Here is a 57671-nt window from a genome sequence, read left to right on the forward strand (position 1 = left end):
TACGGATAGCCGCGCGACAGCGGCTTTACAGCTTAATGGGGCTCCAGTTAACAATCCGATTAACCTAAGTTTGGGGTCGAATACCATTAGCCTTGTAGTGACTGCACAGGATGGAACGACGAAAAGCTATACGGTAACTGTTACACGAGCTCCCCGGTTGGTTACTGCCATCACAGTGTCCGGCGCTAGTGGAACAATGTCCGTTGGAGACTCTCTTCAATTTAGGGCAAATGTAACTCCTGACAATGCAACGGATAAGACCTTTAGCTGGTCGGTAATTGCTGGTACAGGGGAAGCAACGATCAATGCTGATGGTGTACTCGTTGCAACTCAAGAGGGTACTATTACAATTCAGGCAGTTGCTCATGACGGATCAGGTGTTGTGGGAACGAAAGTCATTACGATCGACAAACGTTCTTCTAGTCGTGGTGGTAGTTCTACTACAACTGACACTAATCTGACTCCTGCACCTGTACCGACTCCTGTACCTGCACCGGCTCCGACACCTGATCCTGCAAAGGATGTGTTCAAGTCAGATGTAGTGAAGGGTGACCTCAATGTTATTAAGAACATTGAGACTCGGATTCAGGGAGCTAAAAAAACTCCGGTTACAGCAACTCTTTCGGACACTAAAGGACACTGGGCTGAAAAGACTATTGATACTTTTGTAAAGCTGCATGTGATTAAAGGGTACAACGATGGTAAGTTCAAGCCGGATGGTAAGATCACACGCGCTGAATTTGCAGTGATTCTGAGTAGCGTGTTCGATATCAAAGGTGGCAACAATACGAGTGTTGCATTGAAGGACGTTGGTAGCCACTGGGCAAAAGACGCAATCAAGAAACTTGTAGAGGCAGGGGTAATCAGTGGATATGAGGAAGGTACGTTCAAGCCGGATAACACGATTACTCGGGAGGAAATGGTTGTTCTTTTATCCCGCATCTTAAATCTTAACAACGTATCGAAGGACATCACCAAAGGCAATTTCGATGACCTGAAGGGTTCTTATGCAGAAATCGAGATCAAAGCTGAAGCACAAGCAGGTATCATCAGCGGCAGAGCAGATGGAAAGTTTGATGCCAAGAGCAACTCCACACGTGCAGAAGCTCTGCAAATCGTCCTGAATGCGCTGAAGCTCAACCCGCAATTAAAGACGCTGTTGGATTCACTTAACTAATACCGTTTCTCCGAATAAAAGGGACAAGTGTATTTTGCACTTGGCTCTTTTGTTTTTTATTGAAAAAGATTAGTCAAAATATTGCCCTATAATCTATTTCCCCGCTATTGAGAAACTCCAGATTCATGAACGCAACTTCTTCATTCTTTTCCTTAGCAAAGTAGCTTCTCACACTTTTTCATGATAAATTCTAAGAACAATAAAGTGAAGATGTAATCGGGAAGGAGCATGGGCACATGAAAAAGGTTCTATTCATTAATACTGGGGGGACGATCTCTTCCTCCTATCAGGAAAATGGCCTGACACCAACCCAATCGGCTGAAAATATTTTGGCGGAAATTCCGGAGTTGAAGGAAATCTGTGAAATTGATGCCCATAATCTGATGAGCATTGATAGCACGAACACACAACCGGAGGACTGGGCTTCCATCGCCCGAATGGTACGTCGTTCCCTCGATCAGTACGACGGCATCGTCATTGCCCATGGCACGGATACGATGGCTTATACGGCTTCGGCGTTGAGCTTCATGTTGGGAACCGTAGGCAAGCCAGTCGTGGTGACGGGGTCACAGGTGTCCATTTTGGCTGAGCACAGTGATTCCAAGAAAAATGTAATCGACTCGTTCCTGACCGCATGTGGCGAGGTAGCGGGAGTATTTGTCGTATTTAACGGCAAAATCATCAACGGCAGCCGCAGCTCCAAAATCAGAACGCGCAGTTATAACGCTTTTGAGAGCATTAACTATCCGTATATCGGCCTCGTGGAAGACGGGAAGGTGGTCTACACAGAAGGCGTATTTGCGAATCGCGGTACCGTTCGCCATCCGTACAATGACGGGTATGCTTCGGAGGTATTTCTGCTCAGACTGATTCCGGGTACGAATCCGGCGATTTTCGATGCCATTCAGGGCTTGGGTTATAAAGGGATCGTGATTGAGGGCTTTGGCATGGGTGGCGTGCCCTTCAAGGAAAGAAGCCTGATCAGCAAAATTGAGGAATTAATGAAGGGTGGCATGAGTATCGTCGTGACCACCCAATGTCCTTATGAGGGCGGCGATCTGACGATTTACGAGGTGGGGCAGAAGGTGCTGGAAAAGGGTGTTATTCCGGGTTATGACATGACGACGGAGGCACTTGTGACTAAAATGATGTGGGCGTTGGGTCAGACCACTGACCCTGCGGAAGTAGCAAAAATTATGGCCACGAACTATGCGGACGAGGTTTCTTTGCCTATGGATACAGCCTCCTTGTAAGAGAAGCTGTATCCATAGCAGGAACGGGTAATCAGGACAGGCGACAGGGGTGCTCGGCTAACGCTGAGCCTGCCCCAGTCTATTTTGAATCTGAATAGCCATCATCCTGTTTCATAAGGAGAGCGCGAATGAGGAGGGACAATCAGTCAACTCCAGAAGATATATGGATGAATCATCAAAAAAACACCTGCCTATGGCAGATGCTTTTGCCTGTTACGTCCAGGCCCAGAGGAATCCGTCACGATCCCAGGCGATTTTACCGCCATGAAGCTTGCGAAACGCTTTTTTGATTTCCTTTTCGAGGGATACATGACCGTGCTCACTTATAAACACATACTGCTCTCCGTACTCAGAGCGTACATATGCAATCGCGTCCTCTTGTTTCAAGGTTCCCACTTCACGGATCTGCGCGACCATCCATGCTGCAATTTGCTGTTCTGTTGTAGGGGTGTTGTCCATTTGTCGTATCCTTTCCTTCGTTCCAAAATACACCGGATTATAGTTATATTGACCTATGGTAAGATAAGTGCTTTTCAATTCACTCTCCATATAGTATACGTAAATTACGAAATTACCAAATCTGTCGACAACAGCCCCTGTTTGGGGTTGGATTCGTTTGTAAATACGAAACTTATTATTCATATATACATAGATGAAATGTAAGGTGGAGAGAAGAACTGTCGGCACGTGATAAGCATGTCGTGTCTATAGCGCACAATTCACTCAGGCAGTTGGCGAGGCAGGCTATTTTATGTATAATTAAGGGAATATTCACGGGAATTATCTTTTTTTGTATAGTAATCACGCAAGTAATCCCTGGGGGTGCCTGATTTGAAGGAAACAACTACAATTCGCGCAGAGCTGGAGCAGTATATCAGACGAGAAGGAATTTCGATAAGTAAGTTTGGAGTGAGCACAGGTATTAATGTAGGAACGATTAGTGCCATTATCAACGGCAATCGGCCGATTGCGATGTTGCTATTGGATCGGATTGCGGCAGGTATGGGGCTTGAAGAGGGAAGTCTCTATGAGCTGTACATTGAAGAATTTATACGGAATACGGCACCGAATTGGCGGCGGGTTCGTCCACTTTTGCACCGCTGCGCAGAGCTGAACAAGCTGGATTGTATGGAACAAGTCGTGGAGTTCATGATGGACTATCTGATGTACGCTCCGGCTTTGTTTGAGACGGCAGAAAAATTGTTCAGAGAAGGCAAGTTTGCGGCAGCGGCTATCATCTATAAAAATGTGTCTGAAAGCGAGAAGTATCAACATTCCGAGCGTCTGGCCCTCTGCCAGTATCGGTTATTTACAATCGCTGTAGGTGAGGATCAGGACGAAAATTTATGGGCCGCCACACATTTTGAAAGCTTTGTAGACCGACTGGGTGAAGCGGATCAACTGGATGCATTAAAGGATTTGATTAATACCTATGTCTCCTTGCGGCGTTGGGACAAAGTAGAATGGTTAGCCGATAAAATGGGCCGCAGAGCTAAGGCGCAATATGAACAAAAATACGGACAAACCAGAAAATCAGAGTGTGGCAAGGAACCAAAAAGTCCTTTGTTTAAGTATATTGTATATTCTTATGTGCTGCGTGCCGGGGTGTGTGATGAGCGTGGGGATTATCAGAAGGCGCTGGAATATGTATCCTTATACTCTGATTTGAGCTGGGTGCAAGAGGATACGGAAGAAGCTCGGCGTTTGAAGGCTCTTTGTAGCAACTGGGCTGAGGCCAATGGGTATTTATATCAGTTGATGTCCGGCCGCCTGGATGTAATTCCTCAGTATGTGAATTATTTGGAAAAAAACGAAGGCGAAATTTGGATAGGGTTGCTTAAAATTATGATGGCGGCCAACCGTTATGATTTTAATGTAGATCATGTACTGAAGCGTTTTGAAAAACAAATTGAGGCATTTGCAGATCAGCATGCCAAAGTAGGCACCTACACGGAACAAATGTCAGCAGACCTCTATGCACGATTTTTGGCAGAGATGGCTTGTTATGATCTTAACAAAGATCGTTATACCAAAGGTATGAAATTCTTGCTGGAGAGCCTTTCCTATTCCGTAGTGCTGAATGGTAATCCTGTCACCATCAAATGTGTAGGATTATTCGAAAAGTATCGGCATACTGCCTCTTCTGAGGACAAAGAGGAATATAAAAGCTTACTTGGAGAGGTAGAGTACATCCATGATAAAAAAGATCGTTTTTTTCTCTACTCGCATTTAATGTTCTTATCCTATTGAATTCTTCACCCGTTACCTCTTCTATGGAAGATCCGGTCTGGATTGCGGTACCCCAAAGGTATTCTCTTGTGAAAATGAGGATACCTTTTTTGGATCGTGCCGTGTACTCGAATGGACTGCTTTGCCTTTCAAGGGTTGGATGATTAAGGTAAAGCAGGTGGAAACCAGACATGACGCAGATCCACCCAGCCCTGGCTGTTAAAAGATACGCCACGCACAGAAGGGAGATAGGCCGTCTGAATGGGTTTTTCATATAAAATATACAGCTGGTGTTCATGGATGAGACGAGTTTCGATATGTTCAAATTGGCGTGCCCTGACTGTATGATCCGCTTCTCGTGCAATATCTCGCAGCAGTCTTTCTATATCAACACGGCTATGCGGCTGGACATGCCCGGACACATTGAGATACAGATCGAACAGGCGCAATTGCTCATCACGGTCACGAAACAGAGAAAAGATGATCAAGTCCGATTCCATACGGATGGAGGAACTTTTGAATTCATTCATGGATGCAGCCACGATGTTACAGGTATACCCGCACGATTCCAACTGGGACGCGACCCGGTCTGCATCGGCTCTATACTCGGGAATGGTGGCAATTTGCAACGTTGTTGAGGATTTATACGAATCGTCAGATGCATCCACCATCGGAGGGAGGCTACGATGATCCAGACACGAGACAATTCGGGCTCGCACTTCCGGGTTACGTAACGGCCCATCCTTGTGGGTATTGCATGTGATAAATTTACACACCGAAGCCGCCGAGTGAATCTGACTCCATGCAGTATCCGTGTTCCCGGCCAATACGGGATTGTGGATGATATGAAAAGGCGAGGCTGTATCTGCGGTATCTGCCGTTGATTCCGGCTTGGCCGCCCACGGGAGCTGAACAATTTCCACCCGGTCGAGATGGGCGCGGCCTTGAAAATAAGGAGCGAATGCCTCCAGTATGCATAAGCTCTCGTTCATCTCCGTGACCTTGAAAGCCCCTGTGCCAACAGGGCGAATACCAAAGGCCGCTTCACCCGCCTGATTCAGCTCACGGGGTACGATGGCGGCACGACTGGTACACAGGAAGGACAGAAACAGCTCGTTCGGTTCTTTCAGCTCGAAACGTACCATTGTCGGACTTAGCGCCTGTACGTGCTTGATCTGCCGAACGATAAAATGGTACAGCCTCCGTCCCGGCGCACGGATCAGCCGCTCAAAGGAATAGACCACATCCTCGGCGGTCAGTATTTTGCCGTTATGGAACAGCACTTCCTTACGCAAGAAAAAGGTCCATTGCGTACGGGTAGCATCTACTTCCCAAGCGTGCGCCAGCCCCGGTAAAATCTCACCGCTCTCGTTTGCCCGGCGGGCCAACCCGTCAAAGACATGGCTGGATACGAAGGACTCCGCGAGCCAGTTCATGTACAGCGGGTCCAGCGTATATAGCTGCTGGCGAATAGGTAGGCGCAGTGTGTCAATCTGTTGCTGATCGCTACGAACCTCCGCGTGATGCCCGAAGTAGTTTAGCAGCCAGCCTTGCAAATGCTCCTGCATCGTGGATGAACGCGAATGGGCCCGGATTTCATCCAGCGCGCGTTTGATGTCGTGACGGTTGATGGCCTGCATCATGGACTGCACCGCAATGTCCTCCGGCTGAATCAGGAAACGCAGGCTGGAGCGGCGGCCCCTGCCTCGGCGGGGAGTCCACTGTATCCAGTCATGATGTTCCATTTTCTGGATGATCATCAAGGCGTTGCGGTGGGTACAGTCAAAAATAGCCGCCAGCTCATCCAGCGTAGTCTCTATCGTATGATTCTCGTCCCTGTCGTCAGCAGTGTGCGAGTGAAGTCTTAAAAATTGGGCATGAAGTTTCATAAATGGTTGCTCCGTTTCCCCTATAGATGATTACAGCGCAGTCGTATATATAAAATAGGAAATTTTACATGGATTAATTTCTCTTTATCTTCTTATTTTATCATCTACAATAAGGGTTATAAAGCATATTTGTGGAGGTATTTACCATGCATGGTGAGTTGAGTGGAACATCTTTGCCGAAATCGTCGTTTCTGTCCGCCTTTGCTGCGGCGATTGTGTTGGCACTGGTTCATCAATATTTATTTTACGGGCATGCGCTGGGCGTGTCTCTTCCGATTTTTGTCATTCTGTTCTACACCTATATGTATGTCTATAACCGGGATCGTATCCGGCTTCACTTGTGGATGGGCAGATTGCTGTTTGCTGTAATTGTACTGCTGTCACTGACATATGCGCTGTTTGATAATCCGGTTCTATATGTGTTAAATGCATTGGCTATACCTGCTCTGATTAGTGTACATATGGTGGTGGTGCTCGGGGAGAAGAGGCATAGCTGGTCGGAACCGGGTATCATCGGGCAGGCGTTAAGCCATTTGTTTTATCAAAATCTGCGGCATATTGTGACTCCGTTTCGGATGTTCAAGACAGCAGCCTTTCGGAATGTAAAGGATGAGCGCAAGCGTGTATTGGGGAAAGTGATGATCGGTTTGCTGATCGCCCTACCGCTGCTGTTCATCATTATATCTCTACTGGCATCAGCGGATGGAATGTTCAAAGAGCTGTTATCGGGTATACCTTCATGGATCGGCACGCTGTCTTTGGGTAGCGGAATGCTGCGGCTAATCTGGACCTGCTTTTTTACCTTTTGTTTTTTCTGCTATTTGTGGGGATTCGTACAACCTGCTTTGCGTGATCCAGAGCAAGAGGTTCAGTCGTGGCACGGGTTAAGCGAGCGTACGAATGGTCAAGTACCTTACCATGAGCCAGTCGCTATCACATTTGATCCTGTGATTACAGCTACGGTGTTGATCGTTATGAATCTGGTGTATGTTGTGTTCGTCGTGTTGCAGTTCGGATATCTGTTTGGTGCATGGGAAGGCGCTCTGCCCGTAGGAACCTCGTATGCGGAATATGCGAGAAGGGGCTTCGGGGAGCTGGTTATGGTGACAGGCATTAACTTTGTCCTGATGATCAGTGTGCTAAAGTGGGCCGAATTCGGCTCAAGTATATTGCAAAAAATGAACAGAGGCCTGCTGTACATACTCGTTGGTTGCTCGGGTGTGATGCTGTACTCGGGATATACCCGGCTGGTCATGTACGAAGAGGCCTACGGATATACGTACACCCGTTATCTGGTACACGCGTTTATGATTTTTCTGGGCTTGCTGCTGCTCATTGCAGCAGTGCGTATTCATGTCCGTCAGCTTCCGCTGGCGAAATATTATATTGTACTCGCTCTGGTGGCCTATGTCGTCGTGAATTATGTGGGCATTGATGTACGGATTGCTGAAAATAATCTCGAACGGTATCGTACTACATCGGTGATCGATAAGGAATATTTAAGTGGGCTATCAGCGGATGCTATTCCGCTGCTGATTGAATTTAGCCGTAAGGAACACGGAGCAATGGATAAGCTTCTACAAGGTCGCCTGATGAGCATGACGAGGGGAGAAACGGCATGGCCTGCGTTCAATTGGGCTGAATATCGGGCACAGCGCAAGCTGCAAGACTATATCTTGGAATGAGAGGTGCTTGGGAATGATCGGAACAGATGCAGTACAGGGTATGGTGTTGGAGCTACAAAATGAGATGTCACAGTATCAGCATCAGTTTGATGTAAGACGGAACAATTTTCTCGCGGAGGCTATGTACCTCGGCTTGAGTGAGGAGGAGGCCCGTTCTTATGCTATCCAGAGCATGGGTCCGGTCGTTCCCGTCACGTATATGCCCACGCTGGCTCCCGGCAAAGCCCGGCCGCTCAGTCCAATGCTGGAAGCACGCTACCGTTATGCCGGGTACTGGCAGGACCTGGGGGAGCATATGCTCTTGCCGGATGATGTGTTGCGGATCGCAGGCACAGAGCGGTTTCGCGGCTGGATCAGCGACATGCGGAACTATTGGGTGGAATCGGCCCCATATCGATTTGGGGATGATCGCCTTTCGCTCCTGTCGGTTTCCAACGAGGAGGAAGGCCACTTTTCCATGCTGGTCTGGAAAGAGACCGGTGAGGAGCCAGAGATATGGACGTATGCTTCTCAGCATGAGTACCGATTCAGCCATCTGCTGCACTGGTTCAAATGGCTGAACGGGCGGAGCGAGGATTGAGGGGCAACCATGATCAAAAGCCGGAATTGACCGACAAATACGCTTTAACACACATATCGAAGTGTATTTTCCAGTCAAGTCCGTAAAACGGAGGACGAGTTATCAAATTGAAGTACACCGTTAATATAACAGGGCATACGGCATGGGCTGTATGTCTTGTTTTTTTTGGCATTAAAGGATTTATAAGTTTAGGGGTTCCCAAGGCTTTTTGCAGGAAAGATAAAAAGATATTGACAGTGTTGTGAAGCCTCTTGCAGGAATCAACTTTTTTCTATATAATTACGACAAGTTGATTGAATTAACTAAATTTGATTAGATCAACTTTCAGGTTATTACCCAAGGAGGGAGGTAATCCTTTTACGATGTCATACTTATCTTTTACAGACGAGGATCACTTGATTATAAAGTCTTATGAAGCTCTGGTCTATGGCATTGCGGACTACTTAGGACCGGAATGCGAAGTCGTTCTGCACAGCTTGCATGATTATAATCAGTCCGCAGTCGTAATCGCCAACGGTCACCACTCCGGAAGAAAGGTAGGCGCTCCTATTACCGACCTGGCCTTGCGTATGCTTAAGGAGCTTGAGAATTCAGGCGCTAAACAATCCAAAAGCTACTTTACCCGTGGCAAGAACGGCCAGCTAATGAAGTCCAGCACCATCGCTATTCTAGGTAAGGATAATAAAATTATCGCCTTGTTGTGCATCAACATGAATCTTGACGGTTCCCTGTCAAACTTTCTTAACACCTTTTCGCCGAATCAGCTCTTATCTCCTGAAAACAATGTGAAAGAGAATTTCGCTAATTCAGTGGAGGATCTGCTGAAGAACACCATAGAAACGACGATTCACGAGGTCGGGGCTTCCCAAGAGATCCCGCATCATAATCGGAATAAAGAAATTATCAGACTGCTCTTAGAACGAGGCGTCTTTCAAATGCGCGATTCGGTGGCTATCGTTTCCAATGCGCTTAAGATTTCAAAGCACACGGTTTACTTGCATTTAAGAAATTATAATAACAATCAAGGGGAAGATTAACTTTCTAATCGACAACAAGAAAGCGCATACATGGATTGATAGTTTAGTGAGGAAATTGCTCATGAAAACTATTCAAGGAACGGCGAGGCGTTGCTGCTTCGGATTACTGGAAAAAATAAACCAACTATTGAATAAAACGAAAGAAGCCTTTGGCTCCGGTTTGGATCGCTTCTTTAAGTAATTCAACCAGCATTTCCGATGACTTCTTTACGGAAAGTTGAGAAATAATAAATTATGGGGTTGCTTATATGAACATGAATGTAACATCTATTAAAGAAAAAAAGGTTGTTAAATACAAAAGTTGTTTTGACGTGATTGGGCCGGTAATGATAGGTCCTTCAAGTTCACATACTGCAGGTGCTTTAGCTATCGGGACAGTTGCCAGCAAATTATTTCAAGGGATTCCAAAAAGAGTCGTTGTAAAGTATTATGAGTCATTTGCTGAAACCCATAAAGGGCACGGAACTGATTTTGCAATTATTGCTGGGATATTAGGATTTGCTGCCGATGACAGCAAAGTGCCAGATGCTATTAAAATAGCAGAATCTAAAGGAATTGACATTACCTTTATTGAAAAATCAGGTGATAGTCCAGCTTGTCATCCAAATACGGCAGATGTATATTTAGAGAATGAAAGTCGAAGTATTAGAACGATGGGTATTTCGGTCGGCGGCGGATTAATTGAAGTCAAACATGTTGAAATTGACGGATTTAGCTTAGATCTGCAGGGGCCATTGCCAGTTATTATTGCGATTTCTGAAAGAGCTGACTTTGAACTTGTTTTACGCAGGATCTTTAAACAATATGATGTGGAAATTAACAACTATTATACTTTAGAAGAAAACGGAAAATATTTATATGCATTCGCTTTGGATTCGCTATTGCCTGGTAATGTTCAGAAGGAACTGGGAAGTTTAGAAAGCATAGCTAATATTATTATCCTTTAGTTACATTAGGAGTGGAAAAAATATGTATATGACCATAAAAGAAATTGTAGATGCAGCCAATAAAAGGAAAAAACAAATTTATGAATTAGCAATCGAACAGGAAATGGAACAAACTAAAAATTCCTATGAAGAAATTTGGAGTAAAATGGAAATAAATTTAACAACCATGGAAAACTCCATAAATAAAAGTATCGAGGGCGACGGGGTATTTTCTCCGACCGGTTTAAGCGGAGGTGACGCTGTTAAAATAAAAAAATATCGAGAAAATGGAAAAACTCTTTCTGGAGATTTGATGGTGTTAGGGGTTCAAAGTGCTATCGGTGTTAATGAAGTAAACGCTTCATTAGGGGTTATTTGTGCAACTCCAACAGCAGGTGCGAGTGGGACGATCCCGGGAGTTCTATTTAGTATTAAAGATACGTTGCAGTTAAGCCATGAGGATATGGTCCATTTTCTATTCACTTCAGCTTTATTTGGAATGATAGTCGCAAATAATGCTTGTATTTCCGGAGCGTACGGAGGATGTCAAGCTGAAGTAGGCAGTGCCTCAGCAATGGCGGCTGCAGCAGCGGTAGAAGCTGCCGGAGGAACGCCACAGCAATCTTCTGAAGCTTTCTCAACCGCATTACAAAATTTACTCGGTTTAGTTTGTGATCCGGTCGCTGGTTTGGTAGAAATCCCCTGTGTAAAGAGAAACGCCATTGGAACGGCAAATGCTTTAGTAGCAGCGGACATCGCATTAGCCGGCGTGAACAATATCATCAATGCTGACGAAGTTATTGAAGCGATGTATAGAGTTGGAAGACAGATGCCTCGCGAATTAAGAGAGACAGGTTTAGGCGGAATTGCGGCCACACCTACAGGAATTACTATTAAGAGTAAAATTTTTGGAGATATCCAAGTAAAACAATAAATAGTTATTGAAAGCATTAGGAAATATTTAACAATTATATTCTCTATTGTTTTCCTAAGGATGTCTGTATAATGAGGCTATTATCACTAAAATATACTACTATACAACGATGTGGCGAACCTTGTAAGCAATTCATTTTTCAAGAATGATCAATATTCCTAAGCCTTAAGAAGAGACGTAAGAACAGGATACAAGGAGGAATTATTATATGAATGGGAATACTGCAAAAAAAGTAGAATTTCAAGCTGAGAATACTGCAGTAAAAAATGGGGAACATCCAGAACCTAAAAAGTGGCATAAACAGGACACTACCTGGGCATTGAGCCTTTTTGGAACAGCTATTGGAGCAGGAGTACTCTTTTTACCTATTAATGCAGGTGCAGGTGGTTTATTGTCATTACTGTTAATTACCATACTTGCTTTTCCTGTTATGTATTTTTCACATAGGGCGCTTGCTAAAATGATAAACGCTTCCAATTCTGGGAATGATGGGATTACAGGTACAATAAGAGAGTATTTCGGAAATAAGGCAAGTATAATTTTTAACATAGTATATTTCTGCTCAATTTATACTATTGTGCTGATGTATTCGGTTGCGCTTACAAATACTGCAAATAGTTTTATCGTGAATCAATTACACATGGCGGAGCCTCCAAGGGCCATTTTATCGCTTGTATTAGTACTCGGTCTTATAGCTATACTAAATTTTGGTCAAGATATTACTGTAAAGATAATGAGCATGCTAGTATATCCTTTCATAGTTTCTCTACTTTTTATCGCAATATCTTTGATTCCACAGTGGAATACGTCAATGCTTAGTTTTTCAAGTGTTGCTACTGCTTCAACAGGATCAGGATATTTTGGAACGATATTGATGATATTACCAATCATAGTATTCTCGTTTAATCATTCTCCTATTATTTCGTCATTTGTTACGAAACAGAGAGCTACCTATGGAACATTAGCTTCTGATGCCAAATGTTCTCAAATACAAAAAGTTTGTTATATCATGACATTCGTCGTTGTTATGTTCTTTGTTTGGAGCAGTGTCTTGAGTTTGACTCCAAATGATCTTATAATGGCAAAAAAAGAGAATTTGTCAATCCTATCCTATCTTGCTAATGAGCTTAATTCGCCTCTAATCACTATTGGAGCTCCACTCATTGCTTTTATGGCCATAACAAAGTCCTTCCTTGGCCATTATATAGGAGCATATGAAGTAATGCGTGACATGATTATCAAGCTCAGTAAAACACGCGGAAAAAATGTAGAAGAAAAAACAGTGAAGACAATGATCCTTGCTTTTGTCGTATTATCATGCTGGTATGTTGCTTATGCAAATCCAAGTATTCTTGGAATCATTGATTCCCTTAGCGGTCCGTTAGTTGCTGCTATCTTATGTCTATTACCAATGTATGCGATCCGTAAAGTACCAGTACTAGCTAAATACAGAGGGAAAATAAGCAATGTATTTGTCATTGTTATAGGTTTACTTACTGTCCTAGCAAGTATTATGTCATTATTCTAATTCACTATTGTTGGTTCTAGTGCAAAAATAGTGGGATATGAAAAAAGAACGAAATATTCCTAGCGGAATTGAATTTTATGTTGTTAAACCAAAGAAATCGTGGATAAGATATATCTGAATTTGGACAGACTTCTCACCTTGGAGAGTTTGTCCTTTTTTTTGCCATGAGGATATCCTCTCCAAATGTCACTTGAACCCCCACGATAACATGGAGGTTTTTTTTAAGTGTCTACTTAAAGGGAATAATACCGCTCTAGAAACTGGTTTTAAGGTAGAAGTTACTTTAATGGAAATTTTTTTAAATTTAAAGTGACTGCAATCACACAGGCGATGCTTTCTCGTCGATATACTTGGGCTGTACTTAGGTGATACACAATCGGTAGCTTGTGTGAGGGCTCCTTTTGTCCACCTTATTTTGGAGAGAAGAGGGATGCAAAGATGCTGAGTGAGCAAACCATTGTAACGATCAAATCGACTGTGCCTGTATTAGAGGTGCATGGAACTACAATCACCAAGCTTTTTTACCAAATGATGTTCGAGGCTCATCCTGAGCTTCTCAATATATTCAACCACGCGAACCAGAAGCAGGGACGTCAGCAGGGAGCGCTTGCCAATGTTGTATATGCGGCTGCACAGCACATTGACCGTCTGGAGGAAATCCTTCCGGTGGTGCGTCAGATTGCACACAAGCATCGCAGTTTGGGAATTAAGCCTGAGCATTATCCCATCGTCGGAAAATATCTGCTTGCCGCGATCAAGGATGTGCTGGGTGAAGCGGCTACAGATGAGATCATCGACGCGTGGGCTGATGCCTATGGTGTGATCGCTCGTGTATTTATAGACGTGGAAGCTGACATGTATAAGGAAGCGGAGCAGCAGCGTGGAGGCTGGTCGGGTTTTAAGGGCTTTGTTGTGCAGAAAAAGATCAAGGAAAGCGACGAAATTACGTCTTTTTATCTGGTGCCGCAGGATGGACAGGAGCTACCTGTATTCGAGCCGGGACAATACATTAGCTTACAGGCGCATATTCCGGGTGAACCTAACACCCACATCCGTCAATACAGCCTTTCCGATGCGCCGGGCCAGCCTTACTACCGGATATCGGTGAAGCGCGAGGCTGCTGTGACGTCCCGCCCGGCGGGGAAAGTATCTGTGTATCTGCATGAGCAGGTGCAGGAAGGCGATGTACTACAGGTATCTGCACCTGCTGGCGATTTCACGCTGGATCGGACAGACCACAGACCTGTCGTGCTGATCAGTGCCGGGGTTGGGCTGACACCGATGGTCAGTATGCTGGCTTCCTTGGTGAGGTCGGCATTGGATCGCCCCATAACCTTTATTCACGCAGCGGTTAACGGTGATCATCACGCTTTGCGTGATGAGGTGGATAAGCTGGTGTTGCCCCATGCACAAGCCACAGCTTGGTGGTGCTACAGCAGACCAACGGAGCAGGATCGGCTGACGCAGGCCTTTCACAAGGAAGGCCGCCTGGACCTGTCCTGGTTGCAATCCGTGATACCGGATCGTAACGCGCAGTATTACTTTTGCGGTCCTGAAGCGTTCATGCAATCAGTGTATGGTCTGCTGAAGGAGTGGAATATCCCTGCTTCGGATATCCACTATGAATTTTTTGGCCCTGCCAGTGCGTGGGAAGCAGAAGCGAAGTAAGACGCTTAAAAAGACGAAGGATAGATTCCTTCGTCTTTTGTTGATCATCACGTTTGGGGATTATATCTATTTGGCTGCTCGTGTTACATAAATGCTGTTAATCCTCAGACTGTTCCGTCCTGATCGGGAGGTTGCAGAAACGCTGCATGATGCGGCATATACTGGCGTAAAGCCTCTGGAATACGGATCGAGCCGTCTCCTGTTGGTGATTCTCCAACAGCGGGATCAATATTCGTGGGAAGCAACGGCTGTATTGTTGAGCGTGTAGGCGTATTGCTCCTCTCCTGCGATACGGTACGTCTGATCCACTTGATATCCAGCATGACAAGATGTCATAACTCTCCAATCCACTTTGCTCCGCTCCGCTATAACGGGCGGGTGTCCGGTTTACTTAGGAATACATGTTCATATCCTACACTCATGTATGTTCCTTGGCGTAAACGCCTCCGAGTTGGATGCTCTTCACGGGCGGAATGTCGTTTGCTTTTTTGTTAGTATACGGATTTTTGACAGGTTCATCGAGCTACAACAGCTTTTTAAGCTGCGATATACGGCCTTGTGACACGCCAAGCCATTGTGCATATTCGCCCTGCTTGGCACGGGGATGCTCATGCACAAGTTCTCTTAGGCGTTGGATTAATTTTTGTGATGATTGGTTGACTCTCTTTCCTTTGTACGCAGGTTTCTTAACCATTGGAGCAAGAGTGCGACTAACGCCTATATTTCCTTTTAGATTTTGTATACAGTTTTTACATAAAAGTGAATTTCTAAAATAGGTCAGATCTTCGACAGCATTACATAGCTTACAGGCGACTCCGATATACTTTTGCATACTCAAAAAACCGGTTTCAATATCCATATAAAATTCTAAAGGATCGCCAACAGCGATACCCATAGACTTCCACATTTCTTTAGGAATAACGATTCGGCCTAACTGATCTAAAGATCGAGTCATACCTGTATTCTTCATATGATATCCTCCTTCTTCATCTGACTTGGCAAAGCTCATTCCTCCAGTTGGACACTTGCTTGATCGAACACTTGTTGTATGAGTTGGCTTATGCGAGCTTCTGAGATACCCAACATGCCGGCATATTGCTGTTGTGTAGCATGGGGATGGCTTTCATATAGATCTAAAAGAAGCTGGGCCATGATCTCTTTGGGTGGAAAGACTTGTACACGCATAGATACGATCTTGAGCAAATAGCTGCAATTTTTACATATGAGAAAGCCTTTGAAGTCACTTAATTCTTCGGTAGAGAGACAAAAATGACAAGACTGCCCGTAGTATCTTTGTAGTAATAGCGTACCCGTCTTTCCATCTGCAAAAAATTCAATAGAATGACCGTGAAAAATATTGCATGTATATAGGATTTCCTTGGGAATGACTAAGCGCCCTGTAGTGTCTAATTTTTTTGTCATTTTTACATGAGGCATTGCCAAAGACCTCCTATTACCAAGATAAAAATCAATAAAATAGAAGTATTTATTGTTCTTCCAAAAGGTGGTATTATCAGGAGTAGTCAAAACTTCTATCACAGTATAAGTTTCCAAAATATATTTTTTGAAAAAAATGTGTATCATATTAAAGTTCACGCTGAAAGGGTGGTATATTTATGGAAATTACACCCAAGATTAGAGCAGAATTAGAAAGATACCTAAAACAAGCAGGCTTGAGCATGACCGGGTTTGGACACATTGCTGGCATGAATCCGGGTACGGTGAGCGGTATCATAACGGGTAATCGTACCATTTCGGTGCACCAATTGGATCGCATTACGTTAGGAATGAATTTACCAGCAGACCATTTTTATGAAAGATATATTGAAGAAAGTGTGATAGATGCACCGCTGAACTGGAAAAGAATTAGCCCATTCTTGTACCGCTGTGTGCAGTTTCAGCGCGTAGACTGTTTGCAAAAAGTAGTAAGTGTGCTGCTGGATAATCTGGGCTATCTTCCTTATCTCTTTGCATTAGCAGAGGATTGTTATAAACAAGATTATCGGGAAGCAGCGGCTTACCTATACGAGAATGTCGCTGAGGGCGAAAAACAGCAGCATTCGGAACGGCTTGCGATCTGCCAATATCGCTTGTTCACCCTTGCGATCGGAAAGGATCAGAATCACAATATGGACGCCGCCGCTAAATTTGAATCGTTTGTCCATCGTTTGCATGAAGCCGACCAACTGGATGCGCTGAAAGATTTAGCGAATGTGTACAGAGCATTGAGCCAGTGGGACAAGGTATATAAGTATGCAAAGCAGATGGGACAGCTAGGGAGAATATACTATGACATGGTTCATAACTCTGAGCGCAAGGAAAAAGAACCACAAAAGAAGCTAAGTAGGCCGCCTTTTGTATACATAGCCTATTCCGAGTTGCTGTGTGCTCATGCCTGTGATGCAAAAGGGGATCATGAGCAGGCATTAGTACATCTTCAAGGTTATACTGATCTAAGCTGGGTCAAGGAAACTGACCCGGACACACTGCATTGTCTGGGGCAATTTCAGCGATGGGCGAAAATTAATACTTACGTGAACAAGCTTATGTCAGGAGATATTAGTGTCCTACCAGATTATGTAGAATATATGGCAGGCGAAGAATATATTTTCAACGAACTCTTAAACGTCATTGAAGCAGCTAATCAGTACAATATTAATGTTGATCATATCCTCAAGCGCTTTGAACCCCAAATTGCAGCGTATCAGGAGCCATCCCCTGCTGATATTAAGCAACAATTTTTGCCACAGCAGTATGCTCGGTTTTGGTACAAGATGGCCAAGTATAGCCTTAATAAAGGAAGATATTCATATGGTTTCGAGTGCCTTTTAGTCGCTTGGGAAAAAGCTCTTACAATTAATAATCAACTGATTATCTCAAATTGTGCACGATTATTTGATCGTTTTAGTGTGAATGCTGTCTTTAAAGCAGGGAAAAAACTTCGAAAAATGTGGAAAGAAAATGATCAGAAAGATGGTTTTGTTCTTGACAGCAATTAGCTTTGTACTGGTACTCGTACTCGTACTACCAGTTCAGGCTAAAGATCCTACCCTTGGCACATTCAAACCGCAAGACCACATTGGTGGATTTTGATTCAGAACTAATTCATTACCATTGACCAGCCTAGCCGCTGGTCTTTTTTTGTTATATTTTTCTGATTTTGATTACTAAAATATTGAAGCATATTTCCACATTCCATCCTAAAATGAGACACATTAGGAGGGAATGCGCTATGAATACAGATGAAACGTTAAATCAACAGTTGGAAGATGCCCGGCAACGATTGCATGATCTGTACGAAGAGTATGGTTTCGGACATGCCTGTGTGCTTGAACAGTCTATGTTTTTGGATGAACTGATTAATCAGTACAACCGTATGTTTCAGACCAAGAAGCCGACCCAACTGGTATAACCAAACATCCTCATGCTTTCAAAGCCACATCACCTACATTGTTTTTCTTGCCTTAGCATGACGCCTGGTTTCGTTCAAGTAAATAAAACAGATGCCGTTTATGCAAAACAATTCCTCCTCTCATCTAACTAGTATAATCATTCTATATAATGGCTTTTTTAAAAGAAAAATACATTAACATGTCATAAAATGTAATTAATTTTGGAGTGGTAAGGTAAGAGTTAATGCACATATTAATTTCAAAAACCAACCAATGACCCATAAAACCTATCCTTTGGCCTAAAGGAAATGGAAATGTAAGATTGTTAAAAGCTTTGGAGGGTTAGCTATCTAGGAAAGGGGATTCATTTATAGGGGATTATTGAACATTTGCGTAAATCATGTGATATAAATATTGTAATAATTACCATTTATATAAGATTAAAAAGATATTAGTCATTCGTGCATGGTTTTGTTCGACGATGCGGGCCTGGAGGACTTGGCAACCGCTATCGGTTGAAGGAATTGGAACGGGCTGGTTGGGGCATTATAATACTGTGTCTGGGCGAGACCCTCATAAGAAAAAGGATGTCGTAGTGCAAATGTAGTTTTTTGTTGGATTGTGTAGATATCCGACAATATGAAAATAAATTCGATAATAGTGAAAAATTTTGCATGACCTTATAACCTACTTACGCTATAATGAGTAAAAATTATTTATGTACGCCGCATGCTTATGTTTAGGCGGAAGTAGAAAGAATGAGGGGATATAATGAATTTGAGCAAGGGGCAGAATAGCCTGAATGATAAAAATGAACGCTTCTCATCGGCCGGATTCATAATGGCAGCGATCGGGAGTTCGGCAGGACTAGGTAACATTTGGAAATTTCCATATATTACTGGACAGTATGGTGGAGCGGCATTTTTCATGTTGTTTATCTTCTGTCTGTTGCTTGTGGGTTTACCTGTATTGCTAGCTGAGCTGGCGCTTGGTCGAGCGGGCCGAGGCAGTGCTGCTTCTGCTATGGTAAAAGTAGGCGGTCATCCGATTTGGGGTAAGTTAAGCATCATGTATGTTATTATCCCGTTCATCATTTTATCGTTCTACAGTATTGTAGGGGGCTGGACGCTCCATTATGCTGTACAGGCATTCACCGGAAAGTTGTTCTCTAATAACGATTTTGCCGGACAATTCGCTACATTCTCTTCGGGCTACGCACCACTAGCCTGGCTGTTTATTGTCTTTGTTATTTCCGCAGCAGTCGTTATTTTGGGTGTATCCAACGGGATTGAACGATTCAATAAAATTCTGATCCCTGCCAAAGTCATTCTCTTGCTCGTCTTAATGGTGAATGCCCTGTTGCTGCCAGGTGCTGGCGCGGGCGTATCCTTCTTCTTGAATCCTGATTTTTCTAAGCTCACGCTAGAGTCCGCATTGGTTGCTTTGGGACATGCTTTCTTCTCACTCTCGCTGGGTATGGGGATTATGGTGACGTACGGTGCGTATGTGGATCGCCGCCAATCGCTGGGTACGGCTGCATTGGCTATTGGAGGGGGCGATTTGATCTATGCCTTTATCGCGGGTATGATTATTTTCCCAACTACGTTCTCCTTCGGTATTAACCCGGCTCAAGGGCCGTCTTTGGTCTTTATCGCATTGCCAGCGGCGTTTTCCGCTATGCCTTTCGGTTCGTTTTTCGGAAGTTTGTTCTTTGTACTGCTGGCGAGTGCAGCCATCGGCTCTATGGTATCTATGTTGGAGGTGCCTGTCGCCTATGTGATCGAACGTTTCCGCTGGAGCCGTGTCCGCGCGGTTATCGTCATTTCCATCCTGTGCCTGTTGATGGGTGTTCCATCAGCATTGTCTATGGGACTGGTGCCGGAACTGAAAGTTGGAGGCAAGTCATTCTTTGACTTTGTAGATTTCACTGCGTCCAACATCTTGTTGCCGCTCGGTGGCTTGATGGTGGTCATCTTTGTAGGATATTTTTGGAAAAATGCAGCAGAGGAAGCGAATCTCAAGTCTATATGGTTCCGCATCTGGTTGTTCAGCCTTCGGTATGTTTCGCCGATCCTGATGGTGCTGGTATTCCTATACACCTCAGGCATCATCAAATTTTAAGCTAAAACCAATAAAAAGGCATTTTTCCCTAAGGGGAGAGATGTCTTTTTTTGTATATCTATCAGTAGTTACCTAAGTGTGGAAAGGAGTGATATAATAAAAACATTGTCATTAATTTTAACTTCAATGAAATCCTTACGATTACGAAGTTTTATATAATGAACGAAAAGGCTACAGGGCATCGCACAAAAACGATGTGCAGGAGAGGGAAAGGGCAGAAGAGCATTGAAACAGACAGGGAGCGTTATTTTGCATGAAGGATGGCGGCTGAAATGAAGTCTAATCCGTTGCCATCACAACGTCGGTATATGCCGGGACTGGACGGATTAAGAGCGCTGGCGGTCATCGCGGTCATTGTGTATCACTTGAATCCGGATTGGTTGCCGGGAGGTTTGTTGGGTGTAGGCGTTTTTTTTACGTTATCGGGGTATTTAATCACGGATATTCTGGTAAGTCAGTGGGATACATATCATAGTTTCAAAATAAAAGATTTCTGGTTGCGTCGGGCCAGAAGGCTGCTGCCTGCCATGCTGACGGTTGTAGCCGTCATTGTCCTGTGCTCGTTGCTTTTCGATCCGTCACGGCTCACGGCCTTGCGCGGAGATGTGCCTGCTGCATTGGTATATATGAGCAACTGGTGGTTTATTTTTCATCAGGTATCGTATTTTGAAAGCTTTGGTCCGCCTTCGCTGCTCGGACATTTGTGGTCGCTGGCGGTGGAGGAACAATTCTATATTCTGTGGCCGTTACTGCTGGCGCTTGGACTGAAATACATGCCCAAGCGCATTGTGTTCGCAGGCTGGGTAATTTCTCTGGCGTTGATCTCTGCGCTGCTGATGGCAGTGATTTACGTGCCGGGAACCGATCCGAGCCGGGTGTATTATGGCACGGATACGCGTGGTTTCGCCCTGCTGATCGGTGCGGTGCTGGCTTTGGTATGGCCTAGCGGCAAGCTTAAAGGGCAAGCGTCTGCCAAGGCGCGTTTGCTTTTGGACGGCATCGGCGCAGTAAGCTTGCTGTTGCTGTGTTACTGGGCGTGGGCCTCGAATGAATATGACCCGTCTTTGTATCGGGGTGGCTTACTGGGCATAGCTTTGGTCACTGCTATTGTAGTCGCGGTGTTAGCGCATCCGGTGAGCCATCTCGGAAAGCTGCTTGGACTCAAGCCGTTGCGCTGGATTGGTGCCCGTTCCTACGGGCTATACCTGTGGCATGTTCCGGTTATCACCCTGACGACACCGCAGGTGGACACCGATGGTGTGCATGTGATGCGCATCATTTTACAACTATTAGCAACGATACTGCTGGCTTCCCTCTCCTTTAAATATATCGAGCAGCCGATCCGCTACGGAGGATTCCGGCGCTGGATTGCAGGAATCCGTACAGCAGTTGGCAGACAGGCACGGTGGAGGTGGATGCCTGCAACCGCAGCACCTGTGCTTTGTATAGGAGTTCTTATAGGCACCATTCACCTGTACGTGGCGTCTACTGACGCAACCACGCAGACAGCAGCGGCGAATGAAGAGAATCCAAGCGGGAGGACGAAGGCAGTGCCGCCGCTTCACGGAACCGTATCCGTGGCTTCGAAGGAGCCGAAAGCCAAGCTGCAAGGTTCCGGGGGCAACAACGTGCAGGACGAAACGAAGGTTCAGGCTCAAACCCAAACGCCAAAGAATACGGAGAATAAGGCTGGCACTACGGATGAGGCTAATGTGCAATCGGATATTTCAACCCAACAAGCTACGCCCAAAGCAGATGATGGCACAGGTGTAACCGCGATTGGGGATTCTGTCATGCTGGATGTGCAGTCGTATATTCAGCAATCTTTTCCAAGCGCGGTTGTAGACGGACGGATCGGTCGACAGATGGCGGAAGCGCCTGCCGTGCTGGAACAGTTGAGACAGAACGGACAGCTGGGGAAGACAGTCATTATTGAGCTGGGCACAAACGGCGCTTTTACCAAGGATCAATTAACCGATTTACTCGTCAGTTTGAAGGATGCGAAGCGTATTATCCTCGTGAATACCCGTGTGCCGCGTCCGTGGGAGAGTATCGTGAACAGTCATCTTGCCGAAGCGGCAGCCCAAGATGCACGGATTACGATGATCGACTGGTACGGAGCCAGCTCTGGTAAAAACTCGTATTTTGAACATGACGGAGTTCATTTGAAGCCCAAAGGCGCCAAAGCCTATGCATCTTTGTTAGCTCAGGCTTTGACAAAGCAATCTTAGATAGTAATCGTTGTCAGGTAGCTGTGATGCGCAAATATCACGGCTCCTTTCTATATTAGCTAAGACAATTTTCAGGGGGTTTACTTGTTGTTTTGAAGCCTGAAGGGTAACAACTCTTTGTTATTTGGCTACAATTTTTCATTTTTATTCTACTTATTTATGGTAAGGTTACCTAATATGAATATGTCTAATTTCGGGAAATAATATTGTAGTGGGGGTACATAAGCTAATGGAAAAGAGTTACACACATAGCAGGACAAGAGAGCATCGCATGAAGAGGAACAAAAGAAGATTAATATTCATTGCTATTTTATTATTCGTGATCGGTTGTATTACACTCATTGTTCTAAAGGTTTCAGATGGCAAACCACCAGCCCAAACACTGGAGCATGCTAAAGAAACAGATGCCGTATCCAATGACAAACCAATAGGTAAACCGACTGCCGAATCGAATGGCAAAGCAGCTTCACATAAAAATGATGCCGGAGTGGAAGATGTGGCCTTTGTTGAAAAATATTTAAATCAACAAATGCTGGGACAGATGCCTGATGGAGCTGACGGTAAAAAAGTAGCTTATTTATCTTTTGATGATGGGCCATCCGTGACTGTGACACCTCAAATATTGGATATTCTTAAAAAACAGAAGGTTAAGGCAACCTTTTTTGTCGTAGGAAAGGAAGCAGGTGAGAATGAACATACGAAGAACATCATCAAAAGAATTGTTGCAGAAGGTCACGCTATAGGGAACCATACGTATTCACACAACTATAAGTATTTATATCCTCACAAGGCTGTAAGTACGGACAACGTTATGAAGGATATTGAGAAGAACAACCAAACCTTAAAAAGTATTCTGGGACCGAATTTCTCGACAAGAGCGATCCGATTCCCCGGAGGTCATATGACGTGGAAGAAAAGAGATCCCAAGGGTATGGCCGCATTAGATGCAGCTTTACTAAAAAAGGATTACCACCAAGTGGATTGGAATGTATTAACTAAAGATGCAGAGGGAGCATCCAAGAAAGCGAACGGACTCATAAACCAATTCATGAAGACTGTTAAGGGTCGAGAAAAAGCCGTGATATTAATGCATGATACCTATGGTAAGGAAGAAACAGCAAAAGCCTTGCCGATAATCATAGAATATTTAAAAAAGCAGGGATATGAATTTAAGATTATGAAGTGAATATAGGTTTAGTTGCTCCAGTTTGCTTGTATTCAATTTTGTAGCCACACTTTTTTTTATTTACGATGGGGAATTCATTAATGAGAGAGAGTATGACCACATCAAATAGAACAAAAAGTGAAACAATTCAAGCTATTCAAGAACAGATTGATGAGGTTCGGCTACTGACTGTTGGCTTCGCAAAATGAGTGCAAGGGAGATATAACAAGGCAACTTACCTATCATCTCTGTAGCTAAAACAAGAAAAGGACGAGGGCCATTGGCCTTCGTCCTTTTCTGTTGTAGAAGATGTACATTCCGTCCACTTTAGAGCCGTTCCGCTTCAGCCATCGCCTAAATGAAGGCTCCGATACCTTTGGGATCGTTCGTCACAATCGGCTCGCTGGTATAATAGGCGAATGTACCGTCCCGTCGATAATGCCCTTGCAGATAATCTCCGCTTTCCTCATCACGTACTTCCAGCAGGGCCTCCAGTGTTTCCTTCAGCATGCGCAGCAGGTCAGGACGGTCGGCATGGTCTTCCGGAATATAGCCCAGTACGCCAACGAGGGCCATGTCAAACCAGCCGCTGGAGCGTCCCCAGAAGTTCTTGGAGCAGCCTGCCTCCGGATTACACCAAGGCTGTTCGCGTTGTGATCTATATATTATTCGATGCTGTATTATACATGGAATGTTGAAACTTATGCATCCAATTTAACTGCGTGAAATGATAAATTGGTGTATAATAAACCATTGGACCCAAGAAAATTTTTCCACGAAAAGGAGATATTTTAGTATGAGGATTGGTAAAAAACTATCTATTAGTTTTGCAGCCGTATTATTGCTTACACTGGTTGTGGGCATTATTGGTGAGTATGCTACTTCGTCTTTACATACATCGTATCAAAGTATGATTGATGATGGCGTCGCTAAAATTTTAATGATTCAAGAACTGGAGTATGATGCTGCGAGTCAGACCAAGTATTTTCGCGGGTATCTGGTGACTGGCGATCAGGACGAAATGAACAGTTATCTGAAAGAACGCAAAACCTTTGCAACGACTATGAAGAAGCTGCAATCCACGCTCGAACAGGACAAGTCCAAACAAATGGCAGCACAGCTCCAGCAAATGGAGGCTGAGTATGCAGATATCGTGAAGGAGATTACCTCATATAAGCAGCAGGGGGATGTGGCGACCTACACGAGATTAGTGAGAGAAAAATGTAAGCCGACGGCACTCGCTCTGGAACAGCGGTCACAGGCGATGGAGCAGTACCAGATGGATCTACTGAATCAATCCCAAGTCGAGCAGGGCGAAAAGCTTCAATATGTACAGGCGATGGTTATCATTACGATGGCACTCGCGCTGGTGATCGGGATCGTATTGGCGTATGCAATCACCCGTATGATTGCCCGTCCGGTGGTTCAGGTGGCTCAAGCCGCGCGGCGTATTGCAGAAGGGGATCTGACACAGGAGGATATTCAAATTCGGCAGAAAGATGAAATTGGTGAAATGGCGCATAGCTTTAACGATATGAAACGCCAGCTTCGTTCGCTGCTGCAAGTGATCTATCAGAATACGCAAGGGGTCACTATTGCTTCGGGTGAGCTGTCCAGTGGCTCCGGACAGGTGGCGGAAGGCACGCGGCAGATGGCGGAGATGGTACAGGGAATCCATGATTCAGCTAACAATCAGGTTGAACGAAACCGTGAAAACCAGCAGGCGGTCAAGGAAAGCGCAGAAGGCGTTCAAAAGATTGCCCAATCCGCTTCCATTACCGCAGAGCTGTCCGAGCGAGCGATTCACGAGACAGAGCGCGGCAATGCAGACCTGAAGGAAACGGTTGTACAGATGCACTATATTCAGGATACGATGAAGGATTCGGTCAAGGTCATGCAGAACTTGGGCGAGCAATCGAAGGAAATTCAAAGCGTAACGCAATTTATTAGGGATATCGCCAAGCAAACCAATTTACTGTCGTTGAACGCGTCCATTGAAGCGGCCAGAGCCGGGGAATCGGGCAAGGGCTTTGCTGTCGTGGCGGGTGAAGTGAAGAAGCTTGCGGAACAGACGGGTCAAGCTTCTCAGCAGATTGCTGTCTTTATGGATGCCATGGCGGATACAGTGAACCAGGCCGTGGACTCGATCCAGAAAGGCTCCAGCGAGGTTGAGACTGGAACAGATCTAATTCACCGCACCGGGCAGACGTTTAGCAAAGTGCATGAAGCGGTACAAACGGTCGCCGAGCATACGCAGGAAGTGTCGGCTGCGGTCGAAGAGCTGTCTGCCATTACTGAGCAACTGCTGGACTCGGAGCAAAAGCTGGTAGGCTTGTCTCGTGAGATTGCGGAGGAATCGGAGTCGGCTGCGGCTGTATGCGAGGAGCAGCTCGCTTCTATGGAAGTCATCGCGGATTCTGCCGATTCGCTGCGTCATATGGCTGCTGAGCTAATGTCGGAAATACAGCACTTCCGCATTACAGACGATGCAGGCGAAAACAAGGCTTCGACTCATCCAAAGGATACGAACGGATGGCGCGACACGTCCATCAGTCGTACATCTATGGATAAAATTTCAATTTCGGATACACCGATTCATTCTGCTTTCTGAGGGGGAAGTGCCTAAGGAAATGGAAAGCATTTTGAAAACGTCGAAGTCCGGTGATCTGTCTGTTAACTACTCGCTGGATACGTTCGCGAGCTGATGCAGGACTTAGATCAGCGGCAACATGAACAAGGATCAGGCAGTTGCTGAGATTGAAAAAGCGTGGGTGCAACTGGGCTCGGCACAATAAAGCTGGTTTCGCAAAGGCGTCCGTAAGGGCGTCTTTTTCGTACATTTTTGAGTTTGACTTATCTAGATAAAAAATATCTAATGTTATTTAAATATTTACTTGCAAAAAGTTATTAAGTTGTGGATAATAAATTGTGCACAATATATCTGCGACATACAACATATTTCAAGGCCACATAACGAAAAGTACGGAGATACCCCGGTTGGGGAATCTCTTTGTTCCGTTTGTAATAGACCTTGTAATTTGGATCGTATTTTCACTTATGTGGTAAAGAAAACAAGAGGAGATGAACGTTTTGACGAATTCATTGTTTGCACCGTATACGCTGAAAGATTTGGAGTTAAAAAATCGGGTTGTTATGGCACCGATGTGCCAATACTCGGTGACAGCCAAGGACGGGATTCCGAATGATTGGCATCATGTTCACTACCTGAGCCGAGCTATTGGAGGCACAGGCCTGATTATTATAGAAATGACGGACGTGGAGCCGGATGGACGGATTACGGATTATGATTTGGGCCTTTGGTCAGATGAGCATATTCCGGCCTTCAAGAGGCTGGTTGACGGTATTCATGCGCAAGGTGCTAAGGTAGGCATCCAGATTGCTCACGCGGGCCGTAAAGCTGAGGATGTGACAGTGCCAGTGGCTCCTTCGGCGATTGCATACCCGGATGCGAATTATAAACTGCCGCGTGCACTCACCACAGAGGAAGTGCAGGGCATGGTGCAAAAATTTGCAGATGCCGCCCGGCGTGCAGTTCAAGCGGGCGTGGACACGATTGAACTTCATGGTGCACACGGTTATTTGATTCACCAATTCCATTCGCCGCTCACGAACAAGCGGGATGACGTATATGGTCAGGATTTATCCCGTTTCGGTGATGAAGTCATTCAGGCTGTACGCAAGGAGATGCCTGCGGGCATGCCGTTAATCTTCCGCATCAGCGCAGTGGAATACGTAGACGGTGGATACGATGTGGATCATGCCATTGAGCTGAGTCGTGCATATCAAGCTGCAGGCGTAGATGTGGTCCATGTCAGCTCGGGCGGAGAAGGCCCGGCTGGAGCAAGAAAGCCGGGCAACTATCCGGGCTACCAAGTGCCGTTCGCACGCCAAATTCGCGAGGCACTGAATATCCCGGTGATCGCTGTCGGCGCATTGGATGACCCGGCCTTAGCGCAGTCCGTTATCGGCAACGAGGATGCCGATCTGGTCGCCGTGGGACGCGGATTGCTGCGCGATCCATATTGGGCGACTCATGCAGCGGTGACATTGCGCGGCAAGCCTTCCATACCAGAACAATATCAACGTGGCTACTGAGGCCTAAGTAATCCGACGTTGTTTATATATAAACAGGGCACCTGTAACGAAGTGTACGCTTCGTTGCAGGTGCCCTGTTTTGTTTTAGAGGGATACTGAATAAGAATGAATAAATGTGATGGTTTTTGCATTTTATGGATGATTTATTTTGTATAATAATCTTATTTGGTGTTTAGGAGGCTGGAAGAAATGGATTACATTATTGAAACGAAAAAGCTCCGCAAACAGTTTGGGATGTCAGTAGCCGTAGACGATATATCCTTACATGTGGAGCGAGGCAGTATTTACGGTTTTCTCGGTGAGAATGGAGCTGGCAAGACCACTACCATTCGTATGATGATGAGGCTGATTGAGCCTACAAGCGGGGAGGTTTTTTTATTTGGTGAACGGTTGGAGAAAAACTATCCATCTATCTTTTCTAAGATTGGCACGATCATCGAAACACCGGGTTTATACGAAAACCTGAGTGCTCGCGATAATCTGAGAATCTGCTGTACGTACATGGGGGTGCAGGATGATGGGAGAATTGAACGAACCCTAACTACGGTAGGATTAGAGCATACCGGCAAAAAAAAGTTTAAGGATTTTTCCCTAGGAATGAAGCAACGATTAGGGATTGCAAGGGCGCTTGTTCATGACCCTGAGCTGCTCATATTGGATGAGCCGACGAACGGACTGGACCCTTCTGGAATTAAGGAAATTCGTCAGCTATTGAAGCGGTTGTGCGAGGAAGACGGGAAAACGATTCTTATTTCCAGCCACATCTTGAGCGAAATTCAGCAGTTAGCTACACACATCGGGATTATACATAATGGAAAGCTGTTGGCGGAAGATCGCTTGAGTCGGTTGGCGGAAGGTTTTGAGCAATACACAGATGTAAAGGTAGACGATGCAGAAGCAGTACAAACGTTTCTGCAAGAACACATGAAGCAGTTACAATCTAATGTGATATCCCCACAACAACTAAGGATTCATAGTCCGATTGAGAATACATCTGCGCTAAATAAACAGTTAATAGATCATCCGTTTTCAGTCTATGAGATACACACTACAAAGCAGACGCTAGAAGAGTACTTTCTGACACTCATTTCAGAAGAGGGTGGGCGGCGTGATTAGAGCAGAACTCATTAAGCTTAAAGGCTCTAAAGCCTTCTTGTTAAGCTATATTATATTGCTGGCTGTTGTACTGCTGGAATTCGCGACGAGTGCCATTTTTTACCGATATTCAATTGATAAATGGGGTTGGACCCCCTATTTTGAAGGTATAGTCCTTTTCGTTAATGTTGCAGCCGGATTTGTCAGTTATTACATTTTAACGGGTCATATTTTTGCGAGAGAGTACCAGGAAAACACGCATCTGTTTATGTTTACCACGCCTGTCACCAGGGGTAAATTTTATTTTAGTAAATTGATCATTGTTTATGGATTTATTATTGTGTCGCTGTTTACCGTTCTGTTTCTGTCTGCATTATTAGGCATGTTCATTACAAATCGACCTTTAACGATGGCTATCTGGGTATACCAAATCCAGGTATTTGCCAAAATGTGTGTGATGCATGCGTTGCTCATCCCGATCGCCTCTTTTTTTGCTATACGCTGGAAAAGCATTATGGTGGTTGTGCTCGTAGTTTGTACTGCTATATTTTTGAATTTTATGTACAAAAGTGAATGGTACCCTTGGATTGTGCCCTATCTCTTATCTCCTAATGAAAGAAATGCAACTATACCTGCCAATGTTTCTATAGCGTGGTTCAGCTTATCGATTACCTTTGTTGTGGGGTTGTTTTTATCTATATGGGCATATCAAAGAAAAGACTAAATGAAGAGTTTTTGAAAAGGGGGTTACTATGATCGAGCTGTTTAAAGCAGAGTGCCTGAAGCTGAAAGGAACTAAAATTCTTTGGTTGAGTGTGATAATTTTAGTATTAACCATTGTCTTGGAATTATATAGTTACACGGGTAGTCCCAAGTATTCGATAGATCGTGATGGTTGGAATGACTATTTTATGAGTATTGTTACTCTTATTAATTTTCTGACTGGATATATGAGCTATTATATTTTGACCTGCTATATCTATGCGAGGGAGTATCAAGAGAAGACACATATTGCCCTGTTCACAAGCCCGGTTCGTCGGAGTCGCATTTACTTCAGCAAGTTACTCGTTATTTATATGTACATTGCTGTCAGCCTGTTGCTGGCATTTGGGCTATCTGCGCTATTGGGTATGTTTATTACGACCAGACCGCTAACTTTTGATATCGTACTTTATCAGCTTGGGATTTTCGCCAAAATGATTCTTATGCACGCTATGCTTATCCCGATCATCACGTTTTTCGCCATTCGCTGGAAAAAATTTGTGCCCGCTATTATGGGAATGTGTACAGTTATGTGTTTAAATTTCGTTTTGGTTAATACCCCGGGGAATACCTTTTATCCATGGACAGCACCGGTATTGTTTTCTCCGCACGGCACACTGGGGAGAACGTTCACGAATGTTCCTGGAGGGATCATCAGTATTTGCTTCATTTTTGTGCTTGGGCTTTTTTTGGCGTTGAGAAGTTATGTCCGTATAGAGAAATAAGTAGGATGTGTAAGCAGTAAATAACGATGAGTGTCCGCATGAGGTTGGTTGAATGAAGCTGTAAATGTTGTCGCCGAAGGACGGATTTACGTGCTATAATTCTAGTAACAACAGAATGGCTTAGGTGGGCGGTCGGCTAAGTCTCCCGGAAGGGAGGTGATGCCTGTGGAGGTTAAAGATGCTCTGACATTAATGATGATGTTCGGAACGCTATTAGTAGCGTTGATCGGATTAATCGTTACGATTGTTATTGCGTTGAACCAAAACAAAAAGAAATAGACCGCTCTCGAGAAAGGGCCCGGTCTATTTCTATTAGCTAACCTTTTTCAGCCGACCGCTTTTCAAAGCGGCTGTTGCCAAGAGTAGGGATGTTACCAGCATCCTTGCTCTTTTTTAGTATATCCTTCTATCATTTATTTTAGCACATTTGAATAATCGATGTAACTCATTTGGTGAAAACTTTAACCTCCTTCGGAGCGAGAGTCACGGTGATGGAACCGTTGTTGATCTGAATGGAGTCGTTGCTTAACTGGTTGGTCAGACGGGTGCCGTTGGATAGGTTGTCAAAGTTGCCAATGGTGCGGGTTTGGCTGTTCCACGAGTTGGCTTCCATTTTGCAGGGCAGGGTGGCTGTTGCGCACACGGTTCAGCTTGGCAATGTACTGGTACAGCTCATGATTGGCGTTAAACACGACGTTTTCCCGGTTGGCGGGATCATCACCGCCACTAAATCCTTGCTCGGTGCCTTGATAGATGATTGGAATCCCGCGTGAAGTCAAGGTAAAGCCCAAGGCGGCTTTGAGCTGTGGCCATTTGTCAGAGGTAGCACAAGGCTTGCCGGAGTCGTCATTAAGGAAACGTTTCACATCATGATTGTCGATAAATACGCCATTGGTCTGAGCATCGCGATAGTGACGATCATCCGCATAGCGTTCCTTGATTTTGGTCATGGATTGATCGTGTCCGAACACATCCTTGATCGCATAATACACCGGGAAATCCAGTGCGGCATCGAGATACCGGGTGTAATCGCCCACATAAGCGGGATCGCCACTGTAAATCTCACCAATAGTGAAGGTATTGGCAGCTTGGTCAAAATCCTTCAAGAAACCTTTGGGTACATGCTTGGCGGTATCCACCCGCAGTCCGTGAACGCCCAACTCGTTCAACAGCCATTTGATCCAGTTTTTCAGCTCGTTTGCGGTTGCAGGGTTGTTCTGATTCAGGTCATCCAATCTGGCCACATCACCGTTTTCGATTTTCGATTGGTTGTTGGAGCTGTAGTCTGCCCCTGTGATGTCGCCGTTGTGGTTATACCAGTCTGCTTTGTCAAAAGGAGCCTTGGCGTGCCGTTCTCTGGTTGAAAATCGCCGCCATGCCATTTGCGCTGGTCGCTGTTGTTGGAATTGAAGCCACCGTAATTATCGTTCGATGTGTCCCCGTTGCTGAATCGGTCTGTCATGATCAAGTAAATGCTCTGTTTGCTCCAGTCTGTGTTGAGGGGAGTTGGTTTGGAGGGGTTACCTGGATCAGTGGGAGTAGAGCCGCCCGAAGGCGACCCGGTTTGGACAGTTCCTGCGGCTCCATTAGAGCCGGGTGTGTAGGTAGAAGTGCCTGGGCTGAAGAAGTAGTTTTTGGTGTTGTTGCTGTCCCAGTTGTTATTGCCGTCATTAAAGGCGGCTTCCAATTGGGAGGCAGAGCCGATATCGACGGTAATTTTAGCATAGCCGCTCATCTCGGCATCCTGCATTTTCACGCCGGGTACGGCCGTCCAGTTTTCTCCAGCCGGGCGATAGTGGATGTAAGGCGAGTTGAAGCCCCTTTTGTAGTATACGGTTACTTTGTTACCTGCACCGCCGCCGTTATCACCAGGCTTGGCCTTGCTTACGATATACTTTTTGAATCCATCCAATTCGCCGGTTGGTGAGCCATCACTGTTAACGAGATTATTAAGGCGTAATAGTGTAAAGCCGTGGTAGCCGAACTTCGTAATTTTTTCCTCAATTTTCTGGAAGCCACTGCCTCCCGTTGGGAGCGCGTTTTCACCATTCAGGCGAACACCCTTGGTATTAGCAATGGAGGAGACGGTATCTACCAGTGTGGACGGCAAGGAATAATTCGGTGCTGTGCCACTGTCGTTCATCTCCAGTGCAGTAAAGGTTAGATCCAGATCAGCATCCTTGAACTTCTGAATGAGACGGTTGTAATCATAATATCCACCTGCATGCTCTGTGCTGTGAGGCATTGCAGGATTGTTTATCTGCCAGTGCAGGCCGGAAATCTTGGCTCCGATACGGACACCGAACACGGAATCAAAGTTTTTGTGGGCAGCTGCTCCGATGACGCCCAGATGGTTTTCAAGCACGCTTTGGTACCACGACAGGAAGTCCTTCCCATAGGCGGAATTATACCCGCCGTTCTTGTAAAATCCGTCCCCGTCAGTCGGCGGATTGATTTGGCTAAGGCTATTTAGCTTGGTACCCCAAGCCGCGTTAATCTTGTCCAATGATCCATACTTTTCATTCATGGCCGTGCGGAACGCATTTTTGGCTGTTTCGGTATAGGCCTGAAACTTGCCCCGTGCCGGGTAGCTCCATCCTGCTGCCGGATAGTATGATGGGTATCGCAATTCTCCGGAAGGACCGCCGCTTAAATAGATTTTGGGAATGATGCTTTTGTATCCGGCAAAATTTTTAGCGAATGAGGCATACAGCTCGTCATATTGCTTGCCAGCTCCGCTCCATAATGGAGAAAGGGCCTCGTGATTCACATAGCCGCTTTCATCCTTGAACTGCATTTCATCTGCGCTGCCCTTGCTCCACAGCCAGCTTGGCAGCGGGATGTTGCAATCATCCCCCACATTTCCCCCACACTTATGCGTAGAGATAATAGGAACCCACTTCAGTCCCACTTCTTTCACGGCATCTGCATAGGTCTTGTAGTAGCTCCAATCGAACTGGTTATCTCCTGCGCTCTCCACATAGCCCCACCAGACGTCGGTGGTGATGGCATAGACGCCATTGCTTTTCAGCGTGCCCAGTTGCTTTTTGAATGCACCCCAGTCACTGATTTTCGCCAGCGGCCCCATGACGGAAGCCTGAAAATCGTTAGCGACTGCAACGCTTGCCGCATTGGAGGGTGAGCCAATGAAGGCGGTCAGAGACAGCACAAGGCTTAATAGAATCAGGCACCCTTTTTTCCATATACTTCGATACAAGGTCAAAGCGATCATCCTCCCCCAAGCATAGTCTATTTCGACAACATTTTGTTAACGTTTACAAAATAATTATAAAACAACCTCTTGCCTAAAATAGACGAATTTATTGCACTTTCGGGGGGAGAAATATGACTAATTCGCTAGTGACACCTTGTTATGGACAGACAAAAGGATGCTCCAGACGCTCTAGTACCTTTGAAGGGACATTCTGGCCGCAGTATTTCGCTGCCAAGCATGTAGTACAGCATATTTCCAAGGAAGACTATACGTGCTCATGTCCGGGGCTTTCAGCCAACGACCGATGGGCTTTGGCGCTACATACAGGGCGGCTAACGGCGCAATCGAAAGCTTGGGTAAAGCTTTGGCGGTAGAATTGGTTCCGGTACGGGTCCATGTTGTATCTCCCGGCATCATCTAGAGAGATGGCCCCGAGGGCGAACAGCGGGTGCAAGCTTTTCAGGAATACAAGGAAGTAATCTTGCTCCAGCGGTTGGGTTATAACGAGGAAATCACGCATACCGTGTTGTATCTGATGACGAACAAGTTCACCACCGGAAGCGTGCTGTTCCCGGATGGCGGCAATTGGATTAACACCTGCGATGATCTGTCCGGTCATCATGCCGGGAAGCTGGACCAGCCCCAGCGTTTTCTGTCCCATTTTGAGAGGCTACAGTGATTATGAGCAGAATGAATAGTGCGATAAATCCGTAGCTTTGCATCCCAAAAATTAAATACAATACCTATCCAATCGCCAGCAGTTGAACCGATGCTCTAATTGTGGCGATGATAATATCCCGATTCAAACCGAGCCTTCCGTCGATCATCAGGCATGTTTCATGGCCCACTCCGATTGCTTGTTCCATATGTTGCGTAATCAGATTATCGTCGTTCCCTCTTCTTTGACCAAGTCTGGGTTCAGTGCAGAAGTAATCTCATCCAGCAGTAAAATATCCGGGTGGATCATGCAGTACCGTGCCGTGCAATCGTTCTATAGCCTGGAGATTGTACAGAACGGTTCCTTGCGGCATGGGGGCATCCTGAAAAACCAGTGCGACCTTCCGTCTTAGCTCAGGGATTTCCCATTCGGAAAGAGGCTTGCCGAATACGCTGATTTCTCCTTCATCCGGCATCAGTAGAAGAATACACAGTGAAAGCAGCGTGCTTTTGCCAGACCTGGACGGGCCGACCAGCGTGGTGATTTTGCTGGGAGAGACTTTTGCTGTAATTCCATTCAAGACAGCACGTTCCCGTTCAGACCCGGTGAAATAATTGGTGATGTTCTTAAACTCAATGGCTGGAAGTGACTTGGAGTCCATAGATCTAGCTATTTTCTTTGCATGGCATTGAAAAAGTAGTATAGCTGGAATGCTTGCAAACAACATCTCCTTTGTATATACTAACATAATTAGCTAAAATATAAATAAAAATTTAGTATGTATATTTATATTGATACCTTACATAGAAATTCGATTAAAGGAGAAATGCTGATGTCACCCAGAAATGGAGTGAAGCTGCAAGATATTCTACAGGCAGCCGAGGACATTGCCAACGAACGGGGGATGGGCGATGTCACGCTCACCACGTTGGCGCAGAAGCTGCGCATTCGCCCCCCGTCTTTGTATAACCACGTGGATGGCTTGAACGGACTGCGCCAAGTGCTGGCTCTACACAGCCTGGGACAGTTGGAAGAAGCTTTGATAAGCGTGGTGGTTGGTAGAGCGGGTGACGATGCACTGACCGCTATGGGGGAAGCCTATATGCGATATGCCCGCGAGCGACCTGGTTTGTATGAAGCGATGCTGTATGCAGCCGACCGAAATGATACTGAAGTGAGGAATGCTGCGGATCGCGTGGTGGAGCTTGTCATTTCTGTTCTGTCCAGCGGTTACGGGCTTAAGGAAGAGGATTGTGTTCATGCAGCGAGGGGATTCCGCAGTTTGCTTCACGGTTTTGCCTCGCTCGAACAGAAGGGCGGCTTTGGTTTACCCGTGGAGGTGGATCGGAGTATTGAAGTCATGCTGAACACTTTTTTGGCAGGTTTGCGTGTGCAGCAGAAGCGAGTATAACATGGGGATAAAAAGCCATACCATTGCTGGTAATGGTTTCTATACAATAAATTGTATATTTATCTGTTCTATACGGCTAAAAATTGATATACTCAAAAGAACTGCTAATGGGTGAATGTGGAATCAGTTCTATAAAGAGAATGAAGCAAAGAATATGAATATTAGGGGGATTGTAAATGCAACAGGTTTTACAGGAGATAATCGGTGTAATTAACGACTTTTTCTGGTCCAAGTTGTTAATTGTCATGCTAATCGCATTGGGGCTATTTTTTACGTTCCGCACTAAGGGTCTGCAAGTACGAATGATCGGAGATATGTTACGGGTTCTGAAAGAGTCGAAGCGCGGCTCCAAGGACAGCATTTCGCCTTTTCAAGCATTTTGTATCAGCATGGCGGCGCGCGTAGGAACGGGTAACATTACAGGGATTGCTCTTGCCATTTCGCTGGGCGGCCCGGGTGCAGTGTTCTGGATGTGGGTCATTGCGATCATCGGATCAGCATCCAGCTTTGTCGAAAGTACATTAGCCCAAGTATATAAAGTGAAGGACAAAGGCGGATTCCGTGGCGGTCCGGCGTATTACATGGAGATCGGATTGAAAAAGCGGTGGATGGGTACCGTCTTTGCGATACTGATTACACTGAGCTTTGGGATGGTCTTTAACGCGGTGCAGTCCAATACGGTTTCGCTGGCTTTTGAAAACGCCTTCGGGACCAATCGGTTGGTCTTGGGTCTGATGATGGCGACTCCGTTTGCTGTCATTATTATTGGAGGGGTCAAGCGGATTGCCAAAATGTCCGAATATATCGTCATTGTGCTGGCGGTGCTGTATATCGGAATTGCGCTGTTTATTGTGATCATTAATATTCAGCAAATGCCGCATGTGTTGTCCCTGATTGTACGCAATGCGTTCGGTTTCGAGCAGGTTGCAGGAGGCTCCATTGGGGCAGCCTTGATGCATGGCATCAAGCGTGGTTTATTTTCCAATGAGGCAGGAATGGGGAGCGCACCGAATGCGGCAGCTACCGCAGACACCAGCCATCCGGTCAAGCAAGGCTTAATTCAGGCTTTTGGGGTGCTGACGGATACGCTTATTATTTGTACGAGCACGGCAATGATTATTTTGTTATCCGGGGCGTATACGAAGCCGGGACTTAGCGGTATTGAGCTGACTCAGGCGGCTCTTAGTGTGCACATCGGCCCATGGGCGTCCGGTTTGCTTGCCATTATGGTATTACTGTTCGCTTTTAGCGCATTGGTCGGTAATTACTATTACGGCGAAACGAATATCGAGTTTATGAAATCCAGTAGAATCTGGGTATGGCTTTATCGCGCTGCTGTAATTGGCATGGTGATTTTCGGAGCGGTGGCCAAGGTGCAACTGGTGTGGGATTTGGCCGATTTATTCATGGGCATGATGGTTGTCGTCAATTTGATTGCCATTACTCTTTTATCCCGAGTCGCTTTTGCAGCCTTAAAGGATTATTCACGGCAGAAAAAGGCGGGTCACGACCCTGTGTTCTATAAAGATAGCATTCCGGGGCTGGAGCAATTGGAGTGCTGGGAGCGGGAAGAGAAGCTTTAAGACAACACCTGATCACAAACTCGGCGTATCGATCTGATTGCGCCTTGAGCCATGAATCGCATCGCGTAAAGGCGTAATCCGCAATCGGGATCAAGCCGAAGTGCTTGAACGTTTCCGGAGTGGAAACGGTGGTGGCCGATCTCGAAGGGAGCGGTTAACGACACTGCCGCAACATTCGCATCATAGTTGGAGAAAGGCAGACCAGGGATGTTATTCCGGGTCTGCCTTTTTGCAGCTTCTTTTGGCTATGTATTGTCCCCATCATTGTATAAGAAGGCGGCTTACGACGAACATACAGGCTAGACTGATAGCCTAAAGTGATCGCTCGCTGGCATACAGCGCCGCAGTCGCTAAACCGAATATAACCAGTTCTGCGCCAAGATGGGCCCAACCTTGGAGGGGCAATGAGGCGGCAGGAGAAAAGAAGAGTCTCCAAAGCAGTTCCAAATGAATATCTGCGGAAAGATTTGACTAAAGCTAATTACGTTAGTATTATAACTAATATAATTAGTTTTAGTCAAGATGAGGAGATGAGACGGATGCGTGTTGTTCAAGTGCAGCATATAGTTCAATTGACGTTTCTGCCGAGACTGTTCCCGGTGAACTGCTATTTGGTGCAGGAAAAGGAGGGGCTGACATTGATAGATGCCGGGCTTCCTTATAGTGCAGATGGTATCGAAAAGACTGCTGCGCGAATCGGACAGTCAATCATACGAATTGTACTTACTCATGCCCATGAGGATCATGTGGGCGCACTGGATAGGTTGAAGGAACGGCATCCTGATGTGCAAGTATTCGTTTCCAGACGGGATGCGAGGCTGTTAAGGGGCGATGTATCGCTGGATGCGGGTGAACCGGATAATCCGATTCGGGGCAGTGTGCCCAAAAACATTCGTACACAGCCTGACGTTCTGCTGCAAGAGGGGGATTATGTGGGTTCGCTGCTAGCGATCAGCGCGCCGGGACATACGCCGGGCTCGATGGCATTTCTGGACACTCGTACCCGTGCGTTGATTGCAGGCGATGCCTTCCAGGTCCGAGGTGGTGTTGCGGTGTCGGGAAGAATCAAGCCGCTGTTTCCATTTCCCGCACTGGCCACATGGAACAAGGAAAGCTCGCTGGAAAGCGCCAAAAAGCTCGCGCATTTCAACCCGTCTTTATTGGCTGTCGGTCACGGCAACATGCTGCAACATCCGCAGACTCAACTGGAAAGGGCGATTATGGAGATGGAGCAGCACCTTACGATGAGCTATAAAGGGTAGCGATGCTATAAAGAAAAGAAATATAAACTGTGTGAGCTCACACGAATACAAAAAATATATTAATATATCTAGGATTTTACTATTTTTTTAAACACGTGCGGTATGCTTAAGTTGCCTGAAGGTGAAGCTGTTTTCTAGGACAGATCATACTTTGGAGTGTACTGGGGGTATTAGAATGGAATTAACTATGGATCGTGTTACTAAAACCTATGGCTCTAAGCAAGCATTAAAAGATATGACTCTACATTTAAAGCCAGGAGTATTGGGATTGCTTGGTCCTAATGGAGCAGGCAAATCCACACTTATGCGCATATTAGCTACTATTGAAAAGCCAACCAGTGGATCTATTACTTGGGACAACGTGGACATTTCTAAAAATCCTAATAAATTGAGGAGTGAATTAGGGTACTTACCTCAAGACTTTGGTGTATACCCCAATATGAACCCTGTGGAATTTTTAGAATATGTAGCAGCTATGAAAGGCTTGGCTATGAAGTCGGCTAAGAAACGGATTGATGAACTTTTGGAAGCACTCAACCTGTCTCATGCACGAAAGCGTTTGTTGGGTGGATTTTCAGGTGGGATGAAACAGCGAGTAGGTATTGCACAATCGTTGTTGAATGACCCTTCCCTTTTGATTGTCGATGAACCAACCGTTGGCTTGGACCCTGAGGAACGGATCAATTTCAGAAATCTATTATCCTCTCAATCCTCAAACCGTATTGTCATTTTATCCACTCATATTGTGACGGATATTGAATCCATTGCCCCGAATATTGCGGTTATGTCCGAAGGGAGTCTCATCACTTATACAACGCCGGAACAATTTATTCAAACGGTCGATCACAAGGTGTGGGATTACGTCATTCCCTTAACCAGCCTGCAAGAGGTACAGGAAAAATATACAATCAGCAGTGCGATTCATCGCAGCGACGGTGTACACGCTCGTATCGTTTCGAACGTCTGTCCCGGCGAGAATGCAGTACCGTTGCCACCTTCACTAGAGGATGCTTATTTGTATTCTGTAGCCGCTTTAGGAGTGACATCATGAGAAGTAACTACTTGTATTTACTCAAGGGAAATGTAATCAAGGAAATGAGAAGATACACGTTTCTGTTGATTATGGGTATCACCTTGTTCCTCGGATATGCTTTGATTCCTGCGGCGTCGGACGGTTATGAGGTCTTTTATATCGAGGGTGTACGGGGCATTTATAATTCACACTGGCTAGGAGCAATGGTTGCGATGCTATCTACCATGTTGTTATGGCTGTTTGGATTTTATATGCTAAGAAGTAAAATTTCTGAGGATCAGCGCCTGAAGATGGGTCAAATTATCGCATCCACACCTATTCGTAATCTTCGGTATATATCCAGCAGAGCGTTATCAAATTTCTGTGTGCTTATGATCATTGAGCTGGTACTAGTAGTAGCCTTTATGGGAATGCAGTTGCTTCGGGGAGAGGATTTGCACATCAACCTTGCAGCTTACTTGCTTCCTTTGCTATTTGTAAGTATCCCCTCGTTGTTACTTCTGTCAGCCTTTACAGTGCTATTTGACGTTTTTCCTGGGTTAAAGGGTACGATAGGGAATATATTGTTTTTCGTCATTTGGATTTTTCTTAGCGTCATGTCTATATCAAATTCCAGTAGTCTATGGGATGTTTTTGGAATAAATGCAATCCAGACGGGAATGACGAAAGAGGCGGCGGCTCACTTTGACTTTATTTCAGCAAATGAAATAGGAGGAAGTATCGGCTACTATCCCATTGAAGGGAGAACTCCTACTTTTGAGTGGAGTGGGGTGGATTGGACGGGTCACTTGCTAACTTCGCGTTTGATTTGGGTAGTCGCGGCAATGTTTATCATTCTGCTTTCTTCTCAGTTGTTTAATCGATTTGCAGCAGCTAAAACAGCTTTTTCTGTCAGGCTTCCTGCTCATGACATGAAGAATAAAGTGGTAGAGCGTGAGGAACGCAAATCTTATCAGTTATCGCCTGTAAAAAGAGATAAGAGAGTACGCTTGTCCCGTTTAGTTAGGGCTGAGTTTCGCATTATGCTAAAGGGAATGTCTATCTGGTGGTATTTGCTGGTGTTAGGTTCGATGGTGGCGAGTTTGTTGGTACCATTAGATCAGATCAAAAGCTGGCTGCCTGTCCTTATGCTATGGCCTCTTGCAATATGGTCGCAGATGGGAAGCAGAGAGTTTTTTTATTCCACGAATGAGATATTATTATCCAGTTGCCCACGTCTGTATAAGTTTTTCTCTGTCTGGATCGCGGGTATTTTAGTGACACTGCTCATTTCCTCGGGCGTTCTCATCCACTTTTTCTTGGAAGGGGAGCTTACGTATATCTATTCATGGGTAGTGGGTCTTATTTTCGTTCCGACTTTGGCTTTAACACTGGGGACAATGACCCGATCGAGAAAGCTTTTCGAGGTATTGTATATGCTGTTGTGGTATCTGGGGCCTGTAAATGATCTTCCATACTTGGACTTTTTGGGGCTTCCAACAAGTTACGCAACCTTGTATATAGTGCTGACGCTTGTGCTTTTGGTGGTGGGCATTATGATACAACATGTTCAGGAAGGGAATTTAATGGCTGGTTTTCGGAAGAATACCCAAATGAATCAGTCTACCAAAGGAGAATATCATGAGAAAATGGAGAAATAAAGGGGTAACCTTGTTGTGTGTCAGTATGCTGGTAGTGATTGTGGCAGGTTGTAATTCAGACTCTGATGCGAAGAGTGAAGTGAAGACGTTCAATAGTGACAATATAAAGGAAATTTATGTTCAAACAGATAGCCAGAGTATTGAGCTGAGCCGGTCGAGTAATGAACAGATTGAAGTTCGATCAACGGATAAGGGTGTAACAGCAGTGAATGAGGGAGGGACACTTAAGGTGAATGCCCCGGCATCTTCAAGCATATTTAATACTAAAACGACTACTGTGTACGTAGCTTTACCTAACCAGCTCTATGATAAGGTAAATTTAACAACAAAGTCCGGGAAAATCATGGGAAAAGATAGTAAATCCAAAGAAATGAATGTATCTGGAGATTCCGGTTCTATTGATATTCAAGGATTCGAAGGAGAGAAAATTGTAAGTCATATGTCTTCAGGTGATATTAACTTGGTAGGGATTAACGGCGGGATGGAGGTAAGTGCAGATACAGGTAGCATTAATATTTCTCATCAGGGAGAGATCGGACAGGATAGCAGTGTCCGGAGCAATAGCGGGAAAATTGAGGTAAGGCTTGATCCTGTCCCATCGTCACTACGTATTAATGCCGTCACGAACTCTGGTGAAATTGAATCTTCTTTGAAGTCTTCTTCTAATCCATCCGGCTCCGATAAAGAATTACATGCCCAAATTGGTAAGGTAACAGATGGAAGCCCCGTACTTTCTCTTGAAACATCTTCTGGAACCATTGTGATTAAATAATAGCATTAAAAAGATAACAACATATAAACAAGCGTTGATTAGGAATCAGCGCTTGTTTCATTGATATAGGGTAAAGTGATATAAACTGTAGTACCTCTTGAGAGCTGGCTATCCATGGTAATCGAGCCATTGTGGGCAAGAATAAGCTGCTTGGCAATCGCCATACCAAGTCCGGTGCCAAATTCAGGTGCATGCGTAGTAGAAGCGCGATAATATTTTTTGAAAATATTTTTAATTGTTTCTGAATCCATGCCTACCCCATTATCAACGATTTTTAGCTCTATCATAGATTCATTTTTTCGGGCTAATGTTAGCTGGATTTCAGTACCTGCGGGATTATGAATAACTGCATTCATGAGTAGATTTTGCAAAGCCCTGTACAGTAGCCGTTCATCGTAGCAAGACTTAATCATTTTTTCTTCAGTATGAAAGCTTATCATATGTTCGGCAGCATTGGGATTATTACATATATCAGTAATAAGATTTTCGATAAATGCGACCAGGTTTCCACATTTGAGCTGAATGGGGATCTGAAATTCTACATTTTCAATTTGTAAAGAGATATTAAGGTCTTGAATTAACCTCTCTAGGTGCAGACTTTTATGATGAACTTCGAGTAAAAAGGATTTTTGCTCTTCTGCACTCCAAGTATATTCATCATTCAGCAGCAAAGTAGTGTAACCGGTAATGTAGGTAAGCGGGGTTTTAAGGTCATGTGAGATTCCGGCAATCCAGTCCCGCTTGGACTCATCCATATTTTTTCGTTCCACTTCTGCTTGCTGGAGACTATCGGATAGAATGTGTATATTATGAATGACTTCTTTATATAGACGATAAGGCTTCCTGAGCTTGTCATGCTGGTTGTACACTTTATTTTTTCTAGTCATCGGAGCTGCGTAGTTTCCTTTTGTTAAATTATCAATCCAGGACATGATAAACCATAACGGGCCCCCGAAATACCAACTGAAAATTACGCTGCACATTATAATATTAACTACAAAGGTTAGTAATACTAATAAATCATAATTCGTGTTATCAGGTGTAATTCCTATAGTGGGTAAAATGGTTTCTGTGGTTATAATGGTCATGACCGCCATACTCAATAGCCAAGCCAGAAGACCCAAAATAAAGTGAATACCATAACGAAGCTTAACTTTCATAGTCGATCCCTTCATTGTGGGGGGATAAATTTGTAGCCAATCCCCTTGAGATTAATGATAATTTCGGGCGATTTTGGATTGATCTCAAGTTTTTTTCTTATTTTAGAAATATGCATAGCCACCGTCTTTTCTTCACCGTAATGAGGTTCCCCTCCCCATACCAGTTCATAGATTTGTGAAGTGGAATAAATCCGATTTGGGTTTCTTAGAAAGAAACGGAGGAGATCCAACTCTTTAGCCGTACACTCGATTTTTTGTTCGTCAAATATAAGCATGGCATCGGATGGCTTAAGCGTAAGCCGCCCTGCTCGAATTTCCTGATTCTCCTGTATAGCGTACGAAGGTGGTGTTTGGTATATTTTTTGTCTCCTGAACAGCGCCTCAATTCGAGCTACAACCTCTAGTGGGTTAAACGGCTTGGTAATATAGTCATCTCCGCCCACACTCAACCCTTTTAATTTGTCAAAATCACTTGAGCTTGCTGAAATAAATATAATCGGAGCGTTGGTATGGCTCCTTACCAAACTGCACAGTTCAAAACCGTTCATATCAGGCAGCATCACATCCAGTATGATTAGATCATAATTATGGTTACGAACCAATTCCACCGTTTGTTTTGCATGAGTGCAGCGACTGATATGGGTATATCGCTCCTTTTTTAAGGTCACTTCCAACAAAGTCAGAATACCTATTTCATCATCTACTAAAAGTATCTTTTCGTTTTTCAACAAGGGAAGGATTCCTTTCTGCAAGATTATGCATTTCGAATTGGTCGAAACAGGAACATCATGGTGAAACAAAATATAAATACGATGACTCCGAAGGAAATGAGTATTTGAGATATGAGTAGGCCTTTATTAAGAAAAATAGAGATCAGGGCTTGAGATAAAGGTATGAGTCCTGTTGTTGCTGTAGTTACAAGGCTTAAAACCCTCCCGATTTTATCCTGAGGGGTTCTTTCCTGAAGCAGAGTGACAAAAAAAGTATTACTAAAGGAGACAACAAGCCCGATCATGCCTAATAATAATATAATTTGCAAAAAATGAACGTAATCCCTAATAATAAAACAGAAAGTCCACATAGAGCAAGACTCAGAAGAGTACTGCTGAACTTTTTGCGTATATTTACTGACAAAGGGTGAAGAAAATGCACCACAAATTAGAATTACCGCAATACTGTCAAACAAATGATGATAAGAGCCATAGGTAAGAATAATTCCCCCGATTAGGGGCCCCGCCAAACTGAAAAATTGCTGAAAGATTTGAGATCATGAGTTAGCTTGAGCCAGATGAGTCTCTGGGACAATCGAAGAAATGAGTGAACTTGGTGGGGATTTCTTTGTGACACGATGATTCCATATTCAGTCAACATTATTTATATGTCGAGCGGTTGTGACGACAATTCTGGTCGTGCTGCCATTTTCATGGGGAAGGAGCCATTATAGCTACTTGATTTACACAAACGAACGGTTGGTGAGTATCCGTATGCTTCCATGAACGCGTATAACTTCTTCGCACTGATCGGTATTTGCCGCTGCTGGCGTACCTGTATTTGCGGGACAGGAGGTTTTTGTGGCTTGCGGGTGGATTCAGTCTTACAATTTCCCTGAACACCTTCGATATTTTCTATAGCTCCAATTCTCAGGACAACTATGGAGTTATTCTATGTGTGACCTCGTTGTTGAACGTGCTGCTGTTTGGGTATCTGGTCAAAGTAGTGCGGGATTGCTCCAAGTCCGCCACGATTCCATAGGAGCTTCCTTCAGGAGAATTAACATGGGGAGCGTTTTCCCAAGGTGTGAGCACAACGATGGAAAATAGCTGATTGTAGATTCTAGAGAATAAAAGAAACCGCTCTTTGGCAAATGGGAAGTGGTCAAGTCGCCACAAACCATAAGCTCAAAGAAGCGGTTTTTTTATTCAATCTATATATTCGTTCAGTTTCTGTACATCGCAGATGGTAATCTCTCGTGTACCCTTGATATGAATAATCCCCAGCTGTTCAAATTTTGCGAATTTGCGACTGATGGTTTCGCGTGTGACACCCACATAATTAGCCGTTTCTTCGCGTGAAAGGGGGAGATTTATTTTAATGTAGGCACCGTCCGGTTTACCGTATTTATGCCCAAGCTCAAGAATCATATAGGCAATACGGATTTCCGGGTCTTTGGTAGCCAGGCTTTGAGCCAGCTTTTCGGTATGGGCCAAGCGTTTGGTAATCGTTTTGAGCAGCTTCAAAGAGATATCGGGATTGTTGCGAATCAACTGCTCCATATCATCCTTGGTGAGCATACAAATATCAGTATCCTTTAGAGCATACGCACTAAAATTACTCAGTTCATCGTTGTTAAATATATTTAACTCGCCAAAAAAATCGCCAGTTGTCAGAATGTGCAGAATTTGTTCTTTGCCTTGAGGCGTCATCTTCAGAAGCTTGACATGCCCGCTTTTAATAATATACAGCGTATCGGATGGCTGTTCCTCGACAAGCAAGGCCTCGCCTTTCTGATATTTTCGGTGCCGGATCATGGAGCTAACCTTGCACAAATCTTCGCAGGACAAAGAGGAAAAGATAGGTACTTTTCGGGCACAGGGCTCCTTTGCGCACTCACAGGGGCAGGACATCTCATTCACATTCGTTCACTCCATTCATAAACCGGAAACTAAAAAGTATAGCGTGTTCTTGTTATTCTGTATCATCTATTGGGGCAAAATGGCTCTGGTCCTCACCGCAGACTGGACAAACCCAGTCTTCCGGGAGATCCTTAAACGCTGTACCGGGCATCACGTCTTCATCGGGGTCACCCATAGCAGGATCATAAATGTATCCACAGGGTTGACATACATATTTATTCATCTTTAGTTCTCCTTGTCATCCAAAATTTTTGTAAGCTCTGGTGCATCCGGTTTGAGTCCTTGGATGATGGCTGTTTTATATGGAAGTGAAGCGAGAGCATCTCCAAAACCGATCACGCCGCAGATAGAGCCATTTTGTATGAACATACGTGTATAAGAAACTTGATTTTCACGGGTCAGGCTGGTGTCACAGACTTGTTCGTCTACCAGACCTATGGAAAACAAGGGGCATTCATAGCTGTTGGACAGGGTGACAGGGATGGGACGCTGGTAATCGACGGATGCACCTGCCATGTTAGCGCCTGCTATCTTTCCTTGCTCTATAGCACTTTCCCATAACCCATCTACTTTATTTTGAAATTCGGCTACATCACCTGCTGCATATATATTGGCGGAGGTGGTCTCCATCTGTGCATTCACCCGAATGCCGTTTCCAATATCAAGGCCAGTTTGGCGAGCAAGCTCAGTATTAGGCACAATTCCGATAGAATACACGACATGCTCGCAGGGAATAACAGAGCCGTCCTGTAGCTCCACACCTTCTACGTGATTTGTGCCTGTAATTCGCTTTACGCCTTGTCCAAGGCTTACCTTGGTGCCCCGTTCGGTAATTCGATGGGTCAAAATAGAAGAGGCCTTCTCATCTAGCTGGCGTGGCATAAGCCGGTGGGAAGCTTCCAAAATGGTTACAGCATACCCGGCTTGCTGGAAGGACCAGGCGGTTTCTACACCCTGAATACCACCGCCGATGATACATATCCGGTCTCCCTTTCGCAATTCTGTTTTTAGTCTGTCTGCATCTTGCCGAAAACGGATATTGTGAACGTTCCTTAGTGAAGATCCGTCCAGTGAAAGCTTACGGTTGTGGGCTCCTGTACACAGCAGCAGCTTGTCATAAGCAACGGTTTGTCCGTTTGCTGTTTCGATGGTGGAGTCCTCTGCATGTATAGCAGTGACCTTTATACCGGAATACACATGAATTCGTTGATTGGCAAACCATTTTTCCTTTTTGATCAGGATTTTGTCGCTGTGCAAGTCTGTGAATAGTCCCTTGGAAAGTTTGACCCTGTTATATGGAAGGGATAATTCTTCCCCGTAAATAGAAACTTCGGCTAGCTCATCACGATCTCTAATCGCTTTCGCCGCGTTGACGGCGGCGACACTGCCTCCGATAATAACGTAATGTTGGTTACCCATTCAGTATCTCTCCTATTCGTTATACGCTACTGTGTTTTAAATAACACTAAGCAGTAGATCTGAGACAAATTCAGCGGCATTTTTAATTTTCTTCACTTTTTCATCTTCTGTAGGAGAGAAGCGAATGCGTACCGGGAATTCCACATGCGTCATACCGGTTGACTTGATGACATCTGAAGTGCTTTGGACCTTCATATGGGTACCGTTCAAGTAATCCTGTACGACTTCAATGGCTTCCCCGCTCCAGCCGTAGGAACCAAAGGCAGCAGCCAGCTTGCCTTCCAGATTCATCTTTTGCATTTTTTGCAGCAGATCTTCCAGCTTGCCCGTCATGTCGGCATATTTGGTAGAGCTGCCGACGAAAACGGCATCCGCTGAGGCAATACTATTCAAAATCTCCGTTTCATCTGCCTTATCTACATCCCATAGCTCTACCTTGATTTGGTTCTCCAAAAAGCAGTCTTTCAGGATGTTTGCCATTTTTTTAGTATTATTTTTTAAGGTGGCATAGACAATCGCTACTTTTCTATCATCCTTGGTTTCGGTGCTCATAGATGCGTACAAATCAATGAATTTGGCAATATCGTGCCGGATCGCGAAGCCGTGGGAAGGAGCAATCACCTCAATATCCAGGTCAGAAACAGCTTCGATCAATGTACGCACATATCTGCGATGCGGGTGAATAATAGCCTGATAGTATCCGATAAAGTCCTCGGTGATATCAAAACCGGCCTCATCGGCAAATAGATGCTCTACAGCCACGTGTGTACTGAAAATATCGCAAGGGAACAAGATTTTATCTTCCACGCAATACGTAATCATGGTTTCTTCCGTATGGAGGTAAGGTGTCTCCTTGAACAGCAGTGTCTTGCCTCCAATATCCAGTTGATCCCCGTCCTTGATCACCAGGAAGTTACGATGCTGAAGCTTGTACATTTGTTGAATTTCCGGAACAGCAATCTCAGTGCAGACAATCGTAGCGTTCGTTGCCTTGGAAGCAAGTGCCGCCAATCCGCCCGAGTGATCTGGTTCCGTGTGATTAACGATAATATATTGAATATCCAGCGGATCGATTAATTCGGCTACAGCCTCTGCAAATTCTCTGCCGAACGCCATATCTACGGTATCTACAATGGTTGGTTTTCCAGTTTTCAATAGATAGGCATTATATGTTGTACCCTTCGATAGTAGAAGACGATGAAAGGGAACCTCACGATTATCAATTTTTCCTACCCAATAAATATCCTTTGCCAGTTGGAATCCTGGTTTCATAGGAACAACCTCCTGCTTGTTTTTGTTTGTCTGACACCATTCGATTCTAGTTGGATGTGGCCATGAAAAAGATGATTGAAATCAAATTTTTGAATATTTCAAAGTATGTATGACTTAAATTTATATTTGTGATTGCAATCACAAAGCGGACGTAATAATCAAATACAATTAGACCGTATAGATTGCAGCCTGAGAACATGCCAGGTATCCAATCCATCATAGGCAAATCCAATTTCAAACAGGAGAGTGAATCTACATGAAAAAATCAAACCTCATTCAATTTCAGGAGTATAAAGAAGCTGCTTTTACTAAACGAATTGTGCATAAGGAAGCCGACAATGTCATTTTTATTCTCAACTTTACTCCTAATGCTGAGCTGCCAACTCATAATCACCCAGGAGCGAATGTATATTTGCTTGTTCTTGAAGGGAACGGTACGGTAACTGTGAATGGTGAAGAAACGGAAGTGGTCCAAGGGGATATGATCCATATTTCAGGAGATGAGCACTTTTCCTATCGGGGTGGTGCAGAGGCCAATTCCAGCCTGCATGTGGTGTTGACCAAAACGCCAAGTGAAAGTTATGCGCAAAATATATAAAGAGGGTACATCAACATCGCTATAAATTATAAAATGAAACAGAGGCAGAAAGAAGTCCATGCCTAAAAGCCGCTCGGTTCAAATACCAAGCGGCTTTTAGGCATGGGCTGTTTACATCCCGGAATACGCCATGAAGCTACCGTCTACCGGAATACTGTGCCTGTGACAAAACCGGATGTCTTTTCATCCACAAGCCACAGCCGGGTGCCGTGTGTATTCTTAGTATTTCGTTTTTAGTGGTAACTTATTAACTTTAATATGGGTAGTTTGTAATCGAATCACTCGCCGCGCTGTTCGAATAATTGTACGATTTCGACAATGACCTTGGTTGCAAGCACCATGTTGTCCACGGACACATACTCAAATTTGCCATGGTAGTTCTCTCCACCTGTAAAAATATTCGGTGTAGGCAGTCCCATATAGGACAGCTGTGAACCATCTGTACCGCCGCGAATCGGCTTGATGATTGGATCAATGCCCAGCTTCGTCATCGCTTCATGGGCAACATCCACGATGTGCTGGACGGGCTCGATTTTTTCCTTCATGTTGTAATACTGATCTCTCAGCTCCAGAACGATACGGTTTTCCCCATATGCGACTTGCAGCTCTTTCACCACGTTCGTTAAGTAAGCCTTCCGGTTTTCAAAGCTCTCACGATCAAAATCACGAATGATATAGTACAGTTTGGCTTGTTCTACCGTACCCTCAAATTCCAGCAAATGATAAAAGCCATCGTATCCATCCGTGTATTCCGGAGCTTCATTCGCAGGCAATCGTCCGTTCAGCTCCATAGCAATTTTGACAGCATTCATCATTTTGTTTTTGGCTGTACCGGGATGAACATTGACACCGTGAATGGTGATATGGGCGGCTGCGGCGTTGAAGCTTTCGTATTCCAGTTCTCCGAGCGGCCCGCCATCCACGGTATAAGCATATTTAGCACCAAAAGCGGCTACATCAAACCGTTCCGGTCCTCTTCCAATCTCCTCGTCCGGTGTAAATGCGACGCGAATCTTGCCGTGCTGGATCTCCGGGTGATCCAGCAGATAATGTAAGGCTGTCATAATTTCTGCGATCCCGGCTTTGTTATCTGCACCAAGCAATGTAGTACCGTCCGTCGTGATCAGGGTATGACCTTTATATAGAGGCAGTTCGGGGAACTCGCGCGGAGAAAGGTTCACACCCAGCGACGCATTCAGCGTGATGTCGCCCCCATCATAGTTTTCCGTCAGTTGGGGCTTCACCCCTGCGCCAGTCATTTCGGTAGCAGTATCGAGATGGGCCAGAAAGCCGATAACCGGAACTTCCTTATCCGTATTGGAAGGAAGGGTTGCCATGACATAACCGTTGTCGTCCATGGTTACGTCCGTCATACCAATGGCTTTCAGTTCATTGACCAGCAGGTTGCCCAGTGTAAGCTGTCCAGGTGTGGTCGGGCAAGTGTTGCTGCTTTCATCGGATTGGGTATCTACCTGAACATAAGTGGTCAGGCGTTCAATCAGTTCCTGTTTCATGCATATATCCTCCTTGGTTCATTTCTGATATGCTACATATTTTATCATGATTGGACTTGTTATATGAAAAATTCGGCTTCCCCGTTTAAAACAATAGCTTTTGCTGCACAGAGACGACGAGTAAGATAACAGTAAAAGAACGTAAAAATGGAGAGACATTTACTATCTGTGTGAAGATTTCCGCATGTCGATAAAGGGCTGTCCCTTCAGGTTCTGCCAAGGATCTGGGGGTATAGTCCTTTTTTGGGTTTGTGATAGGGACTTGAATCTATGAATCTGTTAATTTGTGTCTTATGGCTGAGTCAATTGACGTTGCGTTCATAGATTGGGAGCATAGAATACACTATCAAGCGAAAGGGAGGTGAATCCTATGGCGATTCTTTTACCTCAACAAAACTTCACGATTGCGGCTGGTATTGGTAAATCATACTTTGAAAACTTGAACGGTGGCGCGAATGCTACAATTACCGTTAATAATAACGGTCCGGCTCCGATCAATCTTGTCGTTACTCGTGTCAACGCACCCGTGATCACTTATGTTATCCCTGCATTTACTAGCCTTACGCTGGAAGTTGCCTTATTGCTGGTAGCTGGTCTGTTGACTACTGCAGCCGGCGCCACTTTTGGTACGATCCAGATTGCGACGGCTGATCTTTAATCCGAAACGATCTGAGCCTCTAACTCTAGCTTTGCCGCAAGGTGAAGTTAGAGTTTTTTTGCTTTAAAAATTTTTTGAAACTTTTTTCAGATTGTGCCGATATATACATATGGTATAGCAAATAACACATTGAAAAGGAGTATCCCCTTTATGAGCTTTAGCAATCCGGTTTTACGTGATGACATCTTCGTGCGTGAAGATGAAAGAGAAGTTAGCGAACAACGCATGACCATCGGAGGAACGGTGAACAAAACGTTGCTTCTGCTGGTTTTGCTCATCGTCTCTGGCAGTATTACCTGGTACATGACCTACCAAGGAACCGTAGAGATGCTTTCCTTGCTGACGGCAGGCTTTATTGGCATGGCTGGCGTAGCCCTTGTGATATCCTTTTTTCCAAAAACGGCTCCATTACTTTCGCCTGTGTATGCAATTCTGAGTGGCTTTGCTTTGGGCGGCGTTTCAGCATTTTTTGAATATGAGTACCCTGGAATTGTGGCCAATGCCATTTTGCTGACCGTGGGTATCTTGTTCTTGATGCTCTTTATGTACACACAGCGAATCATCAAGGTGACACGGGGCTTTATTTCATTCGTAGTCCTGTGTACCATGGCGATTGCTCTGGTGACGCTGATTGATTTTATTTTGAACTCTTTCGGTATGAATGTTCCGTATATTCATGAGACAGGCTGGCTGGGCATCGGCATCAGTTTATTTATCGTGATCATTGCGGCTTTGAATCTGCTGGTGGATTTTAATTTCATTGAGGAGCAAGCGGACCAAGGCGCACCGGAATACATGGAGTGGTATGGCGCTTTTGCATTGCTGGTGACTTTAGTGTGGCTGTATGTGCGGATTTTGGATCTGTTGGCCAAGTTCAGCAAGAGGGACTAAGGGCCTGCAATTACTTCATATCGTTCCACTTCCCTGTTCAGATATGTGCAGGGTGAGAAGAAAAGGACGGCTCAATGTCGTCCTTTTCTGTATTAAAGAGATGGTTTAAAAATTGCATTTTACGATAAATACATAGAAGTTGGGTAAAACATAAAGACAGACAGGAGGGGAGTGAGTATATGTATCAAGTGGTGCTGGTGAGGCATGGAGAAAGCGTATATAACCGTCAAAACCTGTTCACAGGCTGGACGGATGTGGACCTGACCGAGCAGGGAACCCATGAAGCCATAGAGGCGGGCCGTATTCTCAAGGAGGCCGGGTATACGTTTGATTTGGCGTTCGCTTCGGTGCTAAAACGATCCATTCGTACGCTGTATCACATTTTGGACGAGCTGGATCATTTGTGGATACCCGTGCAGAAGTCGTGGAAACTGAACGAACGCCATTATGGTGCCCTTCAGGGACTGAGCAAGCTGGATTCCGCCGTCCAATACGGCGAGGAACAGGTTCATATCTGGCGTCGCAGCCTGACGGTGCGGCCTCCTATGCTAGATGAACAGGATGAACGCAGTCCTCGCAGGGAGGAGCGATACCGCAACATGAAGCCGGAAGAGCTGCCGCTCGGAGAAAGTTTGGAGGATACGGTCCATCGGGTCGGTGAGTTTTGGAAGCAGCGTATTGTGCCCTTGGTGCAAAAGAAGGAACGGGTCATTATTTCCGCGCATGGCAACACTTTACGAGCGTTGATCAAGTACATGGAGAATCTGGACGAAACCGCACTGCTGGATTTGAATATTCCGACAGGCATTCCGCTGGTCTACGAGCTGGACGAGCATATAGATCCCATTCGGCGCTTCTATCTCGGTGATCCAAGTCATGTGGAGGCGAAAAAACAGGCCGTGGCTAACCAAAGTAAGGTGACGGAGTAATTTTCGATAAAAAAAGGGGACAGGGCGCTTCCACGCATTCTGTCCTCTTTGTGTTAGGTATAAGTTAAGCGTCCACGTCACCTTGTGTTTCCGGGCTGTCATCCTCGACGGGAAGCGCCCACACCGATACACTGCCAGCACGAACCGGGAATATTCCGTAGCCCTCCTGTTCAATCTGTACGATATGGTCGTGACGGCCCGTCAGATCGGTCCATTGCTCTCCTGCGCGGTGTTCTCCCACGAACATACGCTTCTCTCCGTCGTCGGCGTTGGTGACCACCACGGCGCAGCCGGAGCCTTCCCATTCAGGCACGCCCTGACGAACCCATCCAATCGTATGGGAATCATCAAAATAATCCTTTTGCTCACCATAGGCTTTATAATATCGGGCGTACAGAAGCAGATCAAGCTCGGTCTGTTTGCCTTTCACGGGTGTTTGCCCTTGAATGCCGTAGTAATCGCCGTAGAATACGCAGGGGTAACCGTCCTTGCGCAGCAAGATGAGTGCGTAGGCGCTGGGCTTAAACCAGTCTCCTACCCACGACTCCAGGGCTTCGTGCGGCTGGGAATCATGATTATCGACAAAAGTAACGGAGTTCAAGGGATGAGTCTGGACCAGTGTATCCTCGAAAATGGTGCTTAAATCGAAATCCTTGCCACCCAAGGAAGCGCTATGTAGTTTGTAGTGGAGGGATACGTCAAACAAGTCGATTTTATAATCAATAGTGTCCAGAAATTTTTGACATGATTCCAGATCGGGTTTCCAAAACTCGCCTACCATATAAAAGTCCTGTCCGCGTTTTTTGATCATTTCCGTCGCGAATTCCCGCACAAATTCATGATTGATATGCTTGATCGCATCCAGACGAAACCCGTTGCATTGCAGGGTATCCACCAGCCATTTGCCCCAGCGGATCATTTCCTTGCGCACTTCCTGATGATTGTAGTCAATATTGGCGAACATCAAATAATCATAATTGCCGAATTCATCATCTACATGCTCGCTCCAGCTTTTATTTTTGCCTAAAATACGATAAATTCCCGTTCGATCCTGACTTGCATCGTAATCGGTTCCGTTAAAATGCTCAAAATTCCATTGAAATGTGGAATACTGACCCTCACGACCGGGGAACGTAAATTTAGTCCAGCCTTCGATATCGAACGGCTTGGAAATGACCTCATTGCGGTTATCCGGGTTGACCTCGACGACCTTGAATACTTCCGTTTCATCCGCGCCAGCTTTATGGTTCATGACCAGATCGACATAGACGGCTACACCATGGCGAACGCAGGTAGCAATAGCCTCCAGCAGATCTTCTCTGGTTCCGTACTTGGTGCGCACCGCACCTTTTTGATCAAATTCACCTAGATCATAAAGGTCATAAACGCCGTATCCCGTATCCTCGTGGGATTGGCCCTTGGTGACAGGTGGAATCCATATCGCGTCAATTCCTTTGGCCTTCAATTCCGGTGCCAGGCGGGCAAGCTTCTTCCAGTGGGAGCCGTCAGCTTCGACGTTCCACTCGAAAAACTGCATCATCGTATGGTTCCTTTTCATCATGCGTCCCTCCTTCATATATAACAAGTTACCCACCAAGCAAGGGAGGCTAAACGTCAGGCGGTTAATAAACTGCCGAACGAAGAACAGGGATCGTTGTATAACGTATGCCAAATGACAAAATTAGTTATACCTTGAGGGTGTATATATTCGATAGCTAGAAAAGGGAACGTGAAAACGGTAGAATGAATTTAACTTAACAAAAGTTCGGGTTTCAGGTATTCAGTAAACGTGAGAACAGGGAAAGGAGGAGCGGACATGACGGGATTGCAGCCAATCAGGAATGAAGCGGGCGAACCGCTGATGAAAAAATGTACGTATTGCCAGAAGCTGAAGCCTTTAACGGAATTTCAGCGCAGAACCGGTCGCCGGGCGGGTCCTTATTCCCGGCGTGGTCCTTGCCGTTCCTGCCGGGGGTTAGCGGCGCAAGAACGCGCGGCTACCGCTCCTTCCGGCGAGGGAACGCAGCCCCTCACGGCTTTCCTGGCATCGCATGGCGCTGGGGATGAGGCAAACGAAAGCATAGAGGCGTCCGCACAGTTTGGCGTGCAGCCTCACCCACCCCGCAGGAAGCCAGTCACGGATAAAGCCCGTGAGCGTCATCGGCAGCGAGTTCGGCATTTGCTCAGCAGGCTGAAGCCTGCGAATACCAAGACCCTGCGGCTCAACTGTAACAGCATGATTCGGTTAAGGGGCAAAACCGATCAGGGGAGACGTTGGTATCAGGAGATTGAATTTGATCTGGCAGTTACCCTGGTCAGAGAGCGCATGGCAGTGGTTGTTAATCCGTATACCATCCGTAGACTTTACAGCAATAAAGAATTCCGTCAATATGTGCTCAAGCGCGATCGCTATACCTGCTTTTTCTGCGGGGGTTATGGCGATACCATTGATCATTTGCTGCCCCGTGCCAAAGGGGGACACACGACGCCCGTCAATTGTGTATGTGCTTGCAACGAATGCAATCAATCCAAGGCGGCCCGCGATGTCGATGAATTCATCGAATCCGGTGTGCTGTTGCCAACTCCTGATGATCGCGAAGCTCCAGAGGACTTCTTATGAACGCAGGACGCCCGTGAATCAGACCGCAAGCGCCCGCGTCGTGGGAGTCCTGCACATCAATGACGAATGTATCAGGATGGGCCTCCATGGCTATGACAGGACCCTTTTTTTTGCGGAAAATCGGACAGAATCTAAACTTATTCTAATTTTTATCTAAAATAACAGTAAAAATTTATGGAAATTAGTGTGAATTTAAAATTTCTTCGACGATTGGTTGTGAAAGGTGTAATATAGAGGTGTAGGATTCCGTTTCGGCCTGTTGTTGTCACAGAGAAGCGCTCCGTGGAATATTCCGCAGCAGTAACAACAGAATACCGTCTGAACAATATATAATTGACGTTTGCGATGAATCAGTCTTGCCCCATTGGGTATAGGCCGGTTTTAGCTGTGCTTCTTGTATGTCTGAGGGCGTTAATTCTTTGAACGTTTTATTGCTAGAGTTTATGGATACAGGTTACGAGAAAGGAATGGATTTCTATTTTCACAGTAAAGGAGGACGTTCACGCATGTCTGAAAACCAACAAGAGGTTGCTGTAACCCAAGAAGCTACCAAAGAGTCTCGGGATGTATTGGACCAATTAATGAAACCGGAGGTTCAGCAATCGCTGACCGTACTGATTGAGAATCTACCCAAGTTGACTGAGATGGTAACTTTGATGACCGATGCTTATGATGTAGCCCGCAGTCTGGCAACTGACCCTGTCTTTATCGGAGATATGAAAAGCTCCTTGGGAGAGTTTGTGAAGCCTGTTACAGAGTCGGCCAAAGGCTTGGCTTCTGCTGCGATTGAAGCAAGTGACCGCGTACAAGCTACAGAGAACGGCAGTGTGGGTCTATTTGGCCTGCTCAAAATGCTTAAAGATCCAAATGTACAAAAAACGCTGTGTTACAGCCAGGCTTTCCTGGATATTTTGAAAGAGCGCCAACGCGAAAGCACATAGTTACCTGATCAAGAACGGAGGATGAACATGTCAAAGCAAATTTTGATCTTGGGCGGCGGATACGGCGGATTGCTGGCCGCTCTTACAGCACGCCAGCATATGGACGCTAGCCAGGCAACCATTACAGTGGTAAACCGCTTTGCGTCGCATCAAATTATTACGGAGCTGCACCGTTTGGCGGCAGGTACAATTGCCGAAAAAGCTGTTGCGCTTCCTTTGGAAAAACTGCTGCGTAACAAAGAGATTATCCTGAAAGTAGATACTGTTTCGGAAATCAAACCGGACGATAAAAAAGTAACCTTGGCCAGTGGTGCTACGTTGAGCTATGACGCTCTCGTTATTTCCCTGGGCAGCGAAACGGCTTACTTTGGTATTCCGGGACTGCAAGAACATAGCTTCACACTGAAATCAGTGGCAGAAGCAAATCACATTCGCGCACATGTGGAAGCTCGTCTGGATGCTTACAAGCAATCCGGTAACCAAGCGGACGCTACAATCGTTATCGGTGGTGGCGGTCTGACTGGTGTCGAGTTGGTGGGCGAATATGCTGATAAACTGCCTGCGGTTTGTCGTGAAAAAGGTATTAGCTACGAAGATATCAACTTGTATTGTGTAGAAGCTGGACCCTCTATTTTGGCAGGCTTCCCTCAACCACTGGTTGATCGTGCAGTAACAAGTCTTGAAAAACGTGGCGTTCAAATCGTAGCCGGTGTTCCGATTACAGAAATGAAAGCCGACGAAGTTCTGCTCAAAGACGGACGTTCGATCCAAACGAACACCCTGATCTGGACAGGCGGTGTACAAGGCAACGCACTGGTTGGCGCATCCGGTATCGAAGTAAACCGTGGCCGCGCAACCGTGAATGGTGCACTGCAATCGACTTCCCACGAAGACATCTTCCTCGCTGGTGACAGCGCAGTGGTGTTCCCTGGTGAAGGCGAGCGTCCATA

49 protein-coding genes and 8 pseudogenes (1 of these 57 cut by a window edge) are annotated in these 57671 nt (G+C 45.3%); 37 read left to right on the forward strand and 20 right to left on the reverse strand.

The window, feature by feature from the left end; all coding sequences use genetic code 11:
- Together ACWGOO_RS15410 and ACWGOO_RS15415 are read left to right on the forward strand one after the other, a co-directional pair.
- Window positions 1-1177, forward strand: a 1177-nt coding sequence (locus tag ACWGOO_RS15410; RefSeq protein WP_452484780.1) for an S-layer homology domain-containing protein, incomplete at its 5' end; no start/stop codon positions are given.
- A 236-nt stretch (window positions 1178-1413) separates the two neighbouring features.
- Entirely contained in the window at window positions 1414-2430 is a 1017-nt protein-coding gene (locus ACWGOO_RS15415) for an asparaginase (RefSeq protein WP_452484781.1), read from the forward strand.
- A 213-nt stretch (window positions 2431-2643) separates the two neighbouring features.
- On the opposite strand, the gene ACWGOO_RS15420 is transcribed toward ACWGOO_RS15415, so the two are convergent.
- Window positions 2644-2889, reverse strand: a complete 246-nt coding sequence (locus ACWGOO_RS15420; RefSeq protein WP_452484925.1) for a DUF6953 family protein — start codon at window positions 2887-2889, stop codon at window positions 2644-2646.
- A 372-nt stretch (window positions 2890-3261) separates the two neighbouring features.
- Between ACWGOO_RS15420 and ACWGOO_RS15425 the strand changes: the two genes are divergently transcribed.
- Entirely contained in the window at window positions 3262-4680 is a 1419-nt protein-coding gene (locus tag ACWGOO_RS15425) for a helix-turn-helix domain-containing protein (protein WP_452484783.1), read from the forward strand.
- Between the two features lie 143 nt (window positions 4681-4823).
- On the opposite strand, the gene ACWGOO_RS15430 is transcribed toward ACWGOO_RS15425, so the two are convergent.
- A complete protein-coding gene (locus ACWGOO_RS15430; protein ID WP_452484785.1) occupies window positions 4824-6548 on the reverse strand; it encodes an ABC transporter substrate-binding protein in 1725 nt (574 codons plus the stop codon).
- A gap of 146 nt (window positions 6549-6694) precedes the next feature.
- On the opposite strand from ACWGOO_RS15430, the gene ACWGOO_RS15435 reads away from it, so the two are divergent.
- The 6 genes from ACWGOO_RS15435 (at window position 6695) to ACWGOO_RS15460 (ending at window position 13238) form a co-directional block, all read left to right on the forward strand.
- The gene (locus ACWGOO_RS15435; protein ID WP_452484787.1) at window positions 6695-8233 is read left to right on the forward strand and encodes a DUF4153 domain-containing protein; all 1539 of its coding nucleotides are present in this window, start codon (window positions 6695-6697) and stop codon (window positions 8231-8233) included.
- A 13-nt stretch (window positions 8234-8246) separates the two neighbouring features.
- Window positions 8247-8813 carry a hypothetical protein gene (locus tag ACWGOO_RS15440; protein ID WP_452484789.1) on the forward strand — a complete coding sequence of 189 codons (567 nt, stop codon included), beginning with the start codon at window positions 8247-8249 and terminating at the stop codon, window positions 8811-8813.
- 362 nt (window positions 8814-9175) lie between these two features.
- Window positions 9176-9850, forward strand: a complete 675-nt coding sequence (locus ACWGOO_RS15445; RefSeq protein WP_452484791.1) for a helix-turn-helix transcriptional regulator — start codon at window positions 9176-9178, stop codon at window positions 9848-9850.
- Window positions 9851-10098: 248 nt separating this feature from the next.
- Complete coding sequence (sdaAB, locus tag ACWGOO_RS15450; RefSeq protein WP_452484793.1) at window positions 10099-10797, forward strand: L-serine ammonia-lyase, iron-sulfur-dependent subunit beta; 699 nt, start codon at window positions 10099-10101, stop codon at window positions 10795-10797.
- A gap of 22 nt (window positions 10798-10819) precedes the next feature.
- Window positions 10820-11710 carry an L-serine ammonia-lyase, iron-sulfur-dependent, subunit alpha gene (gene sdaAA / locus ACWGOO_RS15455; protein WP_452484795.1) on the forward strand — a complete coding sequence of 297 codons (891 nt, stop codon included), beginning with the start codon at window positions 10820-10822 and terminating at the stop codon, window positions 11708-11710.
- A gap of 208 nt (window positions 11711-11918) precedes the next feature.
- Window positions 11919-13238 (forward strand): amino acid permease, encoded by a 1320-nt coding sequence (locus tag ACWGOO_RS15460; protein WP_452484797.1) that lies wholly within the window; start codon window positions 11919-11921, stop codon window positions 13236-13238.
- 75 nt (window positions 13239-13313) lie between these two features.
- Here ACWGOO_RS15460 and ACWGOO_RS15465 read toward each other — a convergent pair.
- Window positions 13314-13397, reverse strand: a pseudogene (locus tag ACWGOO_RS15465) (IS6 family transposase); the annotation flags it as partial.
- Window positions 13398-13676: 279 nt separating this feature from the next.
- On the opposite strand from ACWGOO_RS15465, the gene hmpA reads away from it, so the two are divergent.
- Window positions 13677-14906 (forward strand): NO-inducible flavohemoprotein, encoded by a 1230-nt coding sequence (gene hmpA / locus ACWGOO_RS15470; RefSeq protein ID WP_452484799.1) that lies wholly within the window; start codon window positions 13677-13679, stop codon window positions 14904-14906.
- 104 nt (window positions 14907-15010) lie between these two features.
- Here hmpA and ACWGOO_RS15475 read toward each other — a convergent pair whose 3' ends face one another.
- From ACWGOO_RS15475 to ACWGOO_RS15485, 3 genes are all read right to left on the reverse strand, one after another.
- Window positions 15011-15229, reverse strand: a complete 219-nt coding sequence (locus ACWGOO_RS15475) for a hypothetical protein (RefSeq protein WP_452484801.1) — start codon at window positions 15227-15229, stop codon at window positions 15011-15013.
- Between the two features lie 200 nt (window positions 15230-15429).
- The gene (locus tag ACWGOO_RS15480; RefSeq protein ID WP_452484803.1) at window positions 15430-15876 is read right to left on the reverse strand and encodes an AbrB/MazE/SpoVT family DNA-binding domain-containing protein; all 447 of its coding nucleotides are present in this window, start codon (window positions 15874-15876) and stop codon (window positions 15430-15432) included.
- Between the two features lie 35 nt (window positions 15877-15911).
- A complete protein-coding gene (locus tag ACWGOO_RS15485; RefSeq protein ID WP_452484805.1) occupies window positions 15912-16343 on the reverse strand; it encodes a hypothetical protein in 432 nt (143 codons plus the stop codon).
- 179 nt (window positions 16344-16522) lie between these two features.
- Here ACWGOO_RS15485 and ACWGOO_RS15490 point away from each other — a divergent pair, with 179 nt between their 5' ends.
- From ACWGOO_RS15490 to ACWGOO_RS15510, 5 genes are all read left to right on the forward strand, one after another.
- A complete protein-coding gene (locus ACWGOO_RS15490; RefSeq protein ID WP_452484807.1) occupies window positions 16523-17905 on the forward strand; it encodes a helix-turn-helix domain-containing protein in 1383 nt (460 codons plus the stop codon).
- 233 nt (window positions 17906-18138) lie between these two features.
- Window positions 18139-18318 carry a Spo0E family sporulation regulatory protein-aspartic acid phosphatase gene (locus ACWGOO_RS15495; RefSeq protein WP_452484809.1) on the forward strand — a complete coding sequence of 60 codons (180 nt, stop codon included), beginning with the start codon at window positions 18139-18141 and terminating at the stop codon, window positions 18316-18318.
- 751 nt (window positions 18319-19069) lie between these two features.
- Window positions 19070-20419, forward strand: coding sequence for a sodium-dependent transporter (locus tag ACWGOO_RS15500; RefSeq protein ID WP_452484811.1), 1350 nt, complete (start codon window positions 19070-19072; stop codon window positions 20417-20419).
- A 272-nt stretch (window positions 20420-20691) separates the two neighbouring features.
- Window positions 20692-22650 (forward strand): acyltransferase family protein, encoded by a 1959-nt coding sequence (locus tag ACWGOO_RS15505; protein ID WP_452484813.1) that lies wholly within the window; start codon window positions 20692-20694, stop codon window positions 22648-22650.
- Window positions 22651-22879: 229 nt separating this feature from the next.
- Window positions 22880-23836: a polysaccharide deacetylase family protein gene (locus ACWGOO_RS15510; RefSeq protein WP_452484815.1), complete on the forward strand. Its 957-nt coding sequence runs from the start codon at window positions 22880-22882 to the stop codon at window positions 23834-23836.
- 333 nt (window positions 23837-24169) lie between these two features.
- On the opposite strand, the gene ACWGOO_RS15515 is transcribed toward ACWGOO_RS15510, so the two are convergent.
- Entirely contained in the window at window positions 24170-24529 is a 360-nt protein-coding gene (locus ACWGOO_RS15515; RefSeq protein ID WP_452484927.1) for a glycoside hydrolase family 88 protein, read from the reverse strand.
- 82 nt (window positions 24530-24611) lie between these two features.
- On the opposite strand from ACWGOO_RS15515, the gene ACWGOO_RS15520 reads away from it, so the two are divergent.
- The 7 genes and pseudogenes from ACWGOO_RS15520 to ACWGOO_RS15550 all read left to right on the forward strand — a co-directional run bounded on the left by ACWGOO_RS15520 (window position 24612) and on the right by ACWGOO_RS15550 (window position 30792).
- Window positions 24612-26426 (forward strand): methyl-accepting chemotaxis protein, encoded by a 1815-nt coding sequence (locus ACWGOO_RS15520; protein WP_452484817.1) that lies wholly within the window; start codon window positions 24612-24614, stop codon window positions 26424-26426.
- Window positions 26419-26610: pseudogene (locus ACWGOO_RS15525) on the forward strand (sugar ABC transporter substrate-binding protein); the annotation flags it as partial. The gene ACWGOO_RS15520 and the pseudogene ACWGOO_RS15525, both read left to right, overlap by 8 nt.
- A gap of 295 nt (window positions 26611-26905) precedes the next feature.
- On the forward strand, window positions 26906-27931 hold the full coding sequence (locus ACWGOO_RS15530; RefSeq protein WP_452484818.1) for an NADH:flavin oxidoreductase/NADH oxidase: 1026 nt from the start codon (window positions 26906-26908) through the stop codon (window positions 27929-27931).
- Between the two features lie 189 nt (window positions 27932-28120).
- Window positions 28121-29047: an ABC transporter ATP-binding protein gene (locus tag ACWGOO_RS15535; protein ID WP_452484820.1), complete on the forward strand. Its 927-nt coding sequence runs from the start codon at window positions 28121-28123 to the stop codon at window positions 29045-29047.
- The gene (locus ACWGOO_RS15540; RefSeq protein ID WP_452484822.1) at window positions 29040-29750 is read left to right on the forward strand and encodes an ABC transporter permease; all 711 of its coding nucleotides are present in this window, start codon (window positions 29040-29042) and stop codon (window positions 29748-29750) included. Before ACWGOO_RS15535 ends, ACWGOO_RS15540 begins: the two co-directional genes overlap by 8 nt.
- 28 nt (window positions 29751-29778) lie before the next feature.
- On the forward strand, window positions 29779-30513 hold the full coding sequence (locus ACWGOO_RS15545) for an ABC transporter permease (RefSeq protein ID WP_452484824.1): 735 nt from the start codon (window positions 29779-29781) through the stop codon (window positions 30511-30513).
- Between the two features lie 165 nt (window positions 30514-30678).
- Entirely contained in the window at window positions 30679-30792 is a 114-nt protein-coding gene (locus tag ACWGOO_RS15550; RefSeq protein WP_010347020.1) for a putative holin-like toxin, read from the forward strand.
- 166 nt (window positions 30793-30958) lie between these two features.
- Here the strand turns inward: ACWGOO_RS15550 and ACWGOO_RS15555 are convergent.
- Window positions 30959-33736, reverse strand: a pseudogene (locus ACWGOO_RS15555) (family 14 glycosylhydrolase).
- 182 nt (window positions 33737-33918) lie between these two features.
- On the opposite strand from ACWGOO_RS15555, the pseudogene ACWGOO_RS15560 reads away from it, so the two are divergent.
- Window positions 33919-34310, forward strand: a pseudogene (locus tag ACWGOO_RS15560) (SDR family oxidoreductase); the annotation flags it as partial.
- Here the strand turns inward: ACWGOO_RS15560 and ACWGOO_RS15565 are convergent.
- Together ACWGOO_RS15565 and ACWGOO_RS15570 are read right to left on the reverse strand one after the other, a co-directional pair.
- Window positions 34293-34397, reverse strand: a pseudogene (locus tag ACWGOO_RS15565) (ABC transporter permease); the annotation flags it as partial. The pseudogenes ACWGOO_RS15560 and ACWGOO_RS15565 overlap by 18 nt on opposite strands.
- A gap of 139 nt (window positions 34398-34536) precedes the next feature.
- Window positions 34537-35046, reverse strand: a pseudogene (locus ACWGOO_RS15570) (ATP-binding cassette domain-containing protein); the annotation flags it as partial.
- Between the two features lie 171 nt (window positions 35047-35217).
- Between ACWGOO_RS15570 and ACWGOO_RS15575 the strand changes: the two are divergent.
- Both ACWGOO_RS15575 and ACWGOO_RS15580 read left to right on the forward strand, forming a co-directional pair.
- Entirely contained in the window at window positions 35218-35796 is a 579-nt protein-coding gene (locus ACWGOO_RS15575) for a TetR/AcrR family transcriptional regulator (RefSeq protein WP_452484826.1), read from the forward strand.
- A gap of 176 nt (window positions 35797-35972) precedes the next feature.
- Window positions 35973-37379, forward strand: a complete 1407-nt coding sequence (locus ACWGOO_RS15580; RefSeq protein WP_452484828.1) for an alanine/glycine:cation symporter family protein — start codon at window positions 35973-35975, stop codon at window positions 37377-37379.
- Window positions 37380-37691: 312 nt separating this feature from the next.
- On the opposite strand, the gene ACWGOO_RS15585 is transcribed toward ACWGOO_RS15580, so the two are convergent.
- Window positions 37692-37826 carry a DUF2568 domain-containing protein gene (locus ACWGOO_RS15585; protein ID WP_452484830.1) on the reverse strand — a complete coding sequence of 45 codons (135 nt, stop codon included), beginning with the start codon at window positions 37824-37826 and terminating at the stop codon, window positions 37692-37694.
- 92 nt (window positions 37827-37918) lie between these two features.
- Between ACWGOO_RS15585 and ACWGOO_RS15590 the strand changes: the two genes are divergently transcribed.
- The 4 genes from ACWGOO_RS15590 (at window position 37919) to ACWGOO_RS15605 (ending at window position 42086) form a co-directional block, all read left to right on the forward strand.
- Window positions 37919-38641, forward strand: a complete 723-nt coding sequence (locus ACWGOO_RS15590) for an MBL fold metallo-hydrolase (RefSeq protein ID WP_452484832.1) — start codon at window positions 37919-37921, stop codon at window positions 38639-38641.
- Between the two features lie 175 nt (window positions 38642-38816).
- Entirely contained in the window at window positions 38817-39692 is an 876-nt protein-coding gene (locus tag ACWGOO_RS15595; RefSeq protein WP_452484834.1) for an ABC transporter ATP-binding protein, read from the forward strand.
- Complete coding sequence (locus ACWGOO_RS15600) at window positions 39689-41314, forward strand: hypothetical protein (protein ID WP_452484836.1); 1626 nt, start codon at window positions 39689-39691, stop codon at window positions 41312-41314. The genes ACWGOO_RS15595 and ACWGOO_RS15600 overlap by 4 nt, the downstream gene beginning before the upstream one ends.
- Window positions 41295-42086 (forward strand): DUF4097 family beta strand repeat-containing protein, encoded by a 792-nt coding sequence (locus tag ACWGOO_RS15605; protein WP_452484838.1) that lies wholly within the window; start codon window positions 41295-41297, stop codon window positions 42084-42086. The genes ACWGOO_RS15600 and ACWGOO_RS15605 overlap by 20 nt, the downstream gene beginning before the upstream one ends.
- A gap of 38 nt (window positions 42087-42124) precedes the next feature.
- On the opposite strand, the gene ACWGOO_RS15610 is transcribed toward ACWGOO_RS15605, so the two are convergent.
- Together ACWGOO_RS15610 and ACWGOO_RS15615 are read right to left on the reverse strand one after the other, a co-directional pair.
- Window positions 42125-43246: a sensor histidine kinase gene (locus ACWGOO_RS15610; RefSeq protein ID WP_452484840.1), complete on the reverse strand. Its 1122-nt coding sequence runs from the start codon at window positions 43244-43246 to the stop codon at window positions 42125-42127.
- 11 nt (window positions 43247-43257) lie between these two features.
- A complete protein-coding gene (locus tag ACWGOO_RS15615; RefSeq protein ID WP_452484842.1) occupies window positions 43258-43974 on the reverse strand; it encodes a response regulator transcription factor in 717 nt (238 codons plus the stop codon).
- Window positions 43975-44616: 642 nt separating this feature from the next.
- On the opposite strand from ACWGOO_RS15615, the pseudogene ACWGOO_RS15620 reads away from it, so the two are divergent.
- A pseudogene (locus ACWGOO_RS15620) lies at window positions 44617-45070 on the forward strand (glycosyltransferase 87 family protein); the annotation flags it as partial.
- 95 nt (window positions 45071-45165) lie between these two features.
- Here the strand turns inward: ACWGOO_RS15620 and ACWGOO_RS15625 are convergent.
- The 4 genes from ACWGOO_RS15625 to ACWGOO_RS15640 form a co-directional block, all read right to left on the reverse strand.
- Complete coding sequence (locus ACWGOO_RS15625) at window positions 45166-45870, reverse strand: Crp/Fnr family transcriptional regulator (protein ID WP_452484929.1); 705 nt, start codon at window positions 45868-45870, stop codon at window positions 45166-45168.
- A 61-nt stretch (window positions 45871-45931) separates the two neighbouring features.
- Window positions 45932-46102: a rubredoxin gene (gene rd / locus ACWGOO_RS15630; protein WP_452484844.1), complete on the reverse strand. Its 171-nt coding sequence runs from the start codon at window positions 46100-46102 to the stop codon at window positions 45932-45934.
- Window positions 46103-46104: 2 nt separating this feature from the next.
- On the reverse strand, window positions 46105-47298 hold the full coding sequence (locus ACWGOO_RS15635; RefSeq protein WP_452484846.1) for an NAD(P)/FAD-dependent oxidoreductase: 1194 nt from the start codon (window positions 47296-47298) through the stop codon (window positions 46105-46107).
- A gap of 36 nt (window positions 47299-47334) precedes the next feature.
- Complete coding sequence (locus ACWGOO_RS15640) at window positions 47335-48570, reverse strand: FprA family A-type flavoprotein (protein ID WP_452484848.1); 1236 nt, start codon at window positions 48568-48570, stop codon at window positions 47335-47337.
- A 256-nt stretch (window positions 48571-48826) separates the two neighbouring features.
- On the opposite strand from ACWGOO_RS15640, the gene ACWGOO_RS15645 reads away from it, so the two are divergent.
- Window positions 48827-49168: a cupin domain-containing protein gene (locus ACWGOO_RS15645; protein ID WP_452484850.1), complete on the forward strand. Its 342-nt coding sequence runs from the start codon at window positions 48827-48829 to the stop codon at window positions 49166-49168.
- 111 nt (window positions 49169-49279) lie between these two features.
- Here ACWGOO_RS15645 and ACWGOO_RS15650 read toward each other — a convergent pair.
- Window positions 49280-49377 (reverse strand): annotated as a pseudogene (locus ACWGOO_RS15650) (D-mannonate oxidoreductase); the annotation flags it as partial.
- Between the two features lie 69 nt (window positions 49378-49446).
- The gene (gene pepT / locus ACWGOO_RS15655; protein WP_452484852.1) at window positions 49447-50682 is read right to left on the reverse strand and encodes a peptidase T; all 1236 of its coding nucleotides are present in this window, start codon (window positions 50680-50682) and stop codon (window positions 49447-49449) included.
- 370 nt (window positions 50683-51052) lie between these two features.
- On the opposite strand from pepT, the gene ACWGOO_RS15660 reads away from it, so the two are divergent.
- The 3 genes from ACWGOO_RS15660 to gpmA all read left to right on the forward strand — a co-directional run bounded on the left by ACWGOO_RS15660 (window position 51053) and on the right by gpmA (window position 53160).
- Entirely contained in the window at window positions 51053-51340 is a 288-nt protein-coding gene (locus ACWGOO_RS15660) for a hypothetical protein (RefSeq protein ID WP_452484854.1), read from the forward strand.
- A gap of 150 nt (window positions 51341-51490) precedes the next feature.
- Window positions 51491-52231, forward strand: coding sequence for a Bax inhibitor-1/YccA family protein (locus tag ACWGOO_RS15665; RefSeq protein WP_452484856.1), 741 nt, complete (start codon window positions 51491-51493; stop codon window positions 52229-52231).
- Window positions 52232-52410: 179 nt separating this feature from the next.
- Window positions 52411-53160, forward strand: a complete 750-nt coding sequence (gpmA, locus tag ACWGOO_RS15670; protein ID WP_452484858.1) for a 2,3-diphosphoglycerate-dependent phosphoglycerate mutase — start codon at window positions 52411-52413, stop codon at window positions 53158-53160.
- 64 nt (window positions 53161-53224) lie between these two features.
- Here gpmA and ACWGOO_RS15675 read toward each other — a convergent pair whose 3' ends face one another.
- Window positions 53225-54718, reverse strand: coding sequence for an alpha-amylase (locus tag ACWGOO_RS15675; RefSeq protein WP_452484860.1), 1494 nt, complete (start codon window positions 54716-54718; stop codon window positions 53225-53227).
- A 258-nt stretch (window positions 54719-54976) separates the two neighbouring features.
- On the opposite strand from ACWGOO_RS15675, the gene ACWGOO_RS15680 reads away from it, so the two are divergent.
- The 3 genes from ACWGOO_RS15680 to ACWGOO_RS15690 all read left to right on the forward strand — a co-directional run.
- A complete protein-coding gene (locus tag ACWGOO_RS15680) occupies window positions 54977-55780 on the forward strand; it encodes an HNH endonuclease (protein WP_452484862.1) in 804 nt (267 codons plus the stop codon).
- A gap of 506 nt (window positions 55781-56286) precedes the next feature.
- The gene (locus ACWGOO_RS15685; RefSeq protein ID WP_452484864.1) at window positions 56287-56721 is read left to right on the forward strand and encodes a DUF1641 domain-containing protein; all 435 of its coding nucleotides are present in this window, start codon (window positions 56287-56289) and stop codon (window positions 56719-56721) included.
- Window positions 56722-56748: 27 nt separating this feature from the next.
- Window positions 56749-57671, forward strand: the 5' portion of a protein-coding gene (locus tag ACWGOO_RS15690) for an NAD(P)/FAD-dependent oxidoreductase (protein WP_452484866.1). It continues 259 nt past the right edge of the window; only the first 923 of its 1182 coding nucleotides appear in the window; it begins with the start codon at window positions 56749-56751; the stop codon falls past the right edge of the window.

It is taken from the genome of Paenibacillus sp. NPDC055715 (assembly GCF_053617595.1).

Excerpts from the sequence above, each read along its gene's own strand:
- hmpA (WP_452484799.1), top strand. The coding sequence starts at position 13,677 with ATGCTGAGTGAGCAAACCATTGTAACGATCAAATCGACTGTGCCTGTA.
- ACWGOO_RS15490 (WP_452484807.1), top strand. The coding sequence starts at position 16,523 with ATGGAAATTACACCCAAGATTAGAGCAGAATTAGAAAGATACCTAAAA.
- ACWGOO_RS15480 (WP_452484803.1), bottom strand. The coding sequence starts at position 15,876 with ATGAAGAATACAGGTATGACTCGATCTTTAGATCAGTTAGGCCGAATC.
- ACWGOO_RS15440 (WP_452484789.1), top strand. The coding sequence starts at position 8,247 with ATGATCGGAACAGATGCAGTACAGGGTATGGTGTTGGAGCTACAAAAT.
- ACWGOO_RS15595 (WP_452484834.1), top strand. The coding sequence starts at position 38,817 with ATGGAATTAACTATGGATCGTGTTACTAAAACCTATGGCTCTAAGCAA.
- ACWGOO_RS15610 (WP_452484840.1), bottom strand. The coding sequence starts at position 43,246 with ATGAAAGTTAAGCTTCGTTATGGTATTCACTTTATTTTGGGTCTTCTG.
- ACWGOO_RS15665 (WP_452484856.1), top strand. The coding sequence starts at position 51,491 with ATGAGCTTTAGCAATCCGGTTTTACGTGATGACATCTTCGTGCGTGAA.
- ACWGOO_RS15500 (WP_452484811.1), top strand. The coding sequence starts at position 19,070 with ATGAATTTGAGCAAGGGGCAGAATAGCCTGAATGATAAAAATGAACGC.
- ACWGOO_RS15475 (WP_452484801.1), bottom strand. The coding sequence starts at position 15,229 with ATGCTGGATATCAAGTGGATCAGACGTACCGTATCGCAGGAGAGGAGC.
- ACWGOO_RS15685 (WP_452484864.1), top strand. The coding sequence starts at position 56,287 with ATGTCTGAAAACCAACAAGAGGTTGCTGTAACCCAAGAAGCTACCAAA.
- ACWGOO_RS15640 (WP_452484848.1), bottom strand. The coding sequence starts at position 48,570 with ATGAAACCAGGATTCCAACTGGCAAAGGATATTTATTGGGTAGGAAAA.
- ACWGOO_RS15680 (WP_452484862.1), top strand. The coding sequence starts at position 54,977 with ATGACGGGATTGCAGCCAATCAGGAATGAAGCGGGCGAACCGCTGATG.
- ACWGOO_RS15635 (WP_452484846.1), bottom strand. The coding sequence starts at position 47,298 with ATGGGTAACCAACATTACGTTATTATCGGAGGCAGTGTCGCCGCCGTC.
- ACWGOO_RS15435 (WP_452484787.1), top strand. The coding sequence starts at position 6,695 with ATGCATGGTGAGTTGAGTGGAACATCTTTGCCGAAATCGTCGTTTCTG.
- ACWGOO_RS15485 (WP_452484805.1), bottom strand. The coding sequence starts at position 16,343 with ATGCCTCATGTAAAAATGACAAAAAAATTAGACACTACAGGGCGCTTA.
- ACWGOO_RS15590 (WP_452484832.1), top strand. The coding sequence starts at position 37,919 with ATGCGTGTTGTTCAAGTGCAGCATATAGTTCAATTGACGTTTCTGCCG.
- ACWGOO_RS15505 (WP_452484813.1), top strand. The coding sequence starts at position 20,692 with ATGAAGTCTAATCCGTTGCCATCACAACGTCGGTATATGCCGGGACTG.
- ACWGOO_RS15625 (WP_452484929.1), bottom strand. The coding sequence starts at position 45,870 with ATGTCCTGCCCCTGTGAGTGCGCAAAGGAGCCCTGTGCCCGAAAAGTA.
- ACWGOO_RS15535 (WP_452484820.1), top strand. The coding sequence starts at position 28,121 with ATGGATTACATTATTGAAACGAAAAAGCTCCGCAAACAGTTTGGGATG.
- ACWGOO_RS15545 (WP_452484824.1), top strand. The coding sequence starts at position 29,779 with ATGATCGAGCTGTTTAAAGCAGAGTGCCTGAAGCTGAAAGGAACTAAA.
- ACWGOO_RS15510 (WP_452484815.1), top strand. The coding sequence starts at position 22,880 with ATGGAAAAGAGTTACACACATAGCAGGACAAGAGAGCATCGCATGAAG.
- ACWGOO_RS15415 (WP_452484781.1), top strand. The coding sequence starts at position 1,414 with ATGAAAAAGGTTCTATTCATTAATACTGGGGGGACGATCTCTTCCTCC.
- ACWGOO_RS15605 (WP_452484838.1), top strand. The coding sequence starts at position 41,295 with ATGAGAAAATGGAGAAATAAAGGGGTAACCTTGTTGTGTGTCAGTATG.
- gpmA (WP_452484858.1), top strand. The coding sequence starts at position 52,411 with ATGTATCAAGTGGTGCTGGTGAGGCATGGAGAAAGCGTATATAACCGT.
- rd (WP_452484844.1), bottom strand. The coding sequence starts at position 46,102 with ATGAATAAATATGTATGTCAACCCTGTGGATACATTTATGATCCTGCT.
- ACWGOO_RS15575 (WP_452484826.1), top strand. The coding sequence starts at position 35,218 with ATGTCACCCAGAAATGGAGTGAAGCTGCAAGATATTCTACAGGCAGCC.
- ACWGOO_RS15495 (WP_452484809.1), top strand. The coding sequence starts at position 18,139 with ATGAATACAGATGAAACGTTAAATCAACAGTTGGAAGATGCCCGGCAA.
- ACWGOO_RS15580 (WP_452484828.1), top strand. The coding sequence starts at position 35,973 with ATGCAACAGGTTTTACAGGAGATAATCGGTGTAATTAACGACTTTTTC.
- pepT (WP_452484852.1), bottom strand. The coding sequence starts at position 50,682 with ATGAAACAGGAACTGATTGAACGCCTGACCACTTATGTTCAGGTAGAT.
- ACWGOO_RS15675 (WP_452484860.1), bottom strand. The coding sequence starts at position 54,718 with ATGAAAAGGAACCATACGATGATGCAGTTTTTCGAGTGGAACGTCGAA.
- ACWGOO_RS15520 (WP_452484817.1), top strand. The coding sequence starts at position 24,612 with ATGAGGATTGGTAAAAAACTATCTATTAGTTTTGCAGCCGTATTATTG.
- sdaAB (WP_452484793.1), top strand. The coding sequence starts at position 10,099 with ATGAACATGAATGTAACATCTATTAAAGAAAAAAAGGTTGTTAAATAC.
- ACWGOO_RS15645 (WP_452484850.1), top strand. The coding sequence starts at position 48,827 with ATGAAAAAATCAAACCTCATTCAATTTCAGGAGTATAAAGAAGCTGCT.
- ACWGOO_RS15445 (WP_452484791.1), top strand. The coding sequence starts at position 9,176 with ATGTCATACTTATCTTTTACAGACGAGGATCACTTGATTATAAAGTCT.
- ACWGOO_RS15420 (WP_452484925.1), bottom strand. The coding sequence starts at position 2,889 with ATGGACAACACCCCTACAACAGAACAGCAAATTGCAGCATGGATGGTC.
- ACWGOO_RS15660 (WP_452484854.1), top strand. The coding sequence starts at position 51,053 with ATGGCGATTCTTTTACCTCAACAAAACTTCACGATTGCGGCTGGTATT.
- sdaAA (WP_452484795.1), top strand. The coding sequence starts at position 10,820 with ATGTATATGACCATAAAAGAAATTGTAGATGCAGCCAATAAAAGGAAA.
- ACWGOO_RS15460 (WP_452484797.1), top strand. The coding sequence starts at position 11,919 with ATGAATGGGAATACTGCAAAAAAAGTAGAATTTCAAGCTGAGAATACT.
- ACWGOO_RS15430 (WP_452484785.1), bottom strand. The coding sequence starts at position 6,548 with ATGAAACTTCATGCCCAATTTTTAAGACTTCACTCGCACACTGCTGAC.
- ACWGOO_RS15600 (WP_452484836.1), top strand. The coding sequence starts at position 39,689 with ATGAGAAGTAACTACTTGTATTTACTCAAGGGAAATGTAATCAAGGAA.